General features: G+C 70.8%; 63 protein-coding genes and 1 pseudogene (1 of these 64 only partly in view). 31 read left to right on the forward strand and 33 right to left on the reverse strand.

Going from position 1 to position 54,033, the window contains the following annotated elements:
- Positions 1-22 precede the first annotated feature (22 nt).
- Positions 23-523 (reverse strand): hypothetical protein, encoded by a 501-nt coding sequence (locus ACZ3KJ_RS33050; RefSeq protein ID WP_467532421.1) that lies wholly within the window; start codon positions 521-523, stop codon positions 23-25.
- 116 nt (positions 524-639) lie between these two features.
- Positions 640-1,974 (reverse strand): hypothetical protein, encoded by a 1,335-nt coding sequence (locus tag ACZ3KJ_RS33055; protein ID WP_467532423.1) that lies wholly within the window; start codon positions 1,972-1,974, stop codon positions 640-642.
- 165 nt (positions 1,975-2,139) lie between these two features.
- Here ACZ3KJ_RS33055 and ACZ3KJ_RS33060 point away from each other — a divergent pair, with 165 nt between their 5' ends.
- The 4 genes from ACZ3KJ_RS33060 to ACZ3KJ_RS33075 are packed head-to-tail and all read left to right on the forward strand — an operon-like array spanning position 2,140 to position 5,222.
- Entirely contained in the window at positions 2,140-2,289 is a 150-nt protein-coding gene (locus tag ACZ3KJ_RS33060; protein ID WP_467532425.1) for a hypothetical protein, read from the forward strand.
- A 17-nt stretch (positions 2,290-2,306) separates the two neighbouring features.
- Positions 2,307-3,479 carry a cupin domain-containing protein gene (locus ACZ3KJ_RS33065; protein WP_467532427.1) on the forward strand — a complete coding sequence of 391 codons (1,173 nt, stop codon included), beginning with the start codon at positions 2,307-2,309 and terminating at the stop codon, positions 3,477-3,479.
- On the forward strand, positions 3,476-4,390 hold the full coding sequence (locus ACZ3KJ_RS33070) for an aldo/keto reductase (RefSeq protein WP_467532428.1): 915 nt from the start codon (positions 3,476-3,478) through the stop codon (positions 4,388-4,390). Before ACZ3KJ_RS33065 ends, ACZ3KJ_RS33070 begins: the two co-directional genes overlap by 4 nt.
- Before the next feature lie 19 nt (positions 4,391-4,409).
- Positions 4,410-5,222 (forward strand): hypothetical protein, encoded by an 813-nt coding sequence (locus ACZ3KJ_RS33075; protein WP_467532430.1) that lies wholly within the window; start codon positions 4,410-4,412, stop codon positions 5,220-5,222.
- A 166-nt stretch (positions 5,223-5,388) separates the two neighbouring features.
- Here ACZ3KJ_RS33075 and ACZ3KJ_RS33080 read toward each other — a convergent pair whose 3' ends face one another.
- Positions 5,389-6,300, reverse strand: coding sequence for a hypothetical protein (locus tag ACZ3KJ_RS33080; RefSeq protein ID WP_467532431.1), 912 nt, complete (start codon positions 6,298-6,300; stop codon positions 5,389-5,391).
- Between the two features lie 548 nt (positions 6,301-6,848).
- Here ACZ3KJ_RS33080 and ACZ3KJ_RS33085 point away from each other — a divergent pair.
- Entirely contained in the window at positions 6,849-7,037 is a 189-nt protein-coding gene (locus ACZ3KJ_RS33085) for a hypothetical protein (protein WP_467532433.1), read from the forward strand.
- A gap of 132 nt (positions 7,038-7,169) precedes the next feature.
- On the opposite strand, the gene ACZ3KJ_RS33090 is transcribed toward ACZ3KJ_RS33085, so the two are convergent.
- Positions 7,170-7,370, reverse strand: a complete 201-nt coding sequence (locus tag ACZ3KJ_RS33090) for a hypothetical protein (RefSeq protein ID WP_397988564.1) — start codon at positions 7,368-7,370, stop codon at positions 7,170-7,172.
- A gap of 308 nt (positions 7,371-7,678) precedes the next feature.
- Here ACZ3KJ_RS33090 and ACZ3KJ_RS33095 point away from each other — a divergent pair, with 308 nt between their 5' ends.
- Positions 7,679-8,080, forward strand: coding sequence for a hypothetical protein (locus ACZ3KJ_RS33095; RefSeq protein ID WP_467532436.1), 402 nt, complete (start codon positions 7,679-7,681; stop codon positions 8,078-8,080).
- Positions 8,070-8,195, forward strand: a complete 126-nt coding sequence (locus tag ACZ3KJ_RS33100) for a hypothetical protein (protein ID WP_467532437.1) — start codon at positions 8,070-8,072, stop codon at positions 8,193-8,195. Before ACZ3KJ_RS33095 ends, ACZ3KJ_RS33100 begins: the two co-directional genes overlap by 11 nt.
- A 9-nt stretch (positions 8,196-8,204) precedes the next feature.
- On the opposite strand, the gene ACZ3KJ_RS33105 is transcribed toward ACZ3KJ_RS33100, so the two are convergent.
- Positions 8,205-8,774, reverse strand: a complete 570-nt coding sequence (locus ACZ3KJ_RS33105) for a hypothetical protein (protein WP_467532438.1) — start codon at positions 8,772-8,774, stop codon at positions 8,205-8,207.
- A 657-nt stretch (positions 8,775-9,431) separates the two neighbouring features.
- Here ACZ3KJ_RS33105 and ACZ3KJ_RS33110 point away from each other — a divergent pair.
- The 3 genes from ACZ3KJ_RS33110 (at position 9,432) to ACZ3KJ_RS33120 (ending at position 11,631) form a co-directional block, all read left to right on the forward strand.
- Positions 9,432-9,821 carry a hypothetical protein gene (locus ACZ3KJ_RS33110; protein ID WP_467532440.1) on the forward strand — a complete coding sequence of 130 codons (390 nt, stop codon included), beginning with the start codon at positions 9,432-9,434 and terminating at the stop codon, positions 9,819-9,821.
- 710 nt (positions 9,822-10,531) lie between these two features.
- Positions 10,532-10,795 carry a hypothetical protein gene (locus ACZ3KJ_RS33115; protein WP_467532441.1) on the forward strand — a complete coding sequence of 88 codons (264 nt, stop codon included), beginning with the start codon at positions 10,532-10,534 and terminating at the stop codon, positions 10,793-10,795.
- A gap of 2 nt (positions 10,796-10,797) precedes the next feature.
- Complete coding sequence (locus ACZ3KJ_RS33120; protein WP_467532570.1) at positions 10,798-11,631, forward strand: Crp/Fnr family transcriptional regulator; 834 nt, start codon at positions 10,798-10,800, stop codon at positions 11,629-11,631.
- A gap of 354 nt (positions 11,632-11,985) precedes the next feature.
- On the opposite strand, the gene ACZ3KJ_RS33125 is transcribed toward ACZ3KJ_RS33120, so the two are convergent.
- The 6 genes from ACZ3KJ_RS33125 to ACZ3KJ_RS33150 form a co-directional block, all read right to left on the reverse strand.
- On the reverse strand, positions 11,986-13,293 hold the full coding sequence (locus ACZ3KJ_RS33125; protein ID WP_467532443.1) for a zeta toxin family protein: 1,308 nt from the start codon (positions 13,291-13,293) through the stop codon (positions 11,986-11,988).
- Positions 13,286-13,555, reverse strand: coding sequence for a hypothetical protein (locus ACZ3KJ_RS33130; protein ID WP_467532444.1), 270 nt, complete (start codon positions 13,553-13,555; stop codon positions 13,286-13,288). The genes ACZ3KJ_RS33125 and ACZ3KJ_RS33130 overlap by 8 nt, the downstream gene beginning before the upstream one ends.
- A 508-nt stretch (positions 13,556-14,063) precedes the next feature.
- Complete coding sequence (locus tag ACZ3KJ_RS33135) at positions 14,064-15,785, reverse strand: hypothetical protein (RefSeq protein WP_467532446.1); 1,722 nt, start codon at positions 15,783-15,785, stop codon at positions 14,064-14,066.
- A gap of 25 nt (positions 15,786-15,810) precedes the next feature.
- A complete protein-coding gene (locus tag ACZ3KJ_RS33140; protein ID WP_467532448.1) occupies positions 15,811-17,010 on the reverse strand; it encodes a hypothetical protein in 1,200 nt (399 codons plus the stop codon).
- Entirely contained in the window at positions 17,007-17,834 is an 828-nt protein-coding gene (locus tag ACZ3KJ_RS33145; protein ID WP_467532450.1) for a hypothetical protein, read from the reverse strand. Before ACZ3KJ_RS33145 ends, ACZ3KJ_RS33140 begins: the two co-directional genes overlap by 4 nt.
- Before the next feature lie 353 nt (positions 17,835-18,187).
- Complete coding sequence (locus tag ACZ3KJ_RS33150) at positions 18,188-18,571, reverse strand: hypothetical protein (RefSeq protein WP_467532452.1); 384 nt, start codon at positions 18,569-18,571, stop codon at positions 18,188-18,190.
- 126 nt (positions 18,572-18,697) lie between these two features.
- Here ACZ3KJ_RS33150 and ACZ3KJ_RS33155 point away from each other — a divergent pair.
- From ACZ3KJ_RS33155 to ACZ3KJ_RS33210, 12 genes and pseudogenes are all read left to right on the forward strand, one after another.
- Positions 18,698-18,907 (forward strand): annotated as a pseudogene (locus tag ACZ3KJ_RS33155) (helix-turn-helix domain-containing protein); the annotation flags it as partial.
- A gap of 129 nt (positions 18,908-19,036) precedes the next feature.
- Positions 19,037-19,612: a hypothetical protein gene (locus tag ACZ3KJ_RS33160; protein WP_467532572.1), complete on the forward strand. Its 576-nt coding sequence runs from the start codon at positions 19,037-19,039 to the stop codon at positions 19,610-19,612.
- A complete protein-coding gene (locus ACZ3KJ_RS33165; protein ID WP_467532454.1) occupies positions 19,609-20,733 on the forward strand; it encodes a tyrosine-type recombinase/integrase in 1,125 nt (374 codons plus the stop codon). Before ACZ3KJ_RS33160 ends, ACZ3KJ_RS33165 begins: the two co-directional genes overlap by 4 nt.
- A 179-nt stretch (positions 20,734-20,912) precedes the next feature.
- Positions 20,913-22,160, forward strand: a complete 1,248-nt coding sequence (locus ACZ3KJ_RS33170) for a DUF6884 domain-containing protein (RefSeq protein ID WP_467532456.1) — start codon at positions 20,913-20,915, stop codon at positions 22,158-22,160.
- 31 nt (positions 22,161-22,191) lie between these two features.
- Positions 22,192-22,707, forward strand: a complete 516-nt coding sequence (locus ACZ3KJ_RS33175) for a hypothetical protein (protein ID WP_467532458.1) — start codon at positions 22,192-22,194, stop codon at positions 22,705-22,707.
- The gene (locus ACZ3KJ_RS33180; protein ID WP_467532459.1) at positions 22,704-22,946 is read left to right on the forward strand and encodes a hypothetical protein; all 243 of its coding nucleotides are present in this window, start codon (positions 22,704-22,706) and stop codon (positions 22,944-22,946) included. The genes ACZ3KJ_RS33175 and ACZ3KJ_RS33180 overlap by 4 nt, the downstream gene beginning before the upstream one ends.
- Positions 22,947-23,002: 56 nt before the next feature.
- The gene (locus ACZ3KJ_RS33185; RefSeq protein ID WP_467532461.1) at positions 23,003-23,446 is read left to right on the forward strand and encodes a hypothetical protein; all 444 of its coding nucleotides are present in this window, start codon (positions 23,003-23,005) and stop codon (positions 23,444-23,446) included.
- Positions 23,443-24,399, forward strand: coding sequence for an AAA family ATPase (locus tag ACZ3KJ_RS33190; RefSeq protein WP_467532463.1), 957 nt, complete (start codon positions 23,443-23,445; stop codon positions 24,397-24,399). Before ACZ3KJ_RS33185 ends, ACZ3KJ_RS33190 begins: the two co-directional genes overlap by 4 nt.
- A gap of 38 nt (positions 24,400-24,437) precedes the next feature.
- Positions 24,438-25,043, forward strand: a complete 606-nt coding sequence (locus ACZ3KJ_RS33195) for a DUF4326 domain-containing protein (RefSeq protein WP_467532465.1) — start codon at positions 24,438-24,440, stop codon at positions 25,041-25,043.
- Positions 25,040-25,213 (forward strand): hypothetical protein, encoded by a 174-nt coding sequence (locus ACZ3KJ_RS33200; protein WP_467532467.1) that lies wholly within the window; start codon positions 25,040-25,042, stop codon positions 25,211-25,213. The genes ACZ3KJ_RS33195 and ACZ3KJ_RS33200 overlap by 4 nt, the downstream gene beginning before the upstream one ends.
- Positions 25,210-25,992, forward strand: coding sequence for a hypothetical protein (locus ACZ3KJ_RS33205; protein WP_467532468.1), 783 nt, complete (start codon positions 25,210-25,212; stop codon positions 25,990-25,992). The genes ACZ3KJ_RS33200 and ACZ3KJ_RS33205 overlap by 4 nt, the downstream gene beginning before the upstream one ends.
- Before the next feature lie 44 nt (positions 25,993-26,036).
- Positions 26,037-26,474, forward strand: coding sequence for a DUF6197 family protein (locus ACZ3KJ_RS33210; RefSeq protein ID WP_467532470.1), 438 nt, complete (start codon positions 26,037-26,039; stop codon positions 26,472-26,474).
- Positions 26,475-26,624: 150 nt separating this feature from the next.
- Here ACZ3KJ_RS33210 and ACZ3KJ_RS33215 read toward each other — a convergent pair whose 3' ends face one another.
- Positions 26,625-27,470, reverse strand: a complete 846-nt coding sequence (locus tag ACZ3KJ_RS33215; protein WP_467532472.1) for a hypothetical protein — start codon at positions 27,468-27,470, stop codon at positions 26,625-26,627.
- A 149-nt stretch (positions 27,471-27,619) separates the two neighbouring features.
- Here ACZ3KJ_RS33215 and ACZ3KJ_RS33220 point away from each other — a divergent pair, with 149 nt between their 5' ends.
- Entirely contained in the window at positions 27,620-27,940 is a 321-nt protein-coding gene (locus ACZ3KJ_RS33220; RefSeq protein WP_467532474.1) for a hypothetical protein, read from the forward strand.
- 70 nt (positions 27,941-28,010) lie between these two features.
- On the opposite strand, the gene ACZ3KJ_RS33225 is transcribed toward ACZ3KJ_RS33220, so the two are convergent.
- The 8 genes from ACZ3KJ_RS33225 to ACZ3KJ_RS33260 all read right to left on the reverse strand — a co-directional run bounded on the left by ACZ3KJ_RS33225 (position 28,011) and on the right by ACZ3KJ_RS33260 (position 36,362).
- Positions 28,011-28,607: a DUF4913 domain-containing protein gene (locus ACZ3KJ_RS33225; RefSeq protein ID WP_467532475.1), complete on the reverse strand. Its 597-nt coding sequence runs from the start codon at positions 28,605-28,607 to the stop codon at positions 28,011-28,013.
- On the reverse strand, positions 28,597-30,336 hold the full coding sequence (locus ACZ3KJ_RS33230) for a type IV secretory system conjugative DNA transfer family protein (RefSeq protein WP_467532476.1): 1,740 nt from the start codon (positions 30,334-30,336) through the stop codon (positions 28,597-28,599). The genes ACZ3KJ_RS33225 and ACZ3KJ_RS33230 overlap by 11 nt, the downstream gene beginning before the upstream one ends.
- Positions 30,336-31,931 (reverse strand): ATP-binding protein, encoded by a 1,596-nt coding sequence (locus ACZ3KJ_RS33235; protein ID WP_467532478.1) that lies wholly within the window; start codon positions 31,929-31,931, stop codon positions 30,336-30,338. The genes ACZ3KJ_RS33230 and ACZ3KJ_RS33235 overlap by 1 nt, the downstream gene beginning before the upstream one ends.
- A 5-nt stretch (positions 31,932-31,936) precedes the next feature.
- Positions 31,937-33,388, reverse strand: coding sequence for an SCO6880 family protein (locus ACZ3KJ_RS33240; protein WP_467532479.1), 1,452 nt, complete (start codon positions 33,386-33,388; stop codon positions 31,937-31,939).
- A complete protein-coding gene (locus ACZ3KJ_RS33245) occupies positions 33,385-34,914 on the reverse strand; it encodes a hypothetical protein (protein WP_467532481.1) in 1,530 nt (509 codons plus the stop codon). The genes ACZ3KJ_RS33240 and ACZ3KJ_RS33245 overlap by 4 nt, the downstream gene beginning before the upstream one ends.
- Complete coding sequence (locus ACZ3KJ_RS33250; RefSeq protein WP_467532483.1) at positions 34,887-35,624, reverse strand: hypothetical protein; 738 nt, start codon at positions 35,622-35,624, stop codon at positions 34,887-34,889. Before ACZ3KJ_RS33250 ends, ACZ3KJ_RS33245 begins: the two co-directional genes overlap by 28 nt.
- 76 nt (positions 35,625-35,700) lie before the next feature.
- Positions 35,701-36,000: a hypothetical protein gene (locus ACZ3KJ_RS33255; protein ID WP_467532485.1), complete on the reverse strand. Its 300-nt coding sequence runs from the start codon at positions 35,998-36,000 to the stop codon at positions 35,701-35,703.
- Positions 35,997-36,362, reverse strand: a complete 366-nt coding sequence (locus ACZ3KJ_RS33260; protein WP_467532486.1) for a hypothetical protein — start codon at positions 36,360-36,362, stop codon at positions 35,997-35,999. The genes ACZ3KJ_RS33255 and ACZ3KJ_RS33260 overlap by 4 nt, the downstream gene beginning before the upstream one ends.
- 239 nt (positions 36,363-36,601) lie before the next feature.
- Here ACZ3KJ_RS33260 and ACZ3KJ_RS33265 point away from each other — a divergent pair, with 239 nt between their 5' ends.
- Together ACZ3KJ_RS33265 and ACZ3KJ_RS33270 are read left to right on the forward strand one after the other, a co-directional pair.
- Positions 36,602-37,078, forward strand: a complete 477-nt coding sequence (locus ACZ3KJ_RS33265) for a helix-turn-helix domain-containing protein (protein WP_467532487.1) — start codon at positions 36,602-36,604, stop codon at positions 37,076-37,078.
- Positions 37,075-38,127 carry a C40 family peptidase gene (locus tag ACZ3KJ_RS33270; protein WP_467532489.1) on the forward strand — a complete coding sequence of 351 codons (1,053 nt, stop codon included), beginning with the start codon at positions 37,075-37,077 and terminating at the stop codon, positions 38,125-38,127. Before ACZ3KJ_RS33265 ends, ACZ3KJ_RS33270 begins: the two co-directional genes overlap by 4 nt.
- 209 nt (positions 38,128-38,336) lie before the next feature.
- On the opposite strand, the gene ACZ3KJ_RS33275 is transcribed toward ACZ3KJ_RS33270, so the two are convergent.
- Positions 38,337-38,552 (reverse strand): hypothetical protein, encoded by a 216-nt coding sequence (locus ACZ3KJ_RS33275; protein ID WP_467532491.1) that lies wholly within the window; start codon positions 38,550-38,552, stop codon positions 38,337-38,339.
- Between the two features lie 449 nt (positions 38,553-39,001).
- On the opposite strand from ACZ3KJ_RS33275, the gene ACZ3KJ_RS33280 reads away from it, so the two are divergent.
- Entirely contained in the window at positions 39,002-39,337 is a 336-nt protein-coding gene (locus tag ACZ3KJ_RS33280) for a DUF6233 domain-containing protein (RefSeq protein ID WP_467532493.1), read from the forward strand.
- Between the two features lies 1 nt (position 39,338).
- Here ACZ3KJ_RS33280 and ku read toward each other — a convergent pair whose 3' ends face one another.
- Entirely contained in the window at positions 39,339-40,244 is a 906-nt protein-coding gene (gene ku / locus ACZ3KJ_RS33285) for a non-homologous end joining protein Ku (protein WP_467532494.1), read from the reverse strand.
- A gap of 271 nt (positions 40,245-40,515) precedes the next feature.
- On the opposite strand from ku, the gene ACZ3KJ_RS33290 reads away from it, so the two are divergent.
- Complete coding sequence (locus ACZ3KJ_RS33290) at positions 40,516-40,701, forward strand: hypothetical protein (RefSeq protein ID WP_467532496.1); 186 nt, start codon at positions 40,516-40,518, stop codon at positions 40,699-40,701.
- 33 nt (positions 40,702-40,734) lie between these two features.
- Here the strand turns inward: ACZ3KJ_RS33290 and ACZ3KJ_RS33295 are convergent, their stop codons facing one another.
- Complete coding sequence (locus ACZ3KJ_RS33295) at positions 40,735-41,436, reverse strand: HNH endonuclease family protein (protein WP_467532498.1); 702 nt, start codon at positions 41,434-41,436, stop codon at positions 40,735-40,737.
- Positions 41,437-41,626: 190 nt separating this feature from the next.
- Between ACZ3KJ_RS33295 and ACZ3KJ_RS33300 the strand changes: the two genes are divergently transcribed.
- Positions 41,627-42,250: a DUF6417 family protein gene (locus ACZ3KJ_RS33300; protein WP_467532500.1), complete on the forward strand. Its 624-nt coding sequence runs from the start codon at positions 41,627-41,629 to the stop codon at positions 42,248-42,250.
- A 212-nt stretch (positions 42,251-42,462) separates the two neighbouring features.
- Here ACZ3KJ_RS33300 and ACZ3KJ_RS33305 read toward each other — a convergent pair whose 3' ends face one another.
- The 4 genes from ACZ3KJ_RS33305 to mobC all read right to left on the reverse strand — a co-directional run bounded on the left by ACZ3KJ_RS33305 (position 42,463) and on the right by mobC (position 46,475).
- The gene (locus tag ACZ3KJ_RS33305) at positions 42,463-42,984 is read right to left on the reverse strand and encodes a hypothetical protein (RefSeq protein ID WP_467532502.1); all 522 of its coding nucleotides are present in this window, start codon (positions 42,982-42,984) and stop codon (positions 42,463-42,465) included.
- A gap of 130 nt (positions 42,985-43,114) precedes the next feature.
- The gene (locus ACZ3KJ_RS33310) at positions 43,115-44,260 is read right to left on the reverse strand and encodes a hypothetical protein (RefSeq protein ID WP_467532504.1); all 1,146 of its coding nucleotides are present in this window, start codon (positions 44,258-44,260) and stop codon (positions 43,115-43,117) included.
- A gap of 14 nt (positions 44,261-44,274) precedes the next feature.
- Entirely contained in the window at positions 44,275-46,041 is a 1,767-nt protein-coding gene (locus ACZ3KJ_RS33315; protein WP_467532506.1) for a relaxase/mobilization nuclease domain-containing protein, read from the reverse strand.
- Positions 46,041-46,475 carry a plasmid mobilization relaxosome protein MobC gene (gene mobC, locus ACZ3KJ_RS33320; protein WP_467532507.1) on the reverse strand — a complete coding sequence of 145 codons (435 nt, stop codon included), beginning with the start codon at positions 46,473-46,475 and terminating at the stop codon, positions 46,041-46,043. Before mobC ends, ACZ3KJ_RS33315 begins: the two co-directional genes overlap by 1 nt.
- A 242-nt stretch (positions 46,476-46,717) precedes the next feature.
- On the opposite strand from mobC, the gene ACZ3KJ_RS33325 reads away from it, so the two are divergent.
- On the forward strand, positions 46,718-47,098 hold the full coding sequence (locus ACZ3KJ_RS33325) for a hypothetical protein (protein ID WP_467532509.1): 381 nt from the start codon (positions 46,718-46,720) through the stop codon (positions 47,096-47,098).
- Between the two features lie 150 nt (positions 47,099-47,248).
- On the opposite strand, the gene ACZ3KJ_RS33330 is transcribed toward ACZ3KJ_RS33325, so the two are convergent.
- Both ACZ3KJ_RS33330 and ACZ3KJ_RS33335 read right to left on the reverse strand, forming a co-directional pair.
- Complete coding sequence (locus tag ACZ3KJ_RS33330; RefSeq protein ID WP_467532510.1) at positions 47,249-47,794, reverse strand: flavoprotein; 546 nt, start codon at positions 47,792-47,794, stop codon at positions 47,249-47,251.
- Positions 47,791-49,035: a helix-turn-helix domain-containing protein gene (locus tag ACZ3KJ_RS33335; protein WP_467532512.1), complete on the reverse strand. Its 1,245-nt coding sequence runs from the start codon at positions 49,033-49,035 to the stop codon at positions 47,791-47,793. The genes ACZ3KJ_RS33330 and ACZ3KJ_RS33335 overlap by 4 nt, the downstream gene beginning before the upstream one ends.
- An 81-nt stretch (positions 49,036-49,116) precedes the next feature.
- On the opposite strand from ACZ3KJ_RS33335, the gene ACZ3KJ_RS33340 reads away from it, so the two are divergent.
- Both ACZ3KJ_RS33340 and ACZ3KJ_RS33345 read left to right on the forward strand, forming a co-directional pair.
- Positions 49,117-49,674: a hypothetical protein gene (locus tag ACZ3KJ_RS33340; protein WP_467532514.1), complete on the forward strand. Its 558-nt coding sequence runs from the start codon at positions 49,117-49,119 to the stop codon at positions 49,672-49,674.
- The gene (locus tag ACZ3KJ_RS33345) at positions 49,671-50,084 is read left to right on the forward strand and encodes a restriction endonuclease (protein ID WP_467532515.1); all 414 of its coding nucleotides are present in this window, start codon (positions 49,671-49,673) and stop codon (positions 50,082-50,084) included. Before ACZ3KJ_RS33340 ends, ACZ3KJ_RS33345 begins: the two co-directional genes overlap by 4 nt.
- A gap of 170 nt (positions 50,085-50,254) precedes the next feature.
- On the opposite strand, the gene ACZ3KJ_RS33350 is transcribed toward ACZ3KJ_RS33345, so the two are convergent.
- The 4 genes from ACZ3KJ_RS33350 to ACZ3KJ_RS33365 form a co-directional block, all read right to left on the reverse strand.
- Positions 50,255-51,889, reverse strand: a complete 1,635-nt coding sequence (locus ACZ3KJ_RS33350; protein WP_467532517.1) for a DNA cytosine methyltransferase — start codon at positions 51,887-51,889, stop codon at positions 50,255-50,257.
- Positions 51,890-52,479: 590 nt separating this feature from the next.
- Positions 52,480-53,100, reverse strand: coding sequence for a hypothetical protein (locus ACZ3KJ_RS33355; RefSeq protein ID WP_467532519.1), 621 nt, complete (start codon positions 53,098-53,100; stop codon positions 52,480-52,482).
- Between the two features lie 163 nt (positions 53,101-53,263).
- A complete protein-coding gene (locus ACZ3KJ_RS33360) occupies positions 53,264-53,896 on the reverse strand; it encodes a DUF6248 family natural product biosynthesis protein (protein WP_467532520.1) in 633 nt (210 codons plus the stop codon).
- Positions 53,897-53,992: 96 nt separating this feature from the next.
- Positions 53,993-54,033, reverse strand: partial view of a hypothetical protein gene (locus tag ACZ3KJ_RS33365; protein WP_467532522.1) — the 3' portion only. Its footprint extends 646 nt past the window's final position; the window shows 41 of its 687 coding nt (coding positions 647-687); its start codon lies beyond the right edge, outside the window; its stop codon occupies positions 53,993-53,995.

A 54,033-nucleotide genomic window follows, 5' to 3' on the forward strand; every position in this document is an offset into this window, starting at 1 on the left:
TGGCCAGCCCCTCGTCTGATCTTCACGCTAGGCCCACGACGACCATGATCAATCTCAGCGCCAACCACGGTTCCAGTGATCCCCGGGGCCGGACCTGCACGTAGCTCTGGCTGCCGAATCCTCTCACCACGAGGACGGGCACGCCTGCACCTTGCACCCAGCCGGTCATCTGCGCCCGCAGTGTGTCCTTCTCGCACGCGACGTACAAGGCGGCGGTCTGGCCAGCGGTCCTGTCCAGGGCGAACCAGTCCGGCACGGCCCGCAGGAACTCGCCAGCGCCGGGCCATGCCGGCGGAACGTGGACCTCGCGTAGCGGGTCGATGAGATCAGGGAAGCGCTCTTCCCTGCGGGCCTGGGCGAGACGGGCCGACAGGCGCCGGTATGTCGGCGCGGTATGCGGGATCAGGCCCGCTGAGACGAGCCGGTAGTACGCCTGGCGAAGCGTGCAGCCGCCGACCTCGTCATAGCTGGTGACGATGTCGGCGGCCCGGTCCACGATGCGCGCCCACTGGAGTCTGGTCACACCGGTACATGTACCCATCGGTCAAGAGGGCGGGTGACTGCCGAGGTCGCGAGCATCGGTCCGGCGGCACTCATCTTCCAGGAAGGCACTGGACCTCGGTGGGGCCTTCGTCGATTTCAGGCTGACAGGATGTCCCGCAACTCGCGCACGGCGCCCTCATGCTGGTGCTGGGAGGGAATCGAGTGGTACAGGTCCAGCGCGCGCCGCCGGACGAGTCCGGTGCGGTAGGCGGCAGGGAGGCCGGACAGGACGGTGACCGTCCGCCGGCATGCCTGCTCGGTGTCGCCGTCGTGATGGTCACAGGAAGCGGCGTCAATGGCCAGCAGTGAGCGGGTCATGGTGCTGGTCGGCGCGGACAGTTCCAGGGCGCGCTGCTGGCTCGCGCGGGCCCGCCGGGTGTCGCCGAGCGCGGTGAGCGCGTGGCTGAGGTGGACGTGATGCTTCTGTTCGCCGTGGGTGAGCCAGGTATCGGCCCGCGCGGTGGCATCGAGCCGGTCCATGAGCGTGTCAGCTGCTGCAAGTGCCTGGCGGGCCTGCTCGGGCTGGCGGGACAGGGCGCAGGCGCGGGCAGCGACGGCGGCCGCCAGGGTCGCCGCGGCGGTCGGCCGGGCCCCGGCGAGCCGGCGGGCCCTCTCGGCAAGCACGGATGCGGCCTGCGGTGCGCCGTAGTTGAGCGGGACCATGGCCTCGCGCGCGAGCACCCACGCGTGCAGCTGGCTGTCGCCGGATTCCTCGGCCGCCGTGGCGGCGGTGGCGAACCAGGCTCGTGACTCCTTCCGCACGCCGAGGTCGTGGAGCACGACGGCCGTCATCCCTGCCATCTGCCCTGCGGTGCGGCACACCCTGATGCGGGTGGCGACCGGCTGCGGGCTGTCGAGATAGGGCCGCAGGCCGGCCAGATCGCTCACCAGATCGGCCAGCACTCGGGTGGGCGACTGGCCGTGGTAGCCGTAGCCGTACGTCTCGGCGGCTGCTTCCAGGTCGGACAGGTCGGCGGGGGTGGTGTCGGCTGCGAGCGCGACGTCCATCGACTGGCGGGTGTCGGTCAGAGCCGTGAGCGCCGTTCCGGTGAGGCCGGCGGCGAGCGCGCCGCGTAGCAGCGTGCGGCGGATCATCGGGTCGTCTCCATCGTCGGACTCCGGGAGGGGCATCGGGGAGCTGTTCTCCCAGGGTCGCGCAGCAAGGCCCAGAAGGGCACCAGGAATCCGAAGTGCGTCCGCAACACGCTCGATCGTGTCGAGCGTGGTCACCGTCGCCTCACCACGGGCGATCTTGGAGACCCGCTCGGGCTTCATGCCGCAGGCGTCCCCGATCCGGTAGAAGCTGACCCCGGCGTCCCGCGCCAGAGCGAACACGGTCGGGAAATCACGGCTGCGGACGGCACGAACGAACACCGGATCGAACAGCAGACGGTGCGGAACCCGAGCTGGTGACGGCACCAAGTCGCCCACAAGTTCCCCCTCAGCTCTCGTAGCGTGACGGAGAGTCAGCGCAGACGATACCCCCACCGTGGGGCCCCCACGATGGGGGTTACCGGCCGCGTCGCCCACGGCTTCACTGGCGGAGCCCTGGCCGTGCCGTCCTGGCCCGGCCGACCTACCAGTGGAGGAGGACCCATGCCGGTTCCCGTTCCGCCCCCGCCCGCCGCGACCCCGGCCCCGTCCGGTGGCCTGCTGCGCTCCCGTCACCTGATCACCGCCGCACGGTCGCGGACCGCCACCCCCTCGGACGGCGGTTCCTCCGGCGTCTCGGACTCGAACGACTGACGAGACGGAACCACGCGATGACGACTCCGTCGATCGCGGCATGCCTGGGCGAGGAGTTCCTCGCCCAGGCACTGCACCGCGACTTCCGCCACTTCCCCGGCGCCGTCGACGTCTCTGGGCTGATGACCTGGGACGACCTCGACTCACTGCTGACCATGCACCGGCTGGAACCGCCCCGGATGCGGCTGCACCAGGACGGCGCACCGCTCGCCGTGACCTCCTACAGCGAACCGGTGACGACCCGCAGGCACACGGTCTGGCGGCGGCTTCAGCCTGCCGACCTGCACGCCCGCCTCGCCGCCGGAGCCTCCCTCGTCCTGGACTCCGTCGACGAGATGCACCGGCCCATTGCCCGGCTCGCTGAAGACATCGAACGGGCCCTGCGCACCCGGGTGCAGGCCAACCTGTATGCCTCGTGGACGGGCACCGAGGGCTTCGGCATCCACTGGGACGACCACGACACCGTCGTCGTCCAGCTCGACGGCAGCAAACGGTGGCGCCTGTACGGCACCACCCGTCCCTTCCCGCTGCACCGGGACATCGAGACCCCCGCCGAACCGCCCGCCAAGCCGGTCGCAGACCTGGTGCTGCACACCGGTGACGTGCTCTACGTCCCCCGCGGGATCTGGCACGCGGTCGCCGCCGACCAGGGCACCCGCTCCCTGCACGTCACGTGCGGGCTCCAGACCCACACCGCTACCGACCTGGTGACATGGGTCGCCGAGCAGCTGCTCGGCCACGAGGAATGGCGCCGCGACCTCCCCCGGCTCAGCGACCCCACCCTCCAGGCCGAAGCCCTGCACCGGCTGCGCAAGCTCCTCGCCGAGGAGCTCGACGACCCGACGCTGATCGCCCGCTACACCCGGGCGATGGACGGCCGGGACCCCGGCCGCATGGCACCGAGCCTGCCGTACGTCGACGGCATCCCGGCCGACCCCGACCTGTGCGTCCGGCTGACCACGGCCCGCGCCGTGCTGGAGGCCGACGACGACGCGGTGACGCTGGCGGCCGCCGGGAACACCTACGAGTTCGCCCCGGCCGCCGAAGCCGTCCTGCGCCCGCTGGTCGGCGGAAAGACCGTCGCCCTGGCCCCGCTCGCCGCGGCCGCCGGCCTGGACATGGAGTCCGTGACCGGGCTCGTCCAGGTCCTCGTCACCGGGCAGGCCGCAGCGGTCGGGAGCAGGCCGTGACAGCACAGCTCGCCCTGGGCACCTACCGGTGCAGGGCCATCCCGGAGGCGGCCGCCCGCGCGGCCGCCTCCGGCACGCAGTGGATCGACACGGCCCCCAACTACTGCACGGGCCGTGCACAGACCCTGCTGGCCCCCACTCTGGCGGCCCACTCGACGGTGCACGTCTCCACGAAGGTCGGCTACTTCACGGCGGCCACGGCAGGCGCCGCAATCCTCGACGGCGCCCTGACTACCGACCAGGCGCTCACCGGGCACAGCCTCGCACCCGACTACGTGCGCTGGCAGATCCGGCGCAACCGCCTCGAACTACGCCGCGACCACCTGGACCTGGTCCTGCTGCACAACCCCGAAAGAGCGCACCCGAACGACCGCGCAGCCCTCTACCGGGTCATCCGCGACGCCTTCACCGTCCTTGAGGAAGAGGCGGCGGCCGGACACATCGGCGGGTACGGGGTGGCCACCTGGCACGGCTTCGAGCACGAGACCTTCTCCGTTCCGCTGCTGAAGGCTCTGGCATCGGAAGCCGCCGGCGGGCCCTACCACCACCACCTGAAGGCGGTCCAACTGCCGGTCAGCCTGGTGAGCATGGCACCGATAGAGCAGGCCCTGCGCGGACGCGGCACGCTGTGGCATGCCGCCAGGGCAGGCCTTCAGGTGATGGCCTCGGCACCCCTGCACGGCGGTGAACTGCCGGAGATGATCGACCAGGAACTCGTCGACCTGGTCCGGCCGGGCCTGACGCCCGCACAGGCATGCATCCTGACCACGGCGTCATGCCCAGGGGTGACACAGGTCCTCGTGGCCGCCTCCAGTGCGGAACACTGGCAGCAGGCCACCGACGTGGTCGCCCAACCACCCCTGGACCACGAACGACTACGGAAGATCACTGGTGTACTCGCCTCCGCCTGACCCCGCGATCGAGCAGCGAATGCGCGCCCACCACCGGCGTGCGGCGCAGGCCCTGGCCGTGGAGGTCGAGCCCGACGGTGAGTTCTGGGGCTGGGCCGGGCGCACCCTGGGTGCACCGGCCCGCACCGCTGCCGACCAACCGGCTTGGCTGCGCTTGGTAGCCGCTCCGCAGGCCAAGGCCTCCGGAAAGCTGTGGGACGGCGCCGTTGACGCGCAGCGAACGCTCGGCGACCTCGACGGCCGCCGTCCCGCCCTCCTCGCAGTCCACGACCGGGTCGACGACGACACCGCCTACCGGGCCGAACTGTTGGCCCACGTCGGCGAACCGGTCCTGTCCCCCACCCCGATCCTGAGCCAGGACCTCGAACTGCCCGATTCCTGGTGGACGGACCTGACGCAGACGCTGCGGAAGCTCGCGGCCGCCGCCACCGACCGCGTCGCCGTCCGAACTCAGTACATGGAGCGGGCCATCCCCCAGTTCCTCGGCATCCCGGCCCCGCCCGCGACGCGCTGGAACACCGCCCACGGCGATCTGCACTGGGCCAACCTCACCGCCGCTCCTCTGCGAGTTCTCGACTGGGAGGCCTGGGGAGCGGCTCCGCAGGGGTTCGACGCCGCGATGCTCTACGCCTACTCCCTGCCGCAGCCGCGCGTCGCCGCCCGCGTCGATGCGGCGTTCCCGGCCCTTGGCAGCCCTGCCGCACTGGCTGCCGAAGCCACAGTGTGCGCGATGCTGCTACAGACCGTGGAGCGGGGGCACAACCGCATTCTGGAAGACTCGCTCAGTTCGTGGGCTGAAGAACTACGCGGCCGCTCAAGTCGGGGCGGTTGACGCGCGGCTGTCCGGTGCCTGACCCAGCCGATCACCTGTGCGGTCACGCCGACGGGGCATGGCTTGGTGGCAGTTCGCCGCTGACGCCGGTGATCATGCCGTTGAGTACGGCCTCTTTTCGTCGAGCAACTCACCTCTTAAGAGGTGAGTTGCTGCGGGTGGGTGGTCAGCGAGGAAAGGGGCCGCGTGTCGGGGGAGCGGCGTCGGCGAACGGGTTTGGCGAGTGCGCGACGGCGTCCGGCAGCAGGGCGGGAGCGATGTCCTTCAGGTCGGGGTGAGTAGCGGCAACGTCGCGCAGCAACCGGGGGAAGGTAACCCGGTCCAGTCCGCGCCCGGTACGCGAGAGCAGCAGGGGGCCTTCCGCTTCGGTGGAGTGGGGAGATTTGTGGGGGCGTACCGGCAGGTACTCGTCCAGCGCCCACACCACCGGCCTGGGGATCGGCTGGAGGGCGGAGACGGCGCTGGCGCTGTTGTTCTTGGCGGGCAGGCGCCAGGTGGGCCCGGCGGCGTTATCACGCTGGATGTGTTGGACGACGACGGCGATGGACTGGCCCGGGCGCAGGCCTGCGAGGGTCATGTAGACGGCGAGACGGGCGCGTTCGGGGTGAGGGCCGCGGTAGCGGTCGGCCGCGGTGCGCAGTGCGTCGGTCTGGAAACGGGTGAGCTGCTCGCGCGCGGCCGGCGGGGTGGGCCCGGCGAGCGCACGGCGCGGCGGCAGGTTCCAGCGGGCGGCGCCGAGGTCCTCCTCGCAGTGGGTGTAGAAGCTGCGCAGGGCGGATACGGCGCGGCCGCGGGAGGCGGGTGCCACGGGGGTGCCATCGAGATTGGTGAGCCGGGCGGCCCAGTCCTGGACGTGCAGGGACTCGAAGTGCCAGACGAGATCGCCGATGTAGCTGAACCAGTCGCCTCGCCATCCGGGCGAGGCGTCGATGCCGGCGAGTAGCAGGCCGTAGCGGTAGCGGGTGTCGTCGTCCCAGGCCCGGCCGCGGACCTCTTGGCCGTCGGGCCGCACGTACACCCCGGACAGCCACCCGCGCAGGATCGCGTAGGGGTCCGGGGTCATGGTCGCGCTGGTCATCCCGCCACTCTAGGAACCCCACACGGCGCCGGGGCAGTCGCCGGTGCAAGGCCCGCTGCACAGAGTGGAAGCGGGCCGCCTCCTCCTCGGTGTAGGGCGGCGCCGAGCTGCGGCCTCGTCGCCGCCGGCGAACTCTAGCGCGACCTCCAACGGGAACTCGCATACGACGGTCTACGGACCGCCGAGGCCAAGGCTCCGCAGGCGCACTCCGTAGCTTTACCCAATTTTGACCCATCCCTCTTCGGTGGTGGAAGCGCAGATTCCGGCGGCCGCACGCTCACTCCACCCCCTAACACATCCGGGCGAGCCGCCCGGTGAAGTTCATAAGCCTGTCCCGAGGTTCGTCCTCGGGGGCGCTGCAACTCTCCCTGCAACAAGGGCTGCTGAACGCGAAAGGAGGGCTCCCGAGGGGGCTCAATAGGCGCCCAGCGGCCGCTCGCCAAGCCCCTACAGTGGAACTCGTTCACACAGTGAGAAAGCCTCACCCGGCAGTCCTGGCAGCCACCAGGAGGGTGAGGCTTCTCGAACGATCCCTAGGGGGAATCTCCATGCATCATCGCACGATAGATGCCGCCAGCGACGAGCCGAGTGAGCCGAGCCGCTTCGAGCGCCTGATGACCCGGGCACGCCGGACGCTCGTCCTCATGCGCCGCCGGTTCCTGCTCGGCCTGGCGTACGGCTCCGGCACCGGCTGCGTCACCCTGGCCGTGCTGTGGGTCCAGCACCGCGTGTGGTAGCCCGCGGCGCGTCGCCGGCAGACGCCACGGGGCCCCGCGCGATGCCGTGCGGGGCCCCTGCGGTCTTTCACCCGGTCTTCCAAGATGAACGGCTTAGGGTTGACCGTCAATCTTCCCCATGGCCGTGATCCGTCAGAAGAGGGCGTCTTGGTCCGGCTCCTCGCGAGGCAACGGCCCGACGTCCTCGCCCCTCCACTTGGCCTCTAGGTGCTTGCGCCAGCCCGTCGGCGGAGGCCAGGGGACACCCCATTCCGCAAGCTGTTTCTTCGACCAGCCGCCGTTGGGGGTCTGTGCGGCGGCCACCTCGTCAGGGGAGGGCACGTAGTTGACCATGCGGAGATGCTGCCTTAGCGCGCGGTCGGGTGCCACAGCGGCCATCGGGAACAGTCGTACAGCGGTTATCGGTGAGATTGATCTTGGGCTGGAAAGTTCTGGTGACAGCAGGTCTGCGCCTTCGCGTCCACGACGGAACCGCAGTAACGGCTGGGCGGACGCCTGGAAATAGCATGTCCGGCTTCGGGGAACAGCGGGGCCGTGATAGCAGCCGCAGGCCACCACCGAGCCTCCAGCGTTCCTGCCCCGCCCGTCCGCCCCGGCTGGAACACTGGATGCCCTGCCGACGATCCGTCCTGGAGCCCCGCATGCCCGACAGCCCCGACCCTGCTGACCTCGCCCGCACCGCCGCCGACGCGATCCAGCAGCTCAACCAGATCACCGTCACCGCGAAGGCATACGAGACCCCGGGTGCCGTGTCCGAGGTCGTCGACGCCCTCGCCGTCCTGGTGGAGCGGCTGCCGCAGGCGTTACAGCAGACGGAAGCCGGCCTGACCCGGCTGCACGACAACAACGCCATCCGCCTCGCCGGTAAACCGGCCGCGGAGACGTCGCAGAAGGACATCTTCGACGAAGTGGTCGCGGTGACGAGTGCCCTGCGGGACGCCCGGGAGCGCCTCCAACAGGCAAGCGCGGAGCTCCGCAGTGCCACGGGCCCCCTCTCCAGCCTGGGCGGGCCCTGGCCGGATGAGGACGACAGTGACGCGTAGGCGGCGGGTACAGCAACGGGACATTCGCGGCCGCTACACCCGCCTGCCGGGGCCGCCGTGGTGGTTCATCGTCGCGGTCGTCGCCGTCGTGCTGATCGTGGCCAACCTGCTGTAGGACGGATCCTCACAGCAGCGGCTCACCCTTCGGGCTCGGTGGCGTGCGCAGCACGTCCGCAGCCGCCAATTGAAACCCTGTGCGCGCCATCGTCGCCCGTGCCAGAGCCCGCCCCCACGCCTCCTGATCCACCCACGGAGCCTCGCCCTCCCCCTGGTCGCGGATCTGGTCCCGCATCCTGATGAACGCGTCTTCCAGATCCCGCATCGCCTCGTGTGCCTTCTGCGGGCCCAGCAGGTCCACCCGCTCCACCAGACGCCGCAACCTTCCCCACGCGGCCGTCAGAGTCTCCTTCGCAGCCATGGACGGATGCACGCCCGGGCCACCCGTCTCCTGCCAGTCCAAGACATCCGCATCCCATCGGTCCTGGATGCTCCGGAGTTCCGCCAACTCGGCATCCCAGCCGTCCAGGAGCGCCAGGTAAGCCTCCTGGCGTTGCCCGCGCAGCCACTGGCCGTGCTCGACGTGGGCCTGGTCGGTGGTCTGGCGGCGGCCGACGACGATGCCGGTGAGGACGCCGCCGATGCCGAACAGGCCGGCTGCTGTAGCGGCGATGAGGGCCGCCCATCCTTGGTCCATGCGGGCCATCCTGCCCACCCGCCGTCCGGTGCCGGGAGTCTGACCGGAGTTGAGCGAAGGTAATGTCTGTCGGTGGTCGGCGTCATGATGATGGTGGATCCCCCACAGGGCATCACCCTGCGCGTCACCGCCGTCCCCGCCGTGCACCGAGGGCTCCTCGCCCGCTGCCAGCCGCTCAACGGCAGCCAGGACCTTCCCACGATCCCGGCCCGGCGCCCTCACTCTCTGAACAAGATCGTTCTCACCGATAACCGCTGTACCGATGTTCCCCGAGGCCGCACAGGTAACGGACATCCGTCGGCGCGTCCTCGTCGGCCGGCTCGGGCGGCACGGTGCAGGGGCGGCCGACCGGGGACCGGGCGGCCGCAGGAGCGGCTGTACACCCCGGTTGCCCGAGCGGCCGAACTTTACGGAACAGACCACCGACCGCCATCAGAGAGCCGTGGGGAGGCGGAGGTCCGTGGAGACAGTGCGGAGCGCGGCGCGGCCCGGCGGATCGGGCTGGGGTAACGGTCTGTTCCGTAAAGTTCAATGTGCTCACCGAGATCCCCGGGGCGGTTTCGGCTCCCGGGGGTGCGGCTCGGGGGCGTTCGCCCGCAGGGGTGATTGCATGGGGTGCGGCGTCCCGTGGCGTCCCGTGTGCCAGTTGGGCACGTCATGAAGCGGATCACCTGCCTGAGCACAGCGCTGGCGCTGACGGTCATCGTCCCGGCTGCGGCGCCGGCGGCAGCGGACTCCAGTGCCTGCACTCACCACTGGTCGGGACCCCAGGTGTGTATCCGCCTGGAGGGCCGCAACGACTGGAACTCCGTCACGGCGATCTGGGCCAACCCGCCGGACTCCGCAAGGTCACGGACCGTCCGGCTCACCCTGGACGGCACCCAGCTCGGCAGGGCGCAGACCGCCCGACGGGTGGGCAGGACCATCAGCCACAAGTGGTCCGCCTTCCAGCAGGGCACGGGCGTCAAGGTGTGTGTCCGCTTCGTCGGCATCAGCCGGGTGGCCTGCGAGACGACGAAGTACATCGGCAACCGGGCATCCCTGTAGACCTGATGTGCCACTGTCCTCAGGACTGCCCGCACCCGCTGCCGGTCGTGGCCGTCATGCGCTCTGACCGTTGTTCAGCCGCCGGAACATTCCAGGTCGCCTGTGTGGGTTCGACCACAGCGGAACGGAGCGGCATTGTCAGACCCACCCCGTAGACTCCGCTCAGCCCCCGCTCCATAAAACGGGATGAATAGGCCTTCGGCCTCGCCTTCGAAACGACGAGTGGCGGCACCGTCCGGTGCCGCCACTCGTTTGTTCAGGTGAGTGTCTTCGGTTGTGTCCCCGCAGGTGGGAGGCGGTTCTCTGGGTCGGGGCCCTCCGGGGAACCACCCCCAGAGGGGGCCCCAACAGGCTGCCGCTGGACCGGCCAAGGCGCAACGTCAGCTCTGTTGAATGTAACGGCCCAACCTGTAGATCCATTCCCCAGAGTTCGGGATTGTTGAGTGTTACCCATTGGTAATTCCCGCCCCCTATGGAATGCGGATCGGGTTGTGAAACGCGTGGGCCGGGCCTTCCGGGTCCTGTCCCCTGCTGACGTTTTCGTGACAGAAGCACCGTGCTATATCCTGCTCGATCAAGAGCGGCCCGTTCTTTTGTCGACCTAACCACTCGACTCTGGGCCTCTTATGTCCAAGTTACTTCGCTGGACCGGCCAAAACTCGCACAACTTCAGAAGGACCGAGGGAATGGATTTCCTTACGGCTGCGGTCATGATCGTTGCGATCACCGCGGCAACCGCCGTGCTCGTCGTCAAGCTCCTGTCGTCCACTCCGGCGCGGATCGCGGCCGTCCTGGGGGCGATCGCCGTCCTGTTCGCCGTCGTCCCCCGCATCGTCACACCGCTTTCGGAACCGTCGGCACCGGCGACCCCGGCCCCCGCGACTACCGTCACCGTCGCACCCGCCGGATCCGGCGGGGCCGCCCCGCTGAGCGCCCCTTCCGCTGCCACGGCGGACGACGGAGGCCTCCGGTGACCATGGACTTCCCCTCCGGGTCTCCGTTCAGACGGCGGGACCCCCGCACCCGCGCCATGGTGCTGGGCAGCTCGGTGTACGCCTTCGACGAGGAGACCGGACGCGTGGGCCACGACGTCTCCGGTCCTCGCGCGATGCAGGCGCTCATCGACCTCAACCCCTTCCTGTCCGAGCTGTCCCGCAGCACCCGCCATGAGTTCGCCGGCGGCATGGCGAGCCGCATGGGCACCCGCAACAGCCAGCTGAGGGGCTCGGTCGGCACCACCGTGCACATAGTGCTGTCAGGCTGCGTCTACGAGGAGTCCGCGTACGGAGAGGACGCCACGGTGCGGATCCATGGGAGCGGAGCCGTTCTCGGGGTAGCCGAAATCTTCAACCCCGACCTCCACGCCCCGACCGCACGGTGCCTCAACACGACGACGACGCTGGCCATCCCCCTGTCCCGGATGCGCAACTTCGCCTTCCACAACGGGATGCTCGCGGCCGCGCTGGGGAAGGTCCTCGCCGATCAGCTCGTGACGGGAGAGCGGGTCTACAGTCGCCGCAGCCTTCCCCCGGAGCAGCGGCTCGCCGGCCTCTTCGTCCACCTCCTGGAGCGGTGCGCCGTTCCGTGCGGGAGGTACGGCCGCATGATCGAGGGCCCCTCTCAGAGCGACCTCGCCGATGCCCTGGCCGTCAGCCGCGCCACCATCGAGAACGCCCTCAAGACCCTGCGCTCCCTCAACCTCGTCTCGACCGGCTACCGCCAGTACCGGTTCCCCGACGAGCGGGAGCTGGCATCGTTCGGACGGGTCCGCACCCTTTCCCAGACTGTCACAGGATCGACAGAGGTTTAGTAGTCAACATTTGGTAAGCGTCCGCCTCCGGAGCCCAGCCCCGGAGGCGGGCTTCATTTCGCCCGCCCACCCCTTTCGCTTTCGATCAACCTGATCGATAATTAGCTTGGCGTCGAGATAATCGACCTCATAAACGGGCTTAACGATGCTTTTACGAGCCTTTGCGCCTCTCTGCCGTACTCACGTATTTTCCGGCGCTCTCGACGAGTGACCTTGATCACTTCAGGGTTCCCCCGCCGGCCTCGCCGGTCCAAGCGGTCAGGCGCCGGCTACCGCGGCGGACGCGAGCACGGTTTCCTGCGGGTGGCCCGGGCAACGGATCGCCGGGCTCCGTGTTCCTCGTCCTGCGTGTGGTCAGACGGTGGGACCTTGCCCCTTTCTGCGGTCGGGACCTTGCTGTTGCCGCAGGTGCGGAGGCTGTTCGGCGGGCCTTTGAGCGGGGGGAGCCTGGCCAGGTGCCCGGCGGACCGTCGTGGACCGCGAACGTGCCGCGGCCGTCGACGGACGCCTGAGCTCGGCGGTCGCCGACGCCGGTTGCGCATCCGTGCTGGTGCCGCGGAGCCGTGCGTCCAGGCGGTGGCGGAAGGCCTCCTGCACGTCCCGGTCCGCGGGCGGGAGAGCGGAGCGGTGAGCCCTCTCCTGGGCGACCCGGACGACGGTATCGGCAGAGCGGCCGGCGCGGGAGGCCAGCAGTTCGTCGGGGACGAGGGGCAGCGGCAGAGTGCCAGCGGAGGTCACCGGACGGGACACCAGCGCGTGCAGCAGGGGCCGGATGGCGTCGTACTCGCGCCGGGCGGCGCTCTGCTCGGAGGCCATGGCAGCGACCGTGTCGGCGTCCTGGGTGACGGCGCGCAGCACTGGAAGGGTGCTCTCACTGATCTCACCGCGGGCCGCGAACGCGAGGAGGGTGTCCTGGTGTCGGGCGAGCCACCCGGCAGCCTCCTCAGAGGGAAGCGGCCGCGCCCGGCTCTCCTGGAGGGCGGCGACTCCGGCAGGCGCAGCACGCCACAGGCCGGAGTCGCCGCGTTCGTTGACGTACAGGTCGGCGCCGGTCCGGTCCGTGATGGTGAGCCGCCGGACGGCCGGGCTGTCTTCGGCGGCCGCGATGGTCTTGGGCATCGCCGTGTACGCGCTGTCGTGGGCGGTGGGCGGTGTCCAGCGACCGGACTCCAGGTAGCGGTGCAGGGAGTCCAGGCGGCTGCGCTCGGCCCGCACGCCGAGCGCGAGGACCTCGACCTCGTACTCGGCGTCGGCGAACTCGGCCGCGGTGGCCATCACCATCTCCGGGTTCCGGAATACGCCCTCGAGGATCAGGCTGTAGCGGTGGGTGCGCGCGTGCTCGATGCTCATGCGCACCCATGCCCCGGAGGCCTGCGCCGTGGCGTTGGGGAACAGCAGCGGCTCGTCGCGCAGCAGCAGCTCGTACTGGGGGTGGAAGGCCCGCAGTTCGTCCCCGGTCAGCGGGACCAGGTCCCGGTCCCGGCGTCGCTGTTCGGCGGCCGCCATCGCCTGGCTCTTGCCCGCGGCCGGCTGGGCTCCCGCCAGGATCAGAACCGGCTGATCCTGGCGGGAGTGGCCGGAGAAGACGAAGTCGCGGACGTATTCTTCGAACCGGGCCCGTAGCTGTTCCTCGGTGAGGAAGTAGTCGCGTGCCTCAGCCACGGGCGTCGCTCAGGCGCGCGAGTTCGGCTTCCCACTCGGTGATGTGGGCGATCAGCTGGGCGCGGTCGTGGGCGGGCACGTCCCTCTTCGTGTCACGCAGCTCGAGGACCTTCTGCCGCCAGCGGTTGCGTTCCTCGTCGGTGGTCGCGGTGTCCGACAGGCGTATGTAGCGGCCGGTCAGGCGTGTGGCGGCCTCGGCGAAGCTGTCGTAGATGGCGGCGGTCGGAACGTCCTTGTACGGGTCTATCGCTTCCGTGGGCACCGGGCTCCTTCGGGTGGTCGGAAATGATCATTATCGTGGTCTACTGCATGCCGGACCTGATCAGATACTGAATATGTCCCCGCCTGTCCGGCTGGGGCCTACAGCGGGTCGCCTTCCTCGGAGACAACCTCCCGGTCGACGACCCACTTGTGCAGGTTTCGACGCGCTCCGTCGTTGGCGCGCCAACGAATTGGACGGCGGGCGGGGGCTTCCGGATCCGGGGCTGGTTGTCGATGGGGACTGGTGGCCTACTCCGGCTGATCTGGGCGAGGTTCACATCGTCGGTGCCTGGACAAGGGTGGTTCTCCTCGGTTCAAGAGCGTGAGTGGCTGGGCCCGGTGGCTGTCGGGGGCCTTCGCCGGCCCCCGAGCCCCCGCTCCCGCGGAACCGACCGGCGCGGCAAGGAGGCGGGAGTACGGCCCGGTGCGCGCCGGACGGCACCGCGGCCCGTGCACCGTCGCCGGGGAATCGGCGGGGCGAATGGGCCGCGAGGGTGGACAGGGAATTCTCAGCCGTCGGCCTCGGTGACCGAGGGTGCCTGCGAGGGAAGAGGGACGTCAGGGTGGAATTCGGCGTAGGCCACACGGTGTTCGGTGAGATGGTCCCGCCCGGCCTGGGTTACGTGCAGCAGCGGCCAGTTGTCCCCGTAGTGGCCGTAGGCGTCGAACCGGGCCAGGTTCGTGTACTCGGCAAGGCCCTGGTCGACGAGTAATGCGGGCGCCTTCGTACTGCGGGTGGCCTGCTTGACCTCGTACGACATCAAGCCGCGCGGAATCGTCGCCAGCTCCTCCTCGGTCGCCCGCCCGTACCGTTCGACCTCGGTGCGGGCGTGATGGGCCCGCCGGGGATTCTCGGTGGCCACCAGGGTGACGAGCAGCCGCAGAGCGGGCTTGTCCAGCAGCCCGGCCGGGCGGCGCCTGCGCGGCTGATCCTCCTCCGGCGGAGCGTTGAGCAGCCGGTAGAGATAGCCGTCCCGCAGGGCGCGGTGCAGGTGCACGGCCAGTGCCCAGGGCTGTTCGAGTGCGGTGCCGCGCGCCGGGCTGGGCACGGCCTCGGTGTGGAGCCCGGCGGCGGCCTTCGCCTTGCCCTTGCGGGTGGTGGTCGCCCGGCGCGGCCGCTTGCCCTGGCACTCCGCGTGCAGCCGCTCGCCCTCCACGTCGACCGCGGCCACCCCGGTCGGGGTGTACGCCGGCAGTTCCGCCACGGCGGCCGCCGTCTGCGTACGGATCGCTGTCACCGGGTCGGCGCCCTCGACGAGCGCGGTCACCGCGGCGAGCGTGGCCGCGGTGTACTGCGGCAGACGCTCCGCCAGTACGGTGTGCATCTGCTCCCGGTAGCCGTCGTAGGTGTCGGCCAGGGCCTTGGCGTGAGCGCGCTTGAGGTCGAAGACCTCCCGGTACATGGCCAGTGCCAGCTCCCCCGTCTGCCGGTGGAACTCCTCCTTGAACTCGGCGTCGGCCCGTGTGCGTTCCTCCTGCGCCTTCGCCCCGGCCGTCTCGGCGGAGCGGGCGAGCGACCGGCACTCGGCTTGCAGCCCGTCGAGCAGCCGGTCTGCCTCCTCCGGCCAGCCGACCCCGCCCGACGGGTCGGGCAGGTTAAGCTCCGGGTACGCCGCGGCGTAGGCGGCGTGGTGCTCGGCAAGGTGGGCGACGCCCTCCTCGGTGATCTCGAACCCCAGGTAGGCGCCGCGCGAGCGGGCCAGCCCGCGCGGGATGAGCTCCTTGTCGATGGTGGGCGAGCGCGCCCAGTCCAGATATCCCTTGCGGCTGCTGGACGCGTCGTAGAGCTGTCCGAGGACCTCGGCGGCCCGCTCCTTGAGCGGCACCTTCGTCCGGGAGGCGCGCGGCTTGGTCACCCACCGCATCACGGCCCGGCCCTGCTTGGTCATGGCTACCTGGTGCATCCGCCCGAAGCGGGTGGCCCGAGCGTCGAGAGTGATCAGGTCGTGTGAGACCAGGACCTTGACGGTGGAACCGGTGCCCTGGTCGTGGTGCCCGGCGCCGCGCCAACGGAGCTGGAGTTCGGTACGGCCCACCAGGTCGGGCACGGCCGGTTCGTGGTAGGCGTCGATCGTGCGCCACTCGGAGGCGGGAGTGCGGTTCCAGTTCCCCGAGGCGCCGGCCGCCCGCTGCGCGGCCTCCCGGCGCTGGTCCTCCTCGAAGATGGTCTTCAGGTAGTACTGCTGACGCGGGTTCAGCGCATTCCACAGTTGTGCGTGGTCGGTGGCCACGGCCTTCCTTTCGCGTCAGGGTCGGTCACTGTTCGCTGGCCTTCTGGGCGTCCGGGGCGGCCTTGCGCAGCCGCTCGGCGGCGTGCCGCAGCCGGGATGTCTCCACGGTGACGGTGGCGTGTGCCTCGTGGTCGGTCGGAATGAACTTGGCGCCCTCGTCGAGCAGTCGGGCGACCAGATCAACGACGTGGGCGGCGTCACGGATGCCGCCGTCCAGGTCGCCGCGTGACGCCAGCCGGTCTTCGGCGCGGGTGAGCGGGTCGTTCGGCTCGACGCCGTCCCGCTCGAACTCGGTGCCGGCGTTCTGGGTGCTGTCGACGCGGATGGTGGTCAGCCCCAGCGCGGGCAGCATCCGGTACTCGCTGTCCGGGTCCGTGGGGTCGGCCGGCTCCGCGCCGGAGGTGAGGTGGGCTACCACAGCGTGCACGGGGTCGGCGACTGGACCCGGATGAGAGACGACGTGGTCGGTGAGGAAGAGCGGGGTGTCCTCGGGAAGCCGGGCGAGGATCGCGGAGAGTTCCCCGGTGGTGGTCACTTCCCGGGCTCCGGGCAGGGCGCGCAGGAATCGGGCGGTCGCCGTCTCCGCCTGCGCGGCCGCCTCCGCGTCCATGCTGATCCGCGGCGCGGCCGGGGTCGGACTCGACAGAGGGCGCAGCTGCGGAGGCTGGTCTGCGGAGGGGGCCCGGTCCGCGTTGAGCAGGACCCGGGCCATGTCGAACTCGCTGACCGTTCGGCCTCCGTGGGGAAGCTCGCGGCTCCCGGCGGCAAGGAGCTCCTCGATGAGCGGCTCGTCCTCGGGGGCGCTGGCCCGGTCCGGGTAGGGCGTGGCCTCGATCAGGTCGTCGATGTGCCGCAGCAGGGCGTGGGCCTCCGGCGTGAGCCTGTCTCCGCCGAGTGGCCGGAAGTCGGACAGGTGGGTGCGGTGCCAGGCGGCGCCCTCGGCGACGGCAGGGGCGAGGGTGCCCTCGCGGCGGGAGGCGATGGCCCGTGCCGCCCACGCCCGGTTCGAGGTGCCCCGGTGGGTGGTGATGGTGCGGTCTCGCATCTCGGCGAAGCGGTGGTCGGCCAGCGCTTCGCCGAGACGGGCGCGCATCTCGTCGCGGAGCGGGCCGTCGGTCCAGTTCAGGTGCCAGACGGCGCCGGTGTCGTAGACCAGCTCGACGCGGACGTCGGTGATGTCGCTGAGGTGGGCGGCGAGGCGGGCGGCTTGCCGGGTGCGGCTCACGGCGTCTCCTTGGAGTTGTCCTCGGTGGCGGGCCAGGGGGTGCCGGTGCCGGGGGTGGCGCGCAGCGCGGCGGCGCGGGCCCGGTCCTTCTCGATCCACCGGTGGATTTCGGCGGGGACGACGGTGTCCTCGCGGAGCATCCGTTCGTACAGCGCCGCCCTCCGTTCGGCGACGTCGGCTTCGGCACGCGGGTCGGGCACCAGCTGGTCCTCCAGCAAGCGGGCGGAGACGCTGCCGAGGAGCATCAGCATGGAGGTGGTGGAGTGCCGGGGCAGGCCGTCGGTCACCGGGTGCTCGTCGCCGTACCAGTGGTCGGTCGGGCCGGTGTGCTGGAGCAGCCACCGCTCCAGGCCTTGCGCGTGATTTTCGGCGGTGCCGTGCTTCGGCTCGGGGGCGCCGGCGGCGTACCGGGCGCCGTAAGGGATACGGTCGTCGTCGGGGGTGCCGTCGGGCAGCACGCGGGCGGGCCGGTCGAGGGGGGCCCGCCAGGCCTCGACGGCGCCGGCGAACCGCTTGTGCGCCGACTGCTTGGTGATGCCGAGGGCCTCGCCGATCTCCTCCCAGCTGGTGCCGCGCTCACGTTCGTAGACGGCGGCGCGGCGCATCACGTCCTCGGCGAGGGCCAGCAGACTGGCGGCCTCTCGGACAAAGTCGCCCGGTCCGGCCAGGGCGGACCCGTCGGTGTCGGTGGGGATGCGGGCGAGTGCGGTCTCGGCAGCCTCCCGATAGGCGTCGCACAGAAGGATCCGAGCCAGAGCGGTCTCGGTGTACGGATGGGCGGGCTCCGGGTCCGCCGCGGCGGTGGGCACCTCGATCTCGGTCATGACCGTCAGCCTAGAGCTGACGAGCACCATTCGTCAGTCAAAAGCTGACAACTGGCGAGCGTCAGACAGATTCTGACCGAATGAGATCGTCAGCTTCACCCTGACGCCGAGTCCGCGTCAGCCCGTGGGTGACGTTCCTGGCGGCGCCCCGAACTCACAGGATAATTACGGTTATCCTGTGCCTATGCTGATGCCGGTTCAGGATGTGGCGCATTCGGGCGGATCGACCGACATGCCGGTCTGGGTGCTGGCCCTGCGGCCGTTTCGCGCCCACCCGGACATGTGTGTGCCGGGCGGAGCGTCGGCTCCGCCCGGCACACACGCGGGGGTGGGCATCCTCGTGGACGGGCGCGTCAGGCGACGACCATCACCACCACGGCGAGGACGGCCATGGCCGCGGTGAAGACGATGCCGGTCTTCCGCCACCGGGATCCGCGCTCCTCGTCGCCGTGCACGACGTACGCGAGGAGGGCGGCCAGGACGGCGCACATCACGCCGATGCCGACGCCACCGATGCGGCCGCCGGCTGGCAGGCCGTGCTCCAGGTCCAGCGACTGGAACAGCACGCCCAGGTTGACCACGGTGGCGAACGCCGCCCCGGCCGCCCAGTTGCACCTCTTCTTCGGCGGCACGGCACCGGTGGCCGGGTCGGCCGGAGCCAGCTGGGAACCCACGACCGCGAATATCGCGACAGCGACCAACCCGAAGCCGACGAACAGGTTCTGCGTGTCCGTCATGTCTCCCCCTCAGTGAGGATCACCCGCCGGAGACCGCGGATCGGCCCCGGAACACCGGTGTCCCCGAATAATAGGGACGCGCGCGAAAATTGGACAAACTTGGAGGTCAGGGTGGCAGGAAGGCCCGTGAGGCCAGTCCCGACAGATGTTCCGCAGCCTCTGCGGGAGTTGGCCCTGCGGCTACGGGAGTTGCGCGCCGCCGAGGGCCTGACCCTCGATCAGCTCGCTCGGAGAACCGGGTTCGGCAGGACGACACTTAGCGATGCCCTCGCGGGCCGAAGGATCCCCACCTGGTTTGTCGTCGACGCCGTTGTCCGCGCCACCAACGCCTCCGCCCAGCGGGAGAGGCTGCGCCAGCTCTGGCTAACGGCCCGAGAGCCCGCCGTGGGAGAGACAGACTCCCGGGCAACCGGGACGGTTGCGGGCGAGGCCCTGGGCGAGCTGCCCCCTGGCGCGAACAGAGTGATGGCCTCTGCCGCCCGGGAGACGCAGCAGCGCACCGTTCTCTATGACCTGTATGAGCTGGCGGGGCGACCAAGTGTGCGAGAGGTCGCAAACGCCACGGGGCTGTCCCGGTCCGCCGTGCACCGGGCGCTGTCGGGGCAGTCCACGGCCGGCGCGCGGACGGTAGCCGACGGCCTGGCCGCCCGCCTGGCCCCCGACGAGCGAGAGGAATGGACGGCCAAGATCACCAACGTGTTCCAGGAGGGGACCGAACGTCCCGAGGACGCACCGCCGTTCCGAGCCCTCAATGCCAGCGAGCGCCAGGTCGTTGCTGAGGCCTTCTCCGAGTTCGAACGCAGCCTCCAACGGGTACGCAACCTGATCGCCCACGGCCGCGTGCAGACCTCACCGGAGTTCGGCGCCCAGGTCATGCTTCTGGCAGCCATCACGGAGCTGGCCCGATCGGGCCGATCCGCCGACACGGACGCGCCCCTGGCCGTAGAGGCGCTCGCTGCGCAGTACCGAAGGCGGGTGGAGGAACAGTCCGGTGAGGCTCCGGCGAGCGACTCGGCCTCGGACCGAAAGGGCGAGGCGTGACGGCGGCCGACATGCCCTCGGTCGAGCGGGCGACTGCCGGTGCGCCGGAGCGCTTGCTGCGGGCGACGCTGGTCACGCTGCACCGAGACCCGCGAGACCTCTGGCCGGAGCACGCACGGAAGCTGTACGACTTCCTCGTCGGCCTGTATGGCGCCGACGACGTGCTGCCGACCCTCGCGGCCTCCTGGATCGCGCACCAGCGTTCGGTGAACACGCAGAAGTCGTATGCCCGCGGCTTCCGCGCGTTCGAGGAGTTCGCCCGCGAACACGGTGCTCACCCGATGGCCGTGAAGTTCGGGCTCGCCGACACCTTCCGCCTGTACCTGGAGACCGCCCCCACGTGGGTACGGGTCAAGGGCGGCCGACGGGGCGAGATGACGCGCGCAGGCAAACCCCTCTCGGATGCCTCGCGCAAGAACGCCCTGTCGGCCGCCTCCTCGTTCTTCGTCTACCTGGACAAGGTCAGCGACGACGGGGTGAAGAATCCCTTCGACGCCGTACAGCGGCCGTACGTCGACCCGGACTACTCCGCCACACCCGGCTACACCGAGGAAGAGTGGGCCCGATTCCTGGCCGTCGCCCGCGACGAACACCGCGTCGCGGCGTACCGCAAGCGCGCCTACGCCCTGTTGCTCGTGCTCTACACCTGCTGCCTGCGCATCGACTCCCTGCTCAACGCGCGTGTCGAGGACCTCGGGTACGACCGGGGGCACCACGTGCTGCTGCTGGAGAAGGTCAAGGGCGGCGGCCGGAAGAAGAAACCGATCCCGCCCGTAGCCTGGGACGCCCTCCAGGACTACCTCGACGGCCGCACCGAAGGCTGGCTGTTCTGCACCGCCAGCGGCGGCCAGCTGGACGAACCGGCCGTATGGCGGCTGCTCCAGTCCCTCGCCAAACGAGCCGGGCTCCCGCTGCGCGGCCCGCACGGCACCAAGGTGGACGCCATCACCCACGCCCTGGGGAAGAGGGATGCCCGCCCTGACAAGGTCCAACAGTGGGCAGAACACCGGGACTCTCGCACCACTCAGCGCTACAACAAGCGCAAGGAGCTTCTGGACGACAGCCCCGGCTACGGGCTTGGCGCCGATCTCGCCGGCGCATTGCAACACGGCGACGCCTGAACGCCGCACGGGCGTGAGCAGCGAAGAAGGCGCAGCTCACGCCCCTTTGTCACCTCGGATACGGCACATTATCCGAGCCGATACGCACCGCACCACCGCATCACCCGAACGAGTGCAGAATCCCGCCAAGATTCTGCGGGTGCTAGACGGGATCGACCATGCTCCGTCATGCTCAGCACATGCAGAACAAGGAGAACCGGGGCAGAATCCCCCGCAGGGTCGGCCTGCGAAATGAGGATCGTGATCTCCGGCGCCCGGACGGCACACGGGCACGTCGCCCACTGTGGGACACCGGGTGGGGTGAGGCGCTAGCGGCCCGTCACGCTGCCCGCCGCGCACGGCACGTCCTCGCCGACCGCCTCCAGCTGCGCACCCGTGGCGGTGCGGCGGTCCGCCTGGACTTCCCCTACGCCGCCGGCCGGGGCCCCCAACGCGCCGAGGCTGCCATCGCCGTCGCCGACCGCTTCGGACTGACCGCCCGCCACCTGGACCGCAGCGGGCGAGCGCTGCGGGTGACCGGCGACGCCGAGGAGGTGGCCCGCTACACCGCCGCCCTGCCCCGGGTGCTGGAGCACGCCGAGTCGCTGGCCTCCTGGGCCGCCCGGATGCACGGTGCCTGGACCCGGCACAGCGCGCACGCCGACTTCTTCGCCGTCCTCACTCCTTCCGAACGCCGCTGCCACGCCCGCACCTGGCGCTGGCATGCGTTCCGTGTGATCACAGCCGTGCTGACCGGCCCGCAGCCCGACTCCGTACCCGCACACGACCCCGCGCTGCCGCCCTGGGAGCAGCCGGACGCCATCGCCGGGGGCCTCGGCGAGTACGGCTGGGTCGACATCCGCCACGCCTACGACCCGGCCGACGCCGTCCGGCTGCTCGACGAGGCCGCCCCCGCGCCCGCCCCGGTTGCCGCAGGGTGGCCGGTCCGCCAGGCCCGCGGCGAGCAGTTGAGCCTGTTCGATCCGGCCGAGACGGTCCCGCCCCGGGCCCCAGCCACCGGGCCGGTGGTCGTCATCCCCTGCTCCGGGCTCAAGCTGGACCACCCCGCCGAGGCCGGGAAGATCTACACCGGCTCGCTGCACACCCACGCCCGCCGCACCGCCGACGCCCTCACCGCCCACGGCGGCACCGTCCTGGTACTCAGCGCCCGGCACGGTCTCCTGCCGCTGGAGACGGTCATCGAACCCTATGACCACACCTGGGCCGACCCCGGCAGCGTCACCGCCGAGCAACTGCGCGCCCAGGCCGCCGCCCTGGGACTGACCGGCGCCGATGTCGTCCTGCTCACCCCGGGCGCGTATACCCGCCGCGCTCTCGCCGTCTGGCCGCACGCCCGCACCCCGCTGGCCCACCTCGGCATCGGAGCCCAGCGCGGCCGTCTCACCGCCCTGCGTACCCGCCCCGAGGAATACGCTCCTGCCGCCTAACCTTGTTCCCCTATTCCTGACCAGGAGCATCGTGAAGATCGTCATCGAGGGCGCCTCGCCCGAGTTCGAGCGCAAGCTGCTCGCACTGCTCGCCGACCACCGCCACGAACTGGCGGTCAGCGTCGACACCGAGTGGGACACCGACCGGGCCTTCCTCTACCTCCTGGACCTGCCGGCCAAGGCACGCAGGTTCGCCCAGCTCGTCGTGGAGGCCGACGGCGACAAGGACGCCGAGGAACTGCGCGCCGCCTTCGACGGCGAACTACGCGGCCCGACCATCGCCCTGTCCCGCGCGGTGCCACGCGGCGTACGCAAAGGCTGGTGGCCCGAGGGCACCAGGGCTCCCATCGCCCCCCGCTACGACCCCGAACACCCCTCATGGCAGAAGGCCATCGCCTACACCATGACCCGCGAGGACACGGCCGTCTTCCGGACCGTCTTCCAGAACATGGCCGACGGCACCGTCAGTATCCCGCCCGGTCTCTTCGGCGGAAGGAACGCGCACCGCGACGCCGAGGGGCGGCAGAACGAGGAGGAGCAGGAGTGAGCAGCCACGAGGTGGAGTACCACTGGGTCATCACGCTCAGCGGGACCCTTGGGCCCGACCGCAACCAGGTGACGGTCGGCGACCACGGCACCGTGGTTCGTGATCCTGCCACCACCACCCGCATCAAGGTCTGCAACGAACTGATCGCCCATCTGAAGGACTCCGTCCTGGCACGGACCGGGATGCTCCTGGAGGACGCCAACATCCTCTGCTTCGAACTCGAACCCAACCAACTGTGACCAGGCGGTCCGCATCAACCTGCCCACTCCCGCCGACTCCGTCCAGAGGAGACGACATGACGTTATCGCCCGACGTGCTGACCACGGCGGACACGCTGTGGCGGCGCCTCATAGAGCACCAGCCCGCCGTGGCCGCCGCGCTCGCCATGCAGGTGCGCGCGCTGCCCGAGGACTGGTCTCAGCGTTTCCTCGGCGTGGCCCGGCCGCACGCCGCGCTGGAGCTGCCGGCCACCGGTGATGTGCCCATGGAGATCGAGCCGTACGACGTCGCTGACTGGGCGAACTGCCCGGCCTGCGGCGAACTCGACCGGCTGTGCCGCTACCACGAGGGCTACACCATCGGCTACGAGGCGCTGAACCAGCCGCTCACGGAGGCCGCCCGCGTCGACTCGAAGGTCACCCTCGCGGACGCCCTGCGGCGGCTGACCGAGGCGGAGGAGGCTGCCGAGCGCGGTGAACTCGCCGCCGCCGGGGAACGGGTGACCGGGGGGCAGGGATGACGACGACCGCGGGCTTCCTGGTCATCCCGGCCCTCGACCTGGCCCCCGGCACGCTGCTGGTCGCGGTCGGCCCCGGCGCTTCGGGCAAGTCGACGTACGCCGACACCGCGGCGGTCGACGTCGTGGTCTGCCTCGACTCCCTGCGGCGCGAGATCGGCGGGGACGCGGGCGACCAGTCCGTCACCCCGGCCGCCGTGGAGCGGCAGAACGCCCTCCTGGAGCAGCACCTGAGCACCGGGGCGACGGTCTTCCTCGACAGCACGAACGTGGAGCCCCACGTGCGGGCACAGCTCGTGGAGCGGGCCCGCCGGCACGGGCGCCCCGTCGTCGCCCTGCGCTTCCTGCCCGACCTGGGCACCTGCCTGACCCGGAACGAGCTACGGCCGGCCAACCGGCGCGTGCCCGACGACACGCTGCGCTGGCAGCACGACCTCACGCGAAAGGCCACCCCGGACGCCCTGCTCCGGGAGGGCTTCACCTCCGTGCACCACATCGAACCCACCCCGACAGGAGCCACCGTGTCCAACGACGTCCTCGCCCCCGAGCGGATCGCCGATGCCGTCGCCGTACTGCGCAAGGCACAGGAAGGCGACCAGGACGCGCACCGAGACCTCGGCGACTACTTCCCGGAGTACGAGGGGCTGGTGATGCAGACCGACCACGCCCGCTACCTCGAACTCGCCGCCCGCGCCGGTCTGGTGGCCACGCACCTCCTGCTCCTCCAGAGCGGCGGGAGGTGGCTGGCCTCGGTGGACACCTACACCTCCGACCTCGCCCTGCCGCTCGCGTCCGTGGCTCTCGGGGACTACGCCAGCAGGACCGAGGCGGTCCGGGAGACGGTGCGCGCGGCGACGGACAACGGATGGGCGCTCGCCCCCGAACACGAGTGGTCCGACTTCGACTGCGGCGGCGGGGAGATCCACATCCCGATCCACGTGCGGCCGACGCGCTGACCCTTCCCGCCTCTGACCAGCGAAAGGATTCCATCCCGATGCGTACCTGCACCCGTATCCAGCGCCGCCGCGACCGCGGTTGGCGCAAGCCCGAGCGGTGCATGATCGTGGACCGCACCTCCGACTTCGGCAACCCGTTCACCGTCGCGCAGCTCGTGGACATCGGCTACAAGGAGCCGGAGGCCCGCGCGACGGTCATCGCCGAGTTCCGTCCGTGGCTGCGTGGAAGCCGCGCCAACTGGACCGCCGACGAGAGCGACCGGCGCCGGGAGAAGATCCTCACCCGGCTGCCGGAGCTGCGCGGCATGGACCTGGCCTGCCCGTGCGAGCCCAGCGAGCCGTGCCACGGCGACGTGCTGCTGGAGTGGGCCGCGCTCTCCCCGCTCGCCTTGGAGGTGCGCACCGCCGCGACCCGCGCCCGGGTCGACCGGCAGCGCGTCCACCACGGCCTGAAGCCGATGTACGACGCCGACGCCCTGGCCGCAGTCCTCACCCGCGACGTGGACCTCGACTGCCTGGTCGACTTCGACCCGGGCGACGGCGTGCCGCAGCGCTGCGACAACCGCACCTGGAACCACTACCTGAAGAAGCAGCGGCTGCACGAGGACGCGGTGACGGTCCGGCTGGTGGAGGTGTTCGCGTGAGCGCGCCCGAGGAGAACCCCGCCGAGCGCGCCGCGCGCCTGCCCTTCATCGCCCGGCCCGCCGCGCGGGAGGTCGTCGTCGTCATCGACGCGGAGCCCGAGGACAGCGACGCGGAGCGGGCCGCTCGGCTCCCGTTCGTCGCCCGGCCCGCCGACGGGGAGCCGGAGTGAGCGCGCCGGACGAACCGCCCCGGCTGGACCGGGCGGAGACGTACGCGCAGACAGCGCACCGGATCTACGGCGACCGTCGGGCCGCCCCGCCGGCGCGGGAGCTGCTGCTGGCCGTCGCCTACGCCCTGTTCGTCGCTCCGGGCGAGCCCGGGCGCGTGCTGAACACCGCCGCCCGGGCCCTGGGCCGGAACCCGGCGACCGGCCGCCCCCGGTTCGACGCCCTGGTCGCCGACGACGCGCCCCGCTACGAGCCGCCCCGCGCGGCCGCCGACTGGGGCCCCGGGCAGGCTCCGGGCTGCGAGGCCCCGCGCCTGCGGCCGTACGTCTACCGGCCGCGCCGACCCGCCACAAGCGGGGACGAGACTGCCGCGGTGCCGCTGCGGCCGCTACCCGAGCCGGTCGTCCACGTCGGCCCGGACTACGTCCCGCCGGTCGACGTCCGCAACGAGCGGCAGATCTGCGGCGCCGACTCCCACCACAAGGTGCTGGAGCTGGACCCGCGCACCGGCTGGGTGCTCCCGCACTGGTTCTGCAAGCGGCACGTCGACCACGCCGAACGCGTCGCCGAGCAGGTCCGCGAGCAGAACGCGGCCGCCCCCGAGCCGATCCCGAACCGCGGCGGCCTGCTACCGGCGTACTTCAAGGCGCCGTGGGAGGACGTCTACCGGCACTACGCCCCGGCGAGCTGGAAGCCGCCCTCGTACGGCCTCTCCGCCGACGACTGGCCCGACCCGGGCAACCCGCCCCCGGTCCGTTCCCGGCGCCTCCGCGCCGTCTGAACCGCACCATCCACCACCGCCTCTCTCCCGGAAGGACACCCCGCATGACCAGCACCCTCGACACCCTCGCCAACCAGGCCGCCGTACAGCTCAGCGAGCCCGACACGTGGTTCGGGCTCAGCGGCCACCGGGTGACCGGCGAAGCCGTCGCCCACCACCTGGAGGCCGCGGCCCACCTGATGGAGCGCGAGAACTGGGACCCCCAGCTCTACGCCCCCTTCACCGGCCACCACCTGTCCGACGCCCTCGCCAGCACCGCCAAGGACGGCCAAGGCGACGCCGACACCCGCTTCATCGCCCGCAAGGTGATGGAGACGCTACTCCAGGTCGTCATGGGCGCCCCGTACGTCGACTACGAGGTCTGGAGCGAGCACTCCACCCGGACCCTGGAAGAGGTCGTGACGCTCTGCCGCACGGCCGCCAGGATCGCCCGCCACGTCGGCCCGGAGCAGCCCGGCACCCCGAACCTCCCGCTGCCGTAGGCGCAATTTATCTGGCCAGATAGATCAACCATCAGGTGCTGCACCTGGTGCACCACGGCGGCGCGGACGCACAACGACGCGGGCCCCGGCTCCCCCTCGAAGGGGGACCGCCGGGGCCCGCGGGTTATCTGGCCAGATAGACCACCTGTGTCAGGCGGACTCCTCCGGCGCGAAGTTCTCCATGCAGTCGCCGCACATGATGTTGCGGCGCTCCAGCGTCTTCGGGGAGACCCGGATGACCGCGGGCGACGGCTCGCACTTGCAGACCGCCTTGACGTAGTTGCGGTCCTCCTTCTCCTTCTTCCCGGTGGGCGCCTCGCCGTCGGTGTCGGTGCCGGCGTCGGCACCGATCTCCGCATCGTCGGCCGACCCGCCCTTGCTGCCACCCCCACGAGTACGGGTGGCGAAGAGTTCGGGCCTGCGGGTGGCGTGCATCGCCTTGTCCAGCGCAGCGATCTGGTCGGCGTACGTCTTGGCGGCCTCCTCGCTCACCAACGAGTAGCCAGCGAACCCGTACTTCTTCTTCCACTTCTCGGTGATGCCGTCACGCTCGATCAGCCCCAGTTCCTGGGCCACCTTGCGGAACTCTTTGTTGTGGTACTGGCTCGCCGAGCAGTCGTTGACGCCGCGCGCCTCGTTCACCGCGTGCACCGCCTCGTGCAGCAGGTACCCGAAGACCTTGTTCGCGCCGTCGGCGAGCGACTCGGCGGTGACGAAGACTTCATGGTGGAGGGCGTCTCCCTCGCGCAGTCGCCACCGGCGGGGCGCGAAGTGGGCCAGCTCGACCGCGCTTGCGCGGCCGCCGGTGGCCATGCTGATGACGGCCTCGGGGAGGTCCGGGTGGCGGGCGCGGATCGCGTTCCATGCCTCGACCAGGGCGGAGGTGACTCCGGCGGCGATCTCAGCGATCGCCACCTCGACGGGCAGGTCGGGCACGACCTCCAGCGACGGGGCGGGAGCGGGCTCGGGGATGACGGCGACGGCTTCGGTGGTCATGGCTCCATCCTAGCTGAAACTCACCTCTTAAGAGGTGAGTTTCTAGGGTGAGTTGGCGGCCTACTGCTCCAACTCGGGCTTGGCGGCGGCGCGCTGACGGTGCTGTCCGGTATGCAGGAGTCCGGAACCACCTGGCGAAGGAGTCTCGCGTGTACGTCGACATGGCCGCCCTCGATGAGGAGTGCACCCGCCTGGCCTGCCTCATGGCCGACCGCAGCATGGAACACCTCACCGTCCCCGAAGCGCGGTCCCCCGAGCAGCAGGGCGCCGACCTGGAGGCGGAGTTCTCCAGCGAGCTGGAGCGGTCCTTCGCCCGGATCGTCGCGGCGGGCTCGGACCCGGAGTGCATCCTGCCGAGCATGCTGATGGGCATGGCCGGGAAGCTGGCGATTCTCGCGACCGACGTGTCCCTGCGGGCCGACCCGGACACGGACGCGGCGGCGGTGATCCGGTCGATCGGCGGCCGGTAGCAGGGCCTGGAGACGCCGACGGGCCGCCGGGTGGAGTCTCCCCGGCGGCCCGTCGGCGTGTGGCGCTGCGTCAGTCCTCGGCGTGCGTCCAGGCGCTGGGCACCAGACTGGGCAGGCGGTGGTCAATCTGGTGCTCGCCCTTGGTGCAGCCCGCGAACGGGCCGGTGGACCCGCGCAGCTCCCGCAGGGCGGGGTCCAGGTGGTCGCGGTGCCAGACCGAGGGGCCGGTGTACCCGCAGGACGCCGGGTCCGTCAGTTCCTGCCAGGCGAGCCACACCGCGTGCAGGCGGGCGATGGCCACGGGGTGCTCCCACCACAGGTGGCACCACCGGGCATCGGCCGACGGCTCCGCGAGGTAGCCGGGCACCAGCACTCCCTCCACCCACTCGATCAGCGCGCGCAGCTCGTCGTCGTACTCCGGCGGGTCCAACAACAAGATGAACGGCGGGTACTGCCACTCCTCCTCGTCGCCCTCGTCGGCGGCGGCCTCCCCGCCGGCCGTCTCCTCCTCGTCGGCGGAGGCCTCGCCCGGTTCCCCGTCCTCTCCCCCGGTGAGCCGCTTGACCAGGGCCGTTAGGTTGGCGACCTGGGCCTTGAGGTCTTCGATGTCCTCGAACATGCCGATGGGCACGTCCAGCTCCGGGACATCCTCGGGTTCATCGGCCACTGCGCGCCGCCTTCCGCTCCTCGTACGCGGCGACCGCGCGCTTGGTGATGGCCTGCTCCTCGGCCTTCATCTGCGGGCCGATGTGCTCCATCAGCTTCTCCGCGTACCAGGGCCGCAGGCTGATCTGCGCGACCGGCATGCCGGTGGCCAGCAGCAGGGCCGTGCCCTTCTTCATGGCGCGGATCTCGGCCGGGTCGAGCACCTGCTCGCGCTGTTCCGACCAGCTCCGGCTGCCGCCGTCCTTGGACTTGGAGTACGAGCCGCGCTCGACGTAGTGGGCGCCAGTCAGCGTGGACACGTCCTGGGCAAACTTCGCGTCGTCCATGCCGACACCGATGATCTTTTTCGTGGCCGCGCTCCACATGGAGTCCATGCCGACCTCGCCCCACGCCTTCACGCCCTGCCGGTAGGACTGGAGGATCACCATCGGCGTGATGCCCCGGGACCCGAGGTGCGAGTACAGGTCGGGCAGGTCGGCGATCTTGCAGATGTTCGCGGCCTCGTCCAGGACGGCGCGCATCGGCTCGGGCAGGCGGCCGCCGTGGCGCTCGCCCGCCTCGGCGCCGGCGGTGAACACCGCGTCCGCCAGAGCGGCCACGACCGCGCTGGACGGGCCGCCCTTCTTCGACAGCAGGTAGAGGGTGTCCTTGCTGAGGGCGAAGTCCTCGGGGTCGAACCGCGGGTGGTGCTTGTCCGGGGTGACCCACGCCAAGACCTTCTCGTCACGCAGCGCACTGACGGCAGTTCGGGCATTTTGGTAGATGCCGGACTGCGTCTCTTCCGCGATGTTGATCGAGCTGTCCACCTGTTCGGCGAGGACGGGCTCGTTCGCGTAGAGGACGCGCAGCGGCGCCTTCTCCTTCGGATCGGACAGCCACTTCATGACGTCCCGGACGCTGCCGCCCTCCCAGTACGCGGCCCGGAACAGGCCCACGAGGAGGTCACCGGCGGCTTGGCTCCAGAAGGGGTCGGCCTGTTCGCTGGTGATCTGGTTGACGAAGTGGCTGGCCAGTCGCTCGGCGCCCTCCAGCGTCTCCGCCTGGGCGATCATGTCCCACCACATCTGGCGCTCGGCCTGGGCCACGCCCTGGGTGTCGAGAATCCAGGGGTGGCCGACCTTCGCGCGGCTCGTCAGCGTCGCGGCGTACACGTCGGCCTTGTTGCTGGTCATCAGCAGGGCGCCGGGCGCCTCCTCCGCCACGGGGATGGCCAACGAGGTGGACTTGCCGGCGCGGGGCGCCATGATGGCGACGTAGGTGTCCTCGTCGTTGCCGCGCAGTTCGACCCCGGAGGGCATGTGGTCGCCGAGCAGCACGCCCCGGTCGCGGGCCGGGAGCTTCGACGACTTCGCCTCCTTCAGTGAGGCCCGCAGCCGGGTGGCCGTACGTGCCGCGTGCTTCGGCGTCAGCTCGCGCACCTGGTGCAGCGTCGCCATGCTGGAGGGGTTCCGGAACCACCTGAACGCCCATCGCAGGCCCCACACGAGGAACACGACGACGGCCAGGTCCGCGACGGTGGCCCCGACGATGGACGCGGTCTGGGAGTGCGGCCACACCCCGGCCCAGTCGGTGGCCATCCGGTAGCCGGTCAGCGCGTTGGCGGGCGCGGTGTCCGCGCCGGTGAGGACGGCGCCGGCCGCTGCCCCGGCCCAGGTGGCCGCGGACAGGACGACGGCGCCGCCGAAGAGGATGCCGCCTGCCGCCCATGCGCGGTCGTTGTCCGTCATCATCAGCGAGCCACCCCCGTGGTCGTCGTCCTGCGGCGGTTGTTGTCCGTGCGGTACAGCCGCTGCTCGGTGGCGGTGAGTTCGAGCGCCGCGGCGATGCCCGGCCGGGTGCCGAGCTTGATCAGGTACTTGCCGCGTCCGGGGTGGCGCACCGTCTCCTCCTCGGCGGGCCGGGTGTCGTCCTCGTCGTAGCTGGTGGGGTCGATGTCCAGGCCGGTGGAGGTGGCCGATGCCCATGAGCTGACCATCATGACCTCCTGTTCGGTCAGCATCCGCTTGCCCGTGACGCGCCCGAGTTCCTCGGTCGTGGAGGCGCCCAGCACCCAGGTGTCGCAGCGGTCCATCAGACCGCGTGCCTTGGCCCGGTCCATCTCGGTGGGCAGCGCCTCGACGTCGAGCAGCGAGTGCGTGACGTAGATCGTCACGTCGTCGGTGGTGCGGTTGAGGCGGGAGATCGCGTCCATCGCGTCGACGAGTCCGGGGCCGGAGCGCAGGGCCCGCCACATCTCGTCCATCGGGAGCACCAGCTTGCGGTCCAGCAGTCCGATGGAGCGGGCGGAGTCGATGCTGGAGTACGTGTAGGCCCAGGTCGCGATCATGCCGGCGGAGACGACGTCGTTGCCGCGGGCCCTGAGTGCGGAGATGTCCACGGAGACGGCGGGTGCGTTGATGTCCAGCGGTGTGGTCGTCGCGCCGTCGAACAGCCCCTTGAGCGGGCCGCCGATCAGGTTGTCGAGTCCGGCGATGACGCTGCGGGTCAGGTCCTGGTACCGCTGCCCCTCGGCGGCGAGCTTGCTGCGCAGTTCCTCCGGGGCGGAGCGCAGGACGGCGGTGACGTCGGCGACGACGGGGTCCCTGCCGGAGGGCTGGGCTGCGGCCGCGACCTGGACGGCGGTGTCGAGTGCGCTGCGCTCGATCTCGTCGGGGGTGCGGCCCAGGCCGTGCTTGGTGGACAGCAGCGCGACCAGGGTCTCGAGCCTGCGGCCGTTGAGGACGTCGAGCAGCGCCTGACGGCGGTCGGCGGGCAGCGTCTGCACGCGGTCCTTGAGCGGGCCGGAGTCGAGCGGGTTGATGCGGCCGATGCCGTCCCCGATGCGGACGACCGACCCGCCGAGTTCGGAGATCAGGGTGCTGTACTCGCCCTTGACGTCGCCGGGGACGCACACCATGTGCCCGTAGGCGGAATAGACCAGGCAAAGCCGTTTGACCAGCGCGGACTTGCCCGCGCCGGGCTGCGACATCACCCACACGCCGGGGTTGGTGGTGAGGCGTCCGGTCCAGCCGGAGGGGTCGATGCACACCAGCTCGCCGGTCAGCACGTCGCGGCCGACCGGTACGCCGCGCGGGGGCAGGCCGGAGCCGAGGAGGAACGGGTAGATGCCGCCGGCCTGGCTGGTGGGGCCGGTGTAGACGGTGCCGGGGTCTTCGACCGGAACGCGGCCGCCGAACGGGCCTCCCCATCCCAGGCGCGGTGCGAAGCGGGCGCGCAGCTTCTTCTCTGCGCGGCGTTCCTCACGGCTCGGGGCCGCCTGCTCGGCCGGCCGGGTCATCCGCTTGGGGGTGGTCACCGCCGGCGGACGGGGCTTGCGTGGCGCCATGGGGATCAGTCCTTCACCAGCGGGTGGTAGCCGATCGGCAGTCCGGCCGCGAAGACCGCGGCCTGCGCTCCGTATGCGGGCCGCATGCGGATGCCGCGTGTGGCCTTGACCGCGCGCTCCAGTTCCTGGCGGGCGGCGGGCAGGTCGGCGGTGCTGCGGGCTGTCACGGTGACCATCAGCGTCCAGTCGCAGACCTGGGAGCCTCCGGCGACCTGGGCGGCGGCCTGCTCGGCGCGCTGCGCGTCGGCCTTCTGCGACCACTTCGCGCGGCCCTTGACCTCGGCGGTGGCCTGCGCCCGGTTGTAGGCGTGGGAGATCTCCCGCTCCAGCACCGCCTCCCCCTCGTGGGGGTCGAGCACCCGGTAGGCGAGGGTAATGCGCCGCTGGAAGCGGCCCGGGGCCAGCAGCGGCAGCAGCACGCTGTAGGAGATGGGGCGGCGCGGCATCTCCCGCAGCACCCAGGAGACGGAGACGCCGCCGTCGTGGGCGTACTCCTCCCAGCCGTCGTCGGCGGCCTGCGGCCCGCACTCCGACCAGGACAGTTCCTCGAACTCCTTGTCGCGGGCGTTGAAGACGTCCGGGTCGTACGCGGAGCGGACCAGGCGGCGCAGGTCGACGTCGGTGGCGCGGCGCTCGATGTCGGTGCCCGTGCCGGACAGGTCCAGCCCGTCGACCACCCGCAGCGCCTCGGCGACCTGGTCGACCAGCTCCGTCGGCGCGTTGGCGGAGGCGGCGGGGTCGACGATGACGCTCATCCACGGCGCCACGCTGGCGGTGGCGTGCGGAGTGGTGCGGACCAGCTCGTCGATGATCTGCGTGGCCAGCCGCGGAGCGCGCGGGTCCTTGCGGGCCTTCACGTCGTCGCCGAGGGCCTCCCCCGCGCCGGGCGTGATCTGGATGGTGACGCTCGCGCCCTTGACGTGGTCGTCGGTGGACATGGCGTCCAGCACGCTCGACCAGGTCCGCAGGCTGCTCTGCACGGCGCCGGTCGGCGCCATCAGACTGCCACCGGGCGCCAGCAGCGTCGTCACCGTCATGCGGCCCGACGCGCGGTCGTGGACGACGCCCACGTGCCGGCCGGTGGTGGGGTCGTAGGCCTTGATCAGGGTGGAACTGGCACCCACCCCCGGCAGGTCCAGCGCGTACGGGTGGGGCAGCAGCACCCGCCGGTAGGCGGTGGCGTCCACCCTCGCGGCCCGCTTCCACGACAGACGGGCCCAGTAGTAGGCCAGCGCGGACATGCCGTGACGGCGGACGGCCGCCGCGACGATGCCCAGGAACGTGACGGGAAGGGTGACGAGGAGGGTGCCCGGCGCCTGTGAGCCGACGATGCCCTCGGCGACCAGAATGCCCGCGGCGGCCATCGTGGCCGTCTTCGACAGGCCGCCGAACCCGAAGGACTGCCGGGTCCGGAAACCGTCGACCATCAGTGTCCGCGGCACCTCATGGCTGGTCACTGCGTGTTGCCCCCGTTCCCGATCTGTCCGCTCGCACCCTGGAGGGTGTTGTTGACCCCGTCGATGATCTCGATGGCGACAGCGGCCGCGCCGGCCGCCGCAGTTCCCGTGCTCGCGGTCGAGCCGGACGCTCCGGCCGCCTTGCCTCCGGAGGCCCCGGTGTTCGCTCCGACGCCGGCCGTGGCGCCGTCGGCCGAGGTGCCCTGGGCTGGGACGCGGCCCGCTTCGTTGCGTGCGGCCTGCGTCCGGGCGTCGCGCCCGGCCTCCCCCTCGCCACCGCTGCCCTGGCGGCCCATGTTCCGTTCCCGCTCGACGTACTTGGCGTGCTTCACCGCGCTGGGAGGCTCCGCCCCACCGCCGCCCTTGCCGGTCGCGCCGTCCTTGCCGTCCTTGCTGGCGCGGCCTCCGATGTAGCTCGCCGCGCTGCCCAGCGCCCCACCGACACCCCCGGAGGCCAGACCCGACCCGACCACCTCGCCGAACGGGGCGAAAACCTTGGTCAGCGGGCCCGGCGCCAGGATCGCCAGGACGAACGTGGCACAGCCGCGCAGCCACTCGGCGAGCGTGTGGGAGCTGCCGAACTCGCTGAAGCCCACACAGATGATCAACGCGAGGATCGGCTTGTAGGCGATGACCACGAGGATCGACGTGATCAGGCGGGGCGCCCACTGCCGGGTCGCGTCCCCGCCCACCCGGCCGCCCGCGGCCACCGGCAACAGCAGACACTGGATCGGAATCGCGGCCTGCCGCAGGAAGACCAGGACCAGCTGGATGAACCCGACCAGCAGCAGGACTAGGACGATGCACAGCGTGGTCACCGGGTTCTTGATCGTGACTGGGAGCATCACCGCGACGATCGTCTCGTAGGCCTTGCCGTCTTCCGTGGCGTCGCCCTTGAAGGTCATGTCGACCATCCCGTCGACCAGGGCGTCCCCCACACCCAGCAGGGTCGCGATCAGGCTGAGACCCACCGCGGACAGCAGGATGTTCTCCACCCATCCCAGCGCGGCCCGGCCGAGGTGTTTGGCCTGGCCGGTGACGGCCATCTTGCCGATCTGCCACATCGCGCCGGCAGTGGCGAAGACCAGCCCGAGCCAGGTCAACATGCCTGCCAAGGTGGCGTCCTCGCCGAACAGGCCGGTGCCCGCCAGATTCACCGAGGGGTACATCAGGGAGACGGTGAGAACCTTCCTGATGACCCACTTCGTCACGTCGACACCCGAGGTGATCACGTCACCGAGAACGGAGTCCCAGACGGCGTCCCAGGCCTCGTTGGCCTTGGCTTGGACCCCGTCACCGACCGTCTCGCACATGTCGTAACCGGCGCCCGCCGTGACCACATTGGCGATGACCCCGATCGGCGAGAGCGTCTCAACCGCATAGCATGCACCCGTCACACCGGTGCTGATCGGCCCGTCGTCCGCCGCCGCTGCCTGCGACGCAACCACTCCCACGCCGAGCACGGCAGCCAAGGCCAGCAGAACCGCCGCCAGACGCCTCATGACGCCTCCCGGATGGCGGTCCACCCAATCTCGTTGAACTTCGTGTCCCCCGGGACAGCCATCCCCGGCTTATCCGAACCGGCCTGCTGCGAGGCGCGCACGGCCGCATTCGCCGACAGCTTCCAGTCCCCGGACTCCCACTGGGCCGCCAGCACAAGGCGGATGTACTGGATGGTCTCCTTCTCCAGTTCTCCCTTCTTCGTCGCCACCTGTCCCAGCAGCCAGGCGCTGACCTCGTCGTCAGACTCCTGAATGACCTTGAAGCCGATCACAGTGGTCCGCACGTAAGACCCGGCTGGCAGTTCGGCATCTTCGGAGACACCCATCTGCTGGTGCAGGGTCTCGTCGACCTGCCGCGCTTTCTCCTCGATCTGCTCGGCGTACTCGTCGCTTTGCTCGTCGGAGACGTAGTAGGAGCGATAGGTGTTCAGCTGCCCATCGACCGGACTGTACCCAGGCTCGATGTTGTTGTTGGTGCTGGTCACCATCATCGACACCGCGCCTTCGCTGGTGTGCGGGAAACCGACCTCGCTGCCGTACTTGTCGGTGCGCTCCCCCTGCGGAAGCGCCACCCACCGCTCCGGCTCCGTCCAGTCCTCCGGAGCGGTGTAGTCCGGGACCGGGCTCGCCGAAGCGGCGGAGCTGGACGCGCTCGGCGTCGCCCCGCTCTTGCCCGCCGTGTCCGATCCGCCGTCGTTGCCGCCGAGCACCACGTACCCGGTCAGGGCCAGCACTGCCGCGAGAGCGGCGCCGGCCAGCCAGGTGGCCGGGGTGTTCCAGGTCCCCCTCGTCCGTGACACAGTCCGCCGCCTACGCGATGCCGTTGACGATCGCGATCAGGGACCCTGCCAACAGGATGGCGGCCACACCGCCCCCCATCCACTTGAACGGCTCGCTGCCGCCGCCGTTGCGGGACTTGTCCGACACCGCCAGCTTGAAGACCCCGAAGCCGACGCCGCCGGCGCCCGCCAACACCAACAGCCACAGGCCGTAGCCGAACAGCTTCTTGACGGGGCCGGGAACGCCCGGGATCTGCGTCGGCTCGGTGGCGGGGATCAGGTCGCCGTCGGCCGCGAGGTTGATCAAATGCATGGCAGTCTGCATGGTCATCGTCCTTCCATCTGCCGCCGCAGCCTCTCGGCGGCGGCCTGTACGTGCTTGTCCTTGAGGGCCTCGTCGGCCGACTCGACCGTGCGCAGCACCGGTAGGTACGGCACGGTCGCGGTCCCGGCGAGGCGGGAGCGCAGTGCCCGGAAGCGGTAGCGCGCGGCAGGCACGGGCCGCGCGGGGGCGTCGGAGATCAGCACCAGCCACGGCCGCGGCAGAGCGGTGCTCCAGGTGCGGAGCATGTGCTCCACGCACACTGCGCCGTACACGGTGGTCTCCGCCAGCAGCACCGGCACCGCTCCGTACGGGACGGACTCGCCAGGGTGCAGCAGCCGGGCCTGCCCGCCGCCCTGAGGATCGAGCATCCGGGCCGCCGTGGCACCCGCAATTCCGTAACCGTGGACGGAAATCAAGGCAAACCGGAGGTCAACAGGGTGCTGGCCTCCGGCGATTGGGGTCACCGGATGGGTGGACATGCCTCAACTCCCCCGTGGCACAGTTGCGTTCGCCCATATTGATCTTGGGCTTCTGAGACTACAGAGGCTAGCGTGACTCACTGACAGCATTGGGTAGCGTTTTTTACGTCGGGGGAGGTCAGAGGGCGTTGTCGCTGTTCAACGGCTCGCGGGCACGGGCGTTACGCCTGAAAGCCGGGGTCGATGTCGAAGACCTGGCGGCCGCCGCGGGCGTCAGCGCCAACACCGTACGGTCCGCCGAAAAGGGCTCTCACCAGCCACAACCCCGCATCGCGCGCGCTCTGGCCCGCACCCTCGGGGTCCCGCTTGAGGATCTTTTCCATCGCGCTCCGGCTGTGACGCTGCGTGAGACACGCCTTCGGATGGGACTCACACAGGCTCAGATGGCGGCCCGCATCGGCGTGGTCCGGCAGGCGGTTTCACAGGTTGAGCGGGGCGTTTCCGGGGTGCGCGACCCGGTTTCATGGGCCGCCGGCTACGGGCTCACGCCCGCGCAGTGGCGGCGGGCCCACACGGCGGCCCGTGACCTGGTCCGGCAGAAGGTCGCCGAACGGATGCGCAAGGGCCGGGCGGCCCGGCGCACGACACGGGGGACGCACGCGTGAAGGTGCTCATCCGAGCCGCCGCTGCGGTCATCGGTCTGTTCCTGCTGGCCGTCATCGGCCTGGCGGCCGCGGTGCTCGTCGACCAGGACGCGGCGGCCGAGGAGCTGTCCGACGGCGGCGGCGGGCTCCAGGGCGTGCCGTCGGAGTTCCGGCCGTGGATCCTCAAGGCCTCCGAGGAGTGCTCGGAAGCGGAGCTGACCCCGGCCCTGCTGGCCGCGCAGCTCTACCAGGAGAGCAAGTTCGAGACCAGCCGGGAGGCGGCCACCTCCGACGCCGGCGCGCAGGGCCCGGCCCAGTTCATGCCGTCGACCTGGGCGACGTGGGGCCGTGACGCCGACGGCAACGGCGAGGCCTCCCCGTGGGACATCGGCGACGCCGTCATGGCCCAGGGCCGCATGATGTGCTCCCTGCTCAAGCAGGCCAAGTCCTCCGGGTACAGCGGTGACGTCCGCGCGCTCGCCCTGGCCGGCTACAACGCGGGCTGGGGAGCCGTCGAGGACGCACGGGGCATCCCCCCGTACGCCGAGACCCAGAACTACGTGAAGATCATCCTGTCCACGATGACGAAGTTCGAGGGCTCGGGTTCGTACGAGGTGTCCGGCTCCGGTGACGGCGCCGACGCCGTCCGCCGGGCCGTCGCCCGCCTCGGCACCCCCTACGCCTGGGGCGGCGGCACCCCCTCGGGCCCGACCACCGGCTTCTGCGACGGCACCAACGGCTATCTGAACGGCACGTGCTCCGCCTCGTCCACGGTCGGCTTCGACTGCTCCTCGCTCGTGCAGTATGCGTACTGGCCCTCCCTGCACCTGCCGCGCACCGCGGCCGCCCAGTACGGCGCCACCTCCGACCACGCCGTCTCCCGCAACAACCTCAAGGTCGGCGACCTGCTGTTCTGGTCGAACGGCGGCTCCGGCGGCATCTACCACGTCGCCATGTACGCGGGCGACGGCAACGTCATCCACGCCCCGCGCACCGGCAAGACCGTCGAGATCGCCTCCCTCGCTTCCGCCATGCCGGAGTCCGACTACTACGGCGCCACCCGCCCCTGACCCGCATGTAGGGCCGCTTTAGATCTGTCGGATTCTCAGCGATCTGTCGTCAACTTGTCGTCTGCGACAGATCGCCGAGAATCGCCGCAACCGCACCGCACGGAGAAACAGTCCTCACGATGGTGAATGCCCCCGCGGCGCGGACTGCGCCGTCCGGGGTAACGGCAGATCCCCGATGGTCTCCTCCAAGCAGCCCGTGACGGCCTCCGTCAGGGCTTCCACACGTCCGGTCCGCCGCCGCGCCACTCGATCAGGCCGGAGGCGGCGACGTACTCGGTGTCGGCGTCCTCGATGCCCGCCCGCCGCAGAAACTCGGCGATATCGAGCGGCCCGTACGCCATCCCGAGGAACTGGTCAGCCACACGGACTCGCCGGCCGCCGTCCTCGGCGGGCGGGTAGACCACGACGGGCTGAGCTGACGCCATGCCCTCAGGGTGCGGCCTGTGCCGAGCGGGCGCTAACCGAACACTCGTACCCATCGGCCGTATGCTGCGTCCTGGGCGGCCTCACGCCGGTCGCCCGGAACAGGACACGAAATGAGCGCCCCCGCACCGCCCCCGGCCACCGAACCCGACCCCTCCGCTCTGGCCTGCCCCGGCGACTTGGTCGGACCTTGTGCAACATGTCAGCGCAAAGTGCACAAATACGGTCGTGGCGGGTTCCCGCTCTGTCAGTGGTGCGCAGCACCCGTCAAGGAGAAGTGGGGCTCCACCGTGCGCTTCGTCAGCCTCCGGCCGTAGGCAAGGTCCAGCACCTGCCACTCCTCGCCGCTCCACGACCGACTGTGGGGTGACGTCGGCGCACGGCCCACCGGTCCGCGCGAACGACACCCCAGGTGGCGCTGGCGGACGATTCTCGCCCTAAAATCGAACGCGTGACCGACTTGCCGCCTGATCTACCCCGCCTCCGCACATTGGAGACGTGGCTCATCTACACCCTTGAGCGGGTGCGGCAGCAGATAGCACAGGCCGAGCAGCATGATCGGGAGCGGCAGCACGGAATCGCGGCCCGGCCGCCGGCGCCCGACTGGCTGCTGGAGCTGAGCCTCGGCGGCCGCCACCCCGCCCGGGTCCACGAGGGCCACTGTCATATGGCGGGCAAGCGGCCGCGGGGCATCGGCAGGCAGGAGGCGCTGCGGCGGCTCGCCGACGGCGTCCCCGCGTGCGGCCACTGCCGGCCGGACGCGGCGCTCGGCTTCCTGGACGGGTGAGTCAGGCGCTACGCGGGCTCCGTGGCGACGTCTTCTTCGCCGCAGCCTTCTTGGGCAACTGCTTCTTCGCCGCCTTCTTCCTCGGCTCCGGCATCTCGTGCACCTCGGCGTCCTCGCCCCGGGACGCCCGCGCCTTCTCCACGGACTCCGTCAGGGCCGCCATCAGATCGAGGACCTTTCCCGGCTTCTCCGGCTCGGGCGCCTCCGGCATGGGCCTGTCCTCGCGCTTGGCTTCGATGACCTGCGCGATCGCCTCGGTGTACTCGTCGCGGAACTCGGCGTCGTCCAGGTCGTCGCGGCTCATCATCTCCATCAGTGCGAGCGCTCCCTCGATCTCCTCCTCGGGGACGTCCACCGGTTCAGGCAGCAGCTCGGACGCGTCACGGATCTCATCAGGCCACCGCATTACATGGAGGACGATCGCCTGGTCGCGCACCCGCAGCAGGCCGAGCCGCTCGCGGCCGCGCAGTGCGTACTTCGCGATTCCCACTCTCTCCGTCCTCGCCAGGGCCTGCCGCAAGAGCTTGTAGGGCTTGGCCGCCACCTGTCCGTCCGGGGCCAGGTAGTAGCCCTCGCCGATCTGGATCGGCTCGATGGAGCTCCAGGGCAGGAAGCCGAGGATCTCGATCGCCTTCGCGGTGGGCAGCGGAAGGTTCTCCAGCTCCTCGTCCCGGATCGGGATGACCTGGCCCTTGGCGTACTCGTAGCCCTTGCCGATCTCTGCGTCCGACACCTCGCGATCCTCCAGCTCGCACACCTTCCGGTACCGGATACGGCCCAGACAACCCTGGTCACCTAGGTGGTACTGGTGGAAGTGGATGCTGCGGTCCTCGGTAGCGGACTGGATGTGGCAAGGGATGGTGACCAGGCCGAATGAGACCGCGCCGCTCCAGATGGTTCGGGGCATGGGGTACCTCCGCGACAGCCCCGAGAGATCCAGGCTATGGCCGGGCGGCCCGGGCTGCACCTGACGGCCCCTGGGCAGCCGCATGCCTCCCGTGGGGAGCCGGGAGGCGCGGCGGGCCCTGCCGCCCGGGGGAAGACGGCAGGGCCCGGCAAGGGGGCGCCACCTGGGGGGCGGGGCGGCCCGTGCGCACCACCATGCACCACAAACCAGCCACAGGAACAGATCACGGCCGGAATCAGTCGCTGTCAGTACCGCCCGGGATGATGGCCCTATGACGATCACGATGCAGAACTACGGACTCACCCGGACCAGCGCCGACGGCATACCGCGGGCCTCCGCCGTCGCCTACGACGAGCCCACCGCCGCACAGCGGCAGACCGAACTCGCAGCAGCCCACTGCACCGACATCGAGATCGTGCCGGTCCGCCCCGGCGTACTCCCCCGGCCGAGAGCCTGAACACGAGCGCTCACCCCGGTCTACCGCTCAGGGTCAGCGGGCCAGGGTGACCTCGACGGACGCGTTGGGGCAGCCGTCCAGGACGGCGGCGAGCGCGCTACGCTCGGCGGAGTCGACCGTGAGCCCCCACCGGGTCTTCACCGCGACCCAGTCGGTGACGTAGGTGCAGCGGTAGCCGACGGCCGGAGGCTGCCAGGTGGCCGGGTCCTGGTCGGCCTTCGACCGGTTGGACGCCGCCGACACCGCGATCAGGGCACGCGGGTCACCCAGGTCGTTGGCGTAGGCCTCCCGCTCCTCGGCGCTCCAGGCAGAGGCCCCGGAATCCCAGGATTCGGCGAGCGGCACGAGGTGATCGATGTCCAGAGCGCGTGCGACCTCGAAGCGGGTGTCATCGTAGGGCGAGAACCAGACGCCTCCGGTCAGCCGACAGCGGGGGCCCTGCTCGGGGGCGATCACCGCCTCCTCCAGGAGGACCTCACTGCGCGTGCTGCACCCGTCGCGGTCGGCGTCGATCCAGTGCCGATACTTGTCGCGGGTGTAGCCGGTGCGGTCCTCGCCCTGCACCGGCAGGGCCGCCAGCGCGTCCCGGACGGGCAGCACGACCGTCTCTCCCGGCGCGCGCCCGGGCGGAGCGGCGTCCGGGGAGCTCGCGGCCTGCGCGGCGGCCGGGGCGACGAGGGCGGCGAGTACGGACACCGCGGCAGCCGCGGACAGGAGGGCACGAGAACGACGCACGGACGGGCTCCTCACGAGAGATCACGACAGATTCGTGATCTTCGTAGCGCCCCCGGACACGGCGCCGCCGCTGAAGTCCCCTCGTTCACACCCACGCGCAGCAAGTCACATGATCAGCCGGTATTCAGCAGTACATCCCACCCCAGCCCTAAGATCCCCTTTCCAGCCGAGAGCACGAAGGGGCGGATGCGTGAAAGGCGAACACGAGCTTCAGGCGCTGCACACGGTGGAACAGGCAGCCGAACACGGCTGGGCCGTCGACGAACACGCCGTGCCGCTGCGCCCGTACCTACGCCGCCTGCACGGCCTGGGGCTCGTAGAGATGGCCGACCGCGAGACACGCGCCGAACTGTCGGCATGGGAGGGACGGCCGGTGTACTGGGCAGCCCGCCTGACCACCGCCGGCCGCGACCTGCTCCTCTACACCGGTGTCCGGCCCGCGCCCGCCCGCACCCCCGCCCAGCCGGGCCCGGCCCAGCATCTGGTGGAGCTGCTGCCCTCACAGATGGACGCGCTCAGGGTCTTCGTCGGCCTCGCCGATCGCCTGGCCGTCCCGCCGGCGGCGGGGCTCGTCGAGCTGGCCCGTACCGCCGTCTACGACCGGAATGCGGGGCGGTGGCGGATGTTCCTGACCCGGGAGCAGATGGAGTCCGTCGCCTACGCCTTCTGGCTACACCGGCTCTCCAGCTCGGCCGCCGAAGCCAACCGCTTCGGCCGCGACTACGGCCTCCACCACCAGCCCCAGCCCCAGCCGCCCCACCAGCCGGAGGCCTTGCCGCGGGCCCGGTCCACCGACGCGGCTTGGCCGCGGTAACCCGACCCCGCCTTCCTCGACACCACACCTTGGTCACCGCCTCACGTGCAGCCGAGGGGGCCACCCACACCGGGCGGCCCCCTCTACCGCGCCCCCGCCCCGGCACAGGCGCGCCCCTCCCCAGGTGCGGAGCCACGCCGCCCGCGGCTGGAGGCGCCAGTCCGCCCGGCACACTCCACCGGACCAAGAGCCTGAGCACGGGCGTTGAGCGGTCAGGCGACGGGCGTGTACAGCCATTCCTGCGCCCTGGCATCCCGTGTGGGCCGTACCTGCACGCTGCCGTCGGACGCCGCCTCCCAGGACACGCGCGCGTCGCCGGCCGGGTGGATGTGATCTGCGGGAGCGTCCTCGTCCAGCGGCGTGGACACCCACATCTGCGACCGGTCGTCCTCCCGGCACGGCAGAAGTGCCAGACCCTGCGGAACCCTCGAGACACACATCCCCGGCTGCTGGTCGCTGCGCAGGGTCTCCCACGAGAAGTAGAACTGTTGCGCTGCGTCGCCGGGCTCACATTCGGCGGTCAGAGCCAGTTGCAGCGGCGGCGCATCCGCCGACCGCGGCACCGGCTGCGCCGTCACACATCGGTCGTCCAGGCCACTGCGCAGCAGCACCCTCTGCCCGTCCGGGAACGCCCCGGCCGGCACCGCGGCCGCAGCGAGCACACCCACCGCAGTCACCGCCACTCCCCAGGTCCTGAACGTCATCGGCCGCATCACTACCTCCTTGTTGATCACCAGCACATGGCCAACGACGAGGTCAGGCCTGGGGCACGAGCCGCGCGTCACCCGTACCGGTGATCACCAAGACGTGACTACGTCCACAAGAGCCGGGCTACTGACCGCCCCAAGCCGTGCACTGTTGCCCCTACCGGCCCCTCTGACGACCCGGGACAGGTGTGTCCGGCTGCCGGTGCGAGGCGACTCCGGCCTCGGCAGGCGCCGCGCCCTTCGTCTTCCCCTTAGTAGGGCCCACGCTCGGCGACGTCGACCGAGCCGCCGCAGTGTTCACCCTGGCCCCCGGTCCCGCTGGCGCACCGACCGGCTTGCGCAGTGCGTAGTTGGCTGCCTGGACCAGCCGCCGCCCCATCTGCGACTGCGGACCCTCCTGCCAGGAGGTGTCCTTCGACAGCCGGGCCAGGTGCTCCGCCACCGGCTCACCCCGGCTCTCCATGTCCGCCATCCGCGCGGCCAACAGCGGCCATTGCCGCGCCGCCACGAGCAGCTCCGCCTCCCGCTCTGCCCCCGGCATCGCCTCGCGCACCATGCGCGCGAACCGCTGGTTCTCCGAGGGTGCGATGGCCAGTTGCCGAAGGGCTCGTTCCCGGTCGCCCAGGTCGAGATCTTTGGGGATATCCAGCCCGACCGTCAGCGGCCCGTACGACAGCTTCGCATCCCGGCTCGTGGTGGGCACCTCCGCCGCCGCGAGCACGTTCGCGACCGCCCGGTCGACGCCGACACCCTCCTCGTATGCGGACGCGAGAATCGCCCGCACATCGACCCCGCGTTCATCCAGCTTCGCCATCGTCGCGGCCATCTCCGGCCACGCCGGAGACGACAGGATCGCCTCGCGTACCGGTCCTGCCGGCAGCGTCTCGCGCAACGCCTTCGCCCACTCGTCCGTGCCTTCGCGGGCCACGCGCTCAGCGTTCGCCGCGACCTGGTCCCGAACCGTCACGGCGATCTCACCGATACGCGGGAGCATCATCTCCAGGTCCACCCCGGCACGCTTAAGTGCCATCACCTGCTGCGCGAGCTGCGGCCAGTCCGCGCCCTCCAGCAGTGCCGTGCTGATGTCCGGCGGCAGAAGCTTCTTCACTTCGTTCGAAGCCTCCTCCACCGACTTCTCGGCGTCCGGGAGTTCAACCTCCTTCCCGGTCTTCTGCTGCTGGCGACGTACCGCGTCCGCGATGGCCAGGATCAGGCGGACCGCCATGACGGAGGTCTGCACCGCCTCGGCGGCTGCCTCCGCGAAAGCCTCCCCGGCCCGTTCCGGTGGCGTCGGTGTTGCCATGTCCGCTCCCCTCGTTACCGGGCCCGCCGCGGGCCCTTGCGCTGCTCCTCACCCGGGGGCCGACGTGTCGGTCCGGGCTTCCCCATCTCGCCCGGCGCGCCGGTGCGGCCAGTGCCGTCCGAGGACGTCGGCGACGGGCTCTTGCCAGTGGCGGCCACCGTCGCACCGCGCTGACGCTGCCACCCGTCCAGCCGCCATGAAAGCACTTCGGCGACCGAGTCCGCTGAACCCAACTCCCTGCGGACGGCGACCGCAGCGAGGACGCCGACGGGATCCTCCCCAGTCTCCTCGATCGCCGCCAACCGTGTGCGCAGCGCGGGCCACGCCGGGTCCGCGAGGACCACACTCGCGTGCTCGGGAACCGCCTCCTGGACAACGCCCGCCATCGGCCTGTCCCCCGAGACCACAGGTGCCCGGCGGTGTCCCGAGGGGCGGGCAACCGTGCGCTTCGGGCGCGGCCGGTACGCGCGTGCCGCGCTCGCGCCGGCGGTCACCTCGACCGCCTCACGCAGCAGTCGACCGGCCCGTCCAGAAGCCTCCGCCTGCGCCCGGTGTTCCTGCGCCTGGTGCCATCGGCGAGAGGCCTCGATCGCGGTCACCAGGGCAAGCAGGAATCCGAGCGCGGCGACCGTGTCGCTGCGTCCTGCCGCGGCCGCCGACCGGGACAGCAACTGTGCCGACTCCCGATAGAGTCCGCGCGCCTGGCCCTCCAGCGCACGGTCGCCCGGCACGCGTGCAGCGCGCTCGAACTCATACGCCGCGTCCTTCAACCGGTCGCGCACCATGCGCGGAGAAGTCACAGCAGCGATGACGATGAGGTCGCCGAGCGCGGCAACGTCCCCGGCCCCCTGGTGCAGCCCGCCAGCGCCGAGCTGCTCGGCGGCCGCGCGCACCCGGCGCTCCGCCTCGCGCCACATATCCGCCGGCGCGACCGCCGGTACGGACACCGGGTTCTGCCATCGCTCGCGCACGCGCGGCAGCGACAGATCGGAGGCGAGCCGGGCGCCGGGAAACCACACCGCGTGCTGTCCGCCGTCGCGGTCGCCGGGCATCGCAACCGAGTATCCGGTGACGTTCCCGTCCGGTGCCACACGTTGCTTCACCCGCACCCCGTACGCGGTGAGCCGGACGAAGAAGTCGTCATCGCTCACGGCCGCGGCCGCGGCCTCGCGCACCGTCCGTTGAAGCGTCTCGCGGACCGGCTCCGGCAGTCCGCGCCGGGTCGCCTTCTCCTGTTCTCCCGTCTTCGGCCACGTCCGCGCGGTCTTGTCGCCATGTGTCAGCCGACGGAGTCCGAACTCGACCTCGAACTGCCTCGCGGCCGCGTGCATCTTCGGGATGTCCTGCCGCAGCCGTGGCTGTCGTCCGTCCTGCCGGGCCTTGGTCGCGACGATGTGAATGTGGTCGTCGGCGTGCCGGATCGCGACCCACCGGCAGGCTTGGTCGTCGCCGTGCTCCGCGATGCCGGAGGCGTGCATCATCTCGCGAGCGACCCGCGCCCATTCCTCGTCCGTCAGGAGTCGGTCCTCAGGCGCATTGCGTACGGCGACGTGGTACACGTGCTTGGCCGGTCGCTTGCAGAGCAGGGCATGCACCGGGGCGTCCAGGATGAGCGCCAGGTCAGCAATCGTCATGTGTGGCGAGCGTGCCGGGTCCTCGACGTACGGGTCGTCCCACGACGCCACCATGTGCGGGTCGATGTGTTCGTCCCGCTTGCCCGGGCCGTAGAGGTAGTCCAGCAGTCCCCAGGTGTCGGTGCCGTCCCTGGCCTTCTTCGGCATCACGGCCGTTGCCGCCGTTCACGCATCACCTGGAGCGTCGCCTCGTCCAAGCGTTGCACGCTCTTGAGAATGGCCTCCAAGGTGGCCGCGAGCTGGGCTCCGGTCACGGTGCCGTCGGCGTTCAAAGCCTTCGCGATCTGGTTGACGTTGTTGCCGATACGCGAAGCCTGATTGCGCGCCTGGATCAGCTCAGCAAGAACGTCTCGGGAGTCGGTAGAGACGGGAACAACCTTCTCCTTGGCCACGTTCAATGCGGCGGATCCGACCCATGACGCGAGGGCCTGGTTGTCGCGTGCGGCAGCCTCGGCAACGATGGACAGCTCGGTGTCGTTGTAGGAGACCTTGATGCGGCTGTCGCGAGTGCCATCGGCCTCGCGTTCGCGGCGACGCTTCGGCGCGCGGCGCCGGCCGTCCGCTGCCGATGGCTCTGCCACGGCGGCCTCCCTTCCAACCCACCGGTCCGTGCTCGGACCAAAGATCACCGGCCGCCCACAGTAATGGGCAGAAAGCCGGGGATCACGCTTACTGGGCCCAGTAAGCACTAACTCGCTTCCGGTACCTAATGCCGCCGAGAGCGGCACACGCTGCACGTGGCCCATCGTCAAAAACCCTGCGACCTGCGGTGATGAACGCGCACCTGAGGTCGCCGCGGGAGCCCTGCCAGTACGATCACGGCATGGCGAGTGCACACGAGATCAGACAGCGGATGAAGGAGATCCAGGCGGCCCGCGAGGCGGCGTTCGAGCCGCTGGCGGAAGTCCTGGAGAAGCGCCAGGAACTCCAACAACAGTTGACCGCGCTGGACGAGCCATACGCGAAGGCGTTCGCCGCGGCGGAGGCCGCGGGCTGGACTGCGGACGAGCTGAAGGAGATCGGCGCCGAGGAACCCGCGAAGCGTCCAAAGGGACGCCCGCGGACCAAGAGGGCCGCAGCCAAGAGGGAGGTGACGGAGAAGACGTTCCCGGACACCTCGACCACGCAACCAGTGGCCGTGGTGCCTGCGCAGGAAGGCGTCGGAGAGTCTACAGGGACGGCTTCCGCAACCCTGTCGGTCTGACCGACCAGCGAACGTAGAGAGGGGCCCTGCGGGGCCCCTCTTGGTATGTGCCCCGGGATCGGTGCCGCCGGTCACGGTGACGGTCGCCGACGTCGCGCGGGCGTCTGCCCGGCAGGTGGGCAGTCCAAAAACTGGAACGGTCGGATGCGGCTACCGCGCGGCGGGAAGTGCGTCCAGGGCGGCTTGCCACGGGTAGGCGTGCACGTTGCCGTGGCGTGGCCGATGAGGGACGAATCCGCCCTCACCGAGCAGCACCGTGACCCCCGCCTCGCGCAGAATGGCGACGTTGGGGTGTACGGCAGGGTGGGCGTCCTGAGCGTTGTTCCAGTGCGGCAACGCCACGATCGGCCGCCTCAGTCCGATGCCCTCGGTGATCAGTCCGAGAGCGAGCGTGTCGCCGATGCCGGCCGCCCACTTGTTGAGGGTGTTCGTGGTCAGCGGGGCCACGAGCATAGCGTCCGCATCGGGTAGAACATCCGCTTGCGACGGTAGCTTGTACTCGTGCCGCACCGGGTGGCCGGTTAGCTTCTCCAGCTCCGCGATGGTGCCCGGCGCGTCCTCGGTGGCCCACCGATACGCCTTCGGTGTCAGGATCACGCACACGTCCCACCCGGCGGCCTTGGCGGCGCGGATGGGGACGGGCAGGTGCTGGGCAGGTGGGGCGGCACAGGAGATCAGATACAGGGTCTTGGTCACCCGGGCAGTCCACAGCGATCAGCGAGCAGACGCAACCTTCCCTGGACGGAAGGCGGGACTCCGAGCAGGCGCAGGTCCTCGACCAGGGCGCGCGTGCGGGGGCGACAGCGTACTTCCTCCGGGGCGAGTTCCTCGGCTTCCAGCAGGGTGGTCACGGCGTCCTCGCGTAGTCCGTCCTGGGTCTCACCTCGGGCCCGGTCCGTCAGCAGATGTGCGCGGCGCTCGCGCGGTAGGGCCTGGAACGCGGAAGCAGGGATGCCGTGCGCTACGGCGACGGCGTCGGCGCCCTCGGACAGGTGCACGTGTGCGGCAACGCGGTAGGCAGCGACGTTGGTCGGGCCGAACGCGGTGTAGAGGTAGTTGGCGTCTCCCCCGAGTCGGGCGGCATGTTCGTCGGCCTCGCCGAGGAACTCCGGGACGCGGCGGGCGTGCCGCTCCGGGTGGCGGTCCTCGGCTTCCGCGGCCGCCGCCGACGCCATCGCGGCTTTCAAGAACAGCATGCCGAGAACGGAGTATCCCTCTGGTCCTTGGCGCAGCAGGTCGGGTTGCAGGCGGGTGGCCGCGGCGAGGATGAACTCGGTGGCGGCCGCCGCCTCTCCGTGCATCGTCATCGCGTCGCCTAAGTGGCGCGCTGCTGACGCCATGATGACCGGGTTCTGGCTGTGCTCGGCGGCTGCGACGGCGCGGTGTCCGGCGAGTACGGCGAGTTCAGTGTCGCCCCATTTGATGGCGGCCGCCTCGGCAAGTTCAAGGGTCAGGCTCAGCACGCTGTAGGCGGTGGCCTGGTCGTCGCCGGCGTGGCGGTGGGCAGCCCGGGTGGCGTCGACTAGAAGCGTGGGGATGTCGTTGCCGAGCTGCTGGAAGTGACCGGCTTGGAAGGCGGTTCGGGAGTAGTCCAGACCGCGCCGCAGCGTCGCGACGGTGACCGGATCCGCGTTCGAGTCGTCGCATGCTCCGGTGATGACATCGTGCCGCTGGAGCGCTGCGCGCACGGCTGCGATCTCGTTCTCCCCGGCGCACTCGACGTCGATGGGTTCGGCGATCAGCCGGTCGAGTGTGACACCCAGACGGAGGGCGGCCAGCCTCGCCACCGACAGGTTCGGGTCAGTCTGCCGGTTGCCTGCTTCCAGGTCCTCGACCCATCGCACCGACTTGTTCATGAGGGAGGCGAACTCCCGTACGGTCAGACGGCGTCGGGTGCGGAAGTATTTGACCTGACGGCCGAAGAAGGTGCTGTCCATGGATGCGCTCCGGGGCGGAGTCGAGACAACCCACGCACATTGCGTGGTCTCACTCTGTTGTACCGCCTCTACCGTCCGGATATGGCCAAGTCCCCGAAGACTCCCCCGCCCCTGACCTGGGTCGCGCTGGCGACGCTCAGCGGTGAACGCGCCGATGCGCTGGACCGGAAGTCGGTGTGGTCGACCCGGCTGCGACGTGTGGGTCGGAAGGTCGACGTCGTGGTGCTTCCGCTGGAGCAGGGTCTGGCCGCACTGGACGCTCAGAAGCTGCCCGTCCAACACGGCTACAGCCTCATCGCCGACTACACGAGCGGCAAGTTGATCGCGCTCATGGAGCCCGGCTGGGCGAACCTATGGACGGGCGTTGCCGGGGTCCGGGTACTGCCGGTCGGCTCGTGGGTCCTGGTGCCTGCGGACGTGACGACGTCCCCGGGCTCGTGGACGGCGGCTTGGCTGAGTCGTCCTCCGCTCCCCCAAATCGACCTTGCCAGCGAAAGCGGCGTGGACGAGCGACCCGAGGAACGGGATCCGGAGTCACTGGACGAGGTGCCCGCCGGCCGTCTCGCCCCCCAGACGCTGTGCGACGGACTGGCCATTCTCGACGGCTGGCAGGCCTCCACCGTAGGGACCGCGTCATGACCGGGCGCGTGACGTACGACCCGCACGGCGCCATCTACGCGAGGCTGCCGCTCGACCGCAAGCCGTACCTGCTGCTGGCCAAGACAGTGCTCGCCCTGGATGCGTCGGCGGACCTGCCGCCGGATGACTGCGTGCAGATCGCGCTTCAGCTCACCGGGCATGCGAACCTCGTCGCCATCGATGTCCAGCGCCTGTGCAACTGGCTCCCCGAAAACAGCAGTGGAAAGGCGCTGACCGAGACCGTTCTGGCCGACGCCACGAAGCGGCTGGGCACTCCCGCCGAACCCACCCTCGACGCCATAAAGGAGCGGGCGCAGGTCTTGCGCGGACTGTACGAGCGACTGGACCGGCTCACCGCGAACCGGACGCGCACCGGCGCCTCTTCGGGGCGTTCCCGCTCGCCCGCATAAAGCCACTGTCCCGGGTCGCATCCGCCGCCACCCCCGTGGGCGCGGGTGCACGAAGCCCCCAGCAGGATGCCGCTCATCACCTGGCCTGCTGGGGGCTTCCCCATGTCGTCAGTGCTCGCCGAAAGGTCCCGGGCGGACCGCTCTTTGCGCGGTCCGCCCGGGACCTGCGACTACGCCGCCACGGACGTCACTGGCTCCTCGGCGAACAAGTCCAGTTGCTCGGGCTCGGCGGTGCTGGCACCGGTGTCGATCCCGTACAGCTCGTGCACGTACGCGCGTACCTTCGTCTCCCAGTTCTCGACTCCGAGGATGCGCCCGAAGACAGCGGCCGAGACCATCGGGCAGACAGCGTCCGCCGCCTGCTGGGCCACGTTGCGCACTCCGCGGCCGCGTCCGACGTGGGTCCACGGGTAGTCCGCGGGGAAGCCGACCAGGCGGCCGATGTCGGACTGGCCGATGGTCTCGCCGGTCTCGGAGTCCGCCCATCCGTACGCGGTCGCGGTGACGCACGTGGACGGAAGATCGGCGCTGCGTGAGCCGCCGCCCTTGGCCCGTCCGGTGACCGGATCGACGGGCCGGTGGCCGCGCGTCAGGTAGACCCGGCCCTCGGGCCATCCGACGACTTCAGCGAACGTCGGCGCCGGGATCGGCTCCGCGGGAACGACGTTCACGAAAGGCGCGACCTCGCCGCGGTAGGCGGTCATGAACCGGCGCTTGCGGTGCGAGGCGCCGTAGTCGACCGCGTCCAGCGTCCACGCCTCCGTGGTGTGCCAACCGGCGTTGGTCAGTTCGGCGAACAGTGCGTCCTCGATCTGCCGGGGCAGTGCGCTCGACTGCTCGACCATGACGCACTCCAGGATGCTGCCGGGCCGCGCGATCATCCCGAGCGGCCAGATGATGACCTCCGCCATGAGCCCGGCGCGCGGGTCCTCCAGTTGCGCGAGTGGGGCGCGTACCTCGTCCCAGGTGTCGCCGGAGCGGGGCGCGTAGCCGGTCGGCGAGTGCTCCCAGGGCGTGAACCCGGCGGCCGCGCTCGCCTCCCAGATGACGTGGCAGATGACGTCGATGGCGCCGGCGTAGCGCCCCCTGCCGAGTCCGCTCGGGGTGAACGCCTGGCACGGCGGAGTGAGGGCGATGATGCTGACGTGCTGGAGTGCCGGGTTCTCCGGGTTGAGTGCGGTGACGTCGGCGCGGACGACGCGGAACCCTGCGGCGCGAGCGGTGGCGACGGCGCCGCCGTCCAGGTCGATCCCGATGATGTCGACATCCTCACCGAGGACTTCGCTCAGTCCCAGCGAGAGGCCTCCGGGACCGTGGAACAGCACGATCACGCGCTTGCGCAGGATGCGGCCGAAGGTGTCGCGCTCGGGGGCCCACAGCCACTCGATCGGGAAAGGGCGCGCGTACCACTCCAGGAGGCTGCGGGTCTCCTCGTCCAGGGCGGCGAGCCGTTCGGCGGTGACCGGCCCCTGGTCCTCGATCCGCCCAAGCGCGACGGCGGCGCGCTCGCTGCGGGCCTCCCGCGCGAGTTCGTCCTGCCGTGTCTCGTGACCCTCGCTCACTGCGTGCGCGCACTCCACGATGCGCTCGGTGGCCTCGAACCTCCACTGCTCGGCCTGCCGGTCGCCAGGGTTCTCGTTGGCGTACTTGGTGAGGGTGGCGGCCGCCTTCCAGCACTCGACAAGTGCGGGGTGGCCGGACGCCATGGTGACGGCCGCCGTGTCGGCGGCCTCCTGTTCGGCAGCATCGGCGGCGGAGCTCAGCATCCCGCTGGCGGACTCGCCGAGGGCATGAGTGTCACCCATGATCCACGTCCTCCGTCTCGTTGAGGGTTCTCGGTGTGGGCCCGGGGCCCGGTGGCCGGTCGGGGATTCCCGCCCCCTTCCGACGTAACCAATACTCTCAAGTTTTAGGGGGTGAGTCAAGCCCGACACCCCACAAAACAGCAGGTCAAAGGCATTTTTCGAGGAGTTCCCCGTACCCGCCGCGGGCCCGCAGACGGACGCCCTGCCACGACGATGCGGACAGGGCTGACCAGCTCGACGGCCCCGGCCACATCGCGGCAGCAGCCGCTCCCCCTCAGCCACGCCCGGACGGCGCGCTCTGCTCACGCTCACGCATCCGCGACGGCGGCAGTACGGCGCCCGGCCCAACTCCGGCCCGCCGGACGGCACTCCGGACCCCCGCCGGGCACCCCTCCCCTCCCCGCCGGCCCCTACTACGCGCACAACAGCGAAAGCCGCAGCCGGGCGACGGCTGGCCATGTAAACCCCGGCGCGTAGCCGCCCCACCTCTTAAGAGGTGACTTCACGGGCCGCCGCTCCCGCCCTCTGACGTACCGATGGCCAGCGCGCCCCTGCCTCGGGGTGCACTGGCCATCGGCCGGTCGGCGCCGCTATCGCTGGCGGGCCTGGGTGACGATCCGCTTCCAGGTGTCCACGGACTGACCGTGCTCGCGGGCGAGGTCGGCGGCCACCTCTCCGGCCTTCCGGCCAGGCTGGGCGGCCAGGGCGTCGGCGGCCACCTGGACGCGCGGGTCCGGCTTCTTCTCCTTCGCGACGCGGCCGGACGGGCGTCCGCCGGCGGTACCGAACCCGCTGGCGGGGTCGTCAACGAACCGCCAGAGCTGGCGACGGGTGCGGTACTCGCGGGTGCGGGTCGCCAGTTCCTCGACCCGGACCGGGTCCGGCCAGCAGGGCGGCGGGTTCTTGGTGTACTGCGTGATCCGGGCCGGATCGACGCCGAGCAGGCGAGCCTGGCCCGCGGGCGGGAGCTGCTCGTCGGGGTCGCCGCTGCGGTCCACCCCGGACAGGTCGCGGGGCCGCTGGCGGTGCTCCTCGAACCATGCGGTCCACTCCTCCAGGTCCCAGTGCATGACTCCGTCGATGTCGCGGGGTTCGGGGTGGCCGTTGGCCCGGCGGTCCCGCCATAGGGATGTGAGGGTGGTCCGGCCGTAGCCGCTGTGGTCGATCAGGTCCTCACGGGTCGCCCATTGGCGGCCGTCGGCACTCTTCACGGGTGTACTCCTGGTGGTGTCGTTCCTGGCTACGATGGTGCCTGGTTCGGTTATGGGCTGTTGAGGGCCCTCGGTGGCCGGACCGCACGGCCCGGCGGGATTCCCACGCTTTTGCGCCCCGCCGGGCCGCTCGACGTCCGGCTCCAGGTGGCGACGGCCGCCGTCAGAACAGGGTGTACTGCGCCTCGTCCACGGGCTCGGGGGCACGGCCGCCCTGGCGCAGGGCGGCGGCCCGGTCCGGCCGCACAACGCTGTCCGCCTCCGCCGGTTCCGCCTCGGGCTTGGCCGCGGCCGCCTGCTTCGCCCGCCGCCGGCGCCGCGCGGGCCCGTCGGGGGCCGGGCCGCCCTTGGCGCACGGGCACCGGCACCACCACACGCACGGCGCGTCGTCGGGCCGCACGATGAGTTTGGCGACGCCCCGCCCGCGGGCGTCGTGCACCCAGTCGGTGTTGTCGTCCACGTGCGGGCCGCCCTCCTGGCGGTGGACACACAGGTCGCAGCGCTTCGCCAGGCAGTTCCAGCAGGTGCCGCGCTCGCACATCGACCAGCGCCAGAAACCGAACGGGTACTTGCGGTCGATCTTCGTCATGAACTCGGGCCACACCTGCTCGCGGACCCACGCTCCCTCGTCCTCGCTCATCGGCGAAGGGTTGGGCACCGGGTCGATGATGCCCATGATCAAGCCGCCCTGGAAGTTCAGGAGGGCGGTGTCCCGCACGCTCTCGTGCTCCTGCGCCGTGAGCATGCGCTGCGGTCGGCGGATGACGGGGAAGTCGGCCCTGGACGTCTCGTTCATGCTGCGGTCCTTCGGTTGAGGGGGTTCGGTGCGGTCGTGCCGGGCCTGACGGGGGAGCGGGATTCCCGCCCCGCTTCCCCGCCGGACTGGCGCCGGTCAGCCGGTCTGCGACGGCGCGGGCTGCGACGTGGCGAGCC

The organism is Streptomyces sp. NPDC003248 (assembly GCF_055563235.1).

Bases quoted from the DNA above. Each gene is read 5' to 3' on its own strand.
- ku (WP_467532494.1), bottom strand. From the start codon at position 40,244: ATGCCCCGAACCATCTGGAGCGGCGCGGTCTCATTCGGCCTGGTCACC.
- ACZ3KJ_RS33255 (WP_467532485.1), bottom strand. From the start codon at position 36,000: ATGACCATGCAGACTGCCATGCATTTGATCAACCTCGCGGCCGACGGC.
- ACZ3KJ_RS33335 (WP_467532512.1), bottom strand. From the start codon at position 49,035: ATGGACAGCACCTTCTTCGGCCGTCAGGTCAAATACTTCCGCACCCGA.
- ACZ3KJ_RS33210 (WP_467532470.1), top strand. From the start codon at position 26,037: ATGACCAGCACCCTCGACACCCTCGCCAACCAGGCCGCCGTACAGCTC.
- ACZ3KJ_RS33275 (WP_467532491.1), bottom strand. From the start codon at position 38,552: ATGGCGTCAGCTCAGCCCGTCGTGGTCTACCCGCCCGCCGAGGACGGC.
- ACZ3KJ_RS33075 (WP_467532430.1), top strand. From the start codon at position 4,410: ATGCGCGCCCACCACCGGCGTGCGGCGCAGGCCCTGGCCGTGGAGGTC.
- ACZ3KJ_RS33115 (WP_467532441.1), top strand. From the start codon at position 10,532: ATGATCGTTGCGATCACCGCGGCAACCGCCGTGCTCGTCGTCAAGCTC.
- ACZ3KJ_RS33090 (WP_397988564.1), bottom strand. From the start codon at position 7,370: ATGGTCAACTACGTGCCCTCCCCTGACGAGGTGGCCGCCGCACAGACC.
- ACZ3KJ_RS33160 (WP_467532572.1), top strand. From the start codon at position 19,037: ATGGCCTCTGCCGCCCGGGAGACGCAGCAGCGCACCGTTCTCTATGAC.
- ACZ3KJ_RS33080 (WP_467532431.1), bottom strand. From the start codon at position 6,300: ATGACCAGCGCGACCATGACCCCGGACCCCTACGCGATCCTGCGCGGG.
- ACZ3KJ_RS33065 (WP_467532427.1), top strand. From the start codon at position 2,307: ATGACGACTCCGTCGATCGCGGCATGCCTGGGCGAGGAGTTCCTCGCC.
- ACZ3KJ_RS33145 (WP_467532450.1), bottom strand. From the start codon at position 17,834: ATGACCGAGATCGAGGTGCCCACCGCCGCGGCGGACCCGGAGCCCGCC.
- ACZ3KJ_RS33190 (WP_467532463.1), top strand. From the start codon at position 23,443: ATGACGACGACCGCGGGCTTCCTGGTCATCCCGGCCCTCGACCTGGCC.
- ACZ3KJ_RS33350 (WP_467532517.1), bottom strand. From the start codon at position 51,889: ATGGGTGACACTCATGCCCTCGGCGAGTCCGCCAGCGGGATGCTGAGC.
- ACZ3KJ_RS33315 (WP_467532506.1), bottom strand. From the start codon at position 46,041: ATGCCGAAGAAGGCCAGGGACGGCACCGACACCTGGGGACTGCTGGAC.
- ACZ3KJ_RS33120 (WP_467532570.1), top strand. From the start codon at position 10,798: ATGGACTTCCCCTCCGGGTCTCCGTTCAGACGGCGGGACCCCCGCACC.
- ACZ3KJ_RS33310 (WP_467532504.1), bottom strand. From the start codon at position 44,260: ATGGCAACACCGACGCCACCGGAACGGGCCGGGGAGGCTTTCGCGGAG.
- ACZ3KJ_RS33340 (WP_467532514.1), top strand. From the start codon at position 49,117: ATGGCCAAGTCCCCGAAGACTCCCCCGCCCCTGACCTGGGTCGCGCTG.
- ACZ3KJ_RS33215 (WP_467532472.1), bottom strand. From the start codon at position 27,470: ATGACCACCGAAGCCGTCGCCGTCATCCCCGAGCCCGCTCCCGCCCCG.
- ACZ3KJ_RS33110 (WP_467532440.1), top strand. From the start codon at position 9,432: ATGAAGCGGATCACCTGCCTGAGCACAGCGCTGGCGCTGACGGTCATC.
- ACZ3KJ_RS33085 (WP_467532433.1), top strand. From the start codon at position 6,849: ATGCATCATCGCACGATAGATGCCGCCAGCGACGAGCCGAGTGAGCCG.
- ACZ3KJ_RS33105 (WP_467532438.1), bottom strand. From the start codon at position 8,774: ATGGACCAAGGATGGGCGGCCCTCATCGCCGCTACAGCAGCCGGCCTG.
- ACZ3KJ_RS33150 (WP_467532452.1), bottom strand. From the start codon at position 18,571: ATGACGGACACGCAGAACCTGTTCGTCGGCTTCGGGTTGGTCGCTGTC.
- ACZ3KJ_RS33185 (WP_467532461.1), top strand. From the start codon at position 23,003: ATGACGTTATCGCCCGACGTGCTGACCACGGCGGACACGCTGTGGCGG.
- ACZ3KJ_RS33095 (WP_467532436.1), top strand. From the start codon at position 7,679: ATGCCCGACAGCCCCGACCCTGCTGACCTCGCCCGCACCGCCGCCGAC.
- ACZ3KJ_RS33230 (WP_467532476.1), bottom strand. From the start codon at position 30,336: ATGATGACGGACAACGACCGCGCATGGGCGGCAGGCGGCATCCTCTTC.
- ACZ3KJ_RS33360 (WP_467532520.1), bottom strand. From the start codon at position 53,896: ATGAACGAGACGTCCAGGGCCGACTTCCCCGTCATCCGCCGACCGCAG.
- ACZ3KJ_RS33290 (WP_467532496.1), top strand. From the start codon at position 40,516: ATGACGATCACGATGCAGAACTACGGACTCACCCGGACCAGCGCCGAC.
- ACZ3KJ_RS33060 (WP_467532425.1), top strand. From the start codon at position 2,140: ATGCCGGTTCCCGTTCCGCCCCCGCCCGCCGCGACCCCGGCCCCGTCC.
- ACZ3KJ_RS33195 (WP_467532465.1), top strand. From the start codon at position 24,438: ATGCGTACCTGCACCCGTATCCAGCGCCGCCGCGACCGCGGTTGGCGC.
- ACZ3KJ_RS33325 (WP_467532509.1), top strand. From the start codon at position 46,718: ATGGCGAGTGCACACGAGATCAGACAGCGGATGAAGGAGATCCAGGCG.
- ACZ3KJ_RS33260 (WP_467532486.1), bottom strand. From the start codon at position 36,362: ATGCTCGATCCTCAGGGCGGCGGGCAGGCCCGGCTGCTGCACCCTGGC.
- ACZ3KJ_RS33345 (WP_467532515.1), top strand. From the start codon at position 49,671: ATGACCGGGCGCGTGACGTACGACCCGCACGGCGCCATCTACGCGAGG.
- ACZ3KJ_RS33235 (WP_467532478.1), bottom strand. From the start codon at position 31,931: ATGGCGCCACGCAAGCCCCGTCCGCCGGCGGTGACCACCCCCAAGCGG.
- ACZ3KJ_RS33170 (WP_467532456.1), top strand. From the start codon at position 20,913: ATGCAGAACAAGGAGAACCGGGGCAGAATCCCCCGCAGGGTCGGCCTG.